This window comes from Brachybacterium vulturis, assembly GCF_043641765.1.
Taxonomy (GTDB): domain Bacteria; phylum Actinomycetota; class Actinomycetes; order Actinomycetales; family Dermabacteraceae; genus Brachybacterium; species Brachybacterium vulturis_A.
The window spans coordinates 56,368-112,272 of record NZ_JBHZRO010000009.1 but is presented as its reverse complement, the minus strand read 5'-3'; the positions used below and the strand labels follow the sequence as shown (position 1 = coordinate 112,272).

General features: G+C 71.6%; 55 protein-coding genes (2 of these 55 cut by a window edge). 27 read left to right on the top strand and 28 right to left on the bottom strand.

Annotated features, from left to right (window positions below):
- Positions 1–1,337: the 3' portion of a glutamine-hydrolyzing GMP synthase gene (gene guaA, locus ACHUEU_RS09100; RefSeq protein WP_394215614.1), read on the top strand. 253 nt of this gene lie to the left of the window's left edge; only the last 1,337 of its 1,590 coding nucleotides appear in the window; its start codon lies beyond the left edge, outside the window; the stop codon is at positions 1,335–1,337.
- Between the two features lie 403 nt (positions 1,338–1,740).
- Here guaA and ACHUEU_RS09095 read toward each other — a convergent pair whose 3' ends face one another.
- Positions 1,741–2,835, bottom strand: coding sequence for a GNAT family N-acetyltransferase (locus ACHUEU_RS09095; protein WP_394215613.1), 1,095 nt, complete (start codon positions 2,833–2,835; stop codon positions 1,741–1,743).
- A 264-nt stretch (positions 2,836–3,099) separates the two neighbouring features.
- Here ACHUEU_RS09095 and ACHUEU_RS09090 point away from each other — a divergent pair, with 264 nt between their 5' ends.
- On the top strand, positions 3,100–3,711 hold the full coding sequence (locus tag ACHUEU_RS09090) for a TetR/AcrR family transcriptional regulator (RefSeq protein WP_394215612.1): 612 nt from the start codon (positions 3,100–3,102) through the stop codon (positions 3,709–3,711).
- Between the two features lie 9 nt (positions 3,712–3,720).
- On the opposite strand, the gene ACHUEU_RS09085 is transcribed toward ACHUEU_RS09090, so the two are convergent.
- Positions 3,721–4,719, bottom strand: a complete 999-nt coding sequence (locus tag ACHUEU_RS09085) for an acyltransferase domain-containing protein (RefSeq protein ID WP_394215611.1) — start codon at positions 4,717–4,719, stop codon at positions 3,721–3,723.
- A 106-nt stretch (positions 4,720–4,825) separates the two neighbouring features.
- On the opposite strand from ACHUEU_RS09085, the gene ACHUEU_RS09080 reads away from it, so the two are divergent.
- On the top strand, positions 4,826–6,430 hold the full coding sequence (locus tag ACHUEU_RS09080; protein ID WP_394215610.1) for a helicase HerA-like domain-containing protein: 1,605 nt from the start codon (positions 4,826–4,828) through the stop codon (positions 6,428–6,430).
- 67 nt (positions 6,431–6,497) lie between these two features.
- Here the strand turns inward: ACHUEU_RS09080 and ACHUEU_RS09075 are convergent, their stop codons facing one another.
- The 3 genes from ACHUEU_RS09075 to ACHUEU_RS09065 form a co-directional block, all read right to left on the bottom strand.
- A complete protein-coding gene (locus ACHUEU_RS09075) occupies positions 6,498–7,244 on the bottom strand; it encodes a phosphoglyceromutase (protein WP_394215609.1) in 747 nt (248 codons plus the stop codon).
- Between the two features lie 68 nt (positions 7,245–7,312).
- A complete protein-coding gene (gene dtd, locus ACHUEU_RS09070) occupies positions 7,313–7,738 on the bottom strand; it encodes a D-aminoacyl-tRNA deacylase (RefSeq protein ID WP_394215608.1) in 426 nt (141 codons plus the stop codon).
- Between the two features lie 43 nt (positions 7,739–7,781).
- Entirely contained in the window at positions 7,782–9,368 is a 1,587-nt protein-coding gene (locus ACHUEU_RS09065) for a phosphotransferase (protein ID WP_394215607.1), read from the bottom strand.
- Positions 9,369–9,422: 54 nt separating this feature from the next.
- On the opposite strand from ACHUEU_RS09065, the gene ACHUEU_RS09060 reads away from it, so the two are divergent.
- The 7 genes from ACHUEU_RS09060 to purM all read left to right on the top strand — a co-directional run bounded on the left by ACHUEU_RS09060 (position 9,423) and on the right by purM (position 15,635).
- The gene (locus tag ACHUEU_RS09060) at positions 9,423–9,848 is read left to right on the top strand and encodes a DUF3151 domain-containing protein (RefSeq protein WP_394215606.1); all 426 of its coding nucleotides are present in this window, start codon (positions 9,423–9,425) and stop codon (positions 9,846–9,848) included.
- A gap of 125 nt (positions 9,849–9,973) precedes the next feature.
- Positions 9,974–11,272, top strand: coding sequence for an adenylosuccinate synthase (locus ACHUEU_RS09055; RefSeq protein WP_394215605.1), 1,299 nt, complete (start codon positions 9,974–9,976; stop codon positions 11,270–11,272).
- A gap of 4 nt (positions 11,273–11,276) precedes the next feature.
- Positions 11,277–11,720, top strand: coding sequence for a sterol carrier family protein (locus ACHUEU_RS09050; protein WP_394215604.1), 444 nt, complete (start codon positions 11,277–11,279; stop codon positions 11,718–11,720).
- Complete coding sequence (locus tag ACHUEU_RS09045; protein ID WP_394215603.1) at positions 11,720–12,517, top strand: copper homeostasis protein CutC; 798 nt, start codon at positions 11,720–11,722, stop codon at positions 12,515–12,517. Before ACHUEU_RS09050 ends, ACHUEU_RS09045 begins: the two co-directional genes overlap by 1 nt.
- On the top strand, positions 12,514–12,891 hold the full coding sequence (locus ACHUEU_RS09040; protein ID WP_394215602.1) for a hypothetical protein: 378 nt from the start codon (positions 12,514–12,516) through the stop codon (positions 12,889–12,891). Before ACHUEU_RS09045 ends, ACHUEU_RS09040 begins: the two co-directional genes overlap by 4 nt.
- Before the next feature lie 96 nt (positions 12,892–12,987).
- On the top strand, positions 12,988–14,475 hold the full coding sequence (gene purF / locus ACHUEU_RS09035) for an amidophosphoribosyltransferase (protein ID WP_394215601.1): 1,488 nt from the start codon (positions 12,988–12,990) through the stop codon (positions 14,473–14,475).
- Positions 14,472–15,635 carry a phosphoribosylformylglycinamidine cyclo-ligase gene (gene purM, locus ACHUEU_RS09030; protein ID WP_394215600.1) on the top strand — a complete coding sequence of 388 codons (1,164 nt, stop codon included), beginning with the start codon at positions 14,472–14,474 and terminating at the stop codon, positions 15,633–15,635. The genes purF and purM overlap by 4 nt, the downstream gene beginning before the upstream one ends.
- Positions 15,636–15,739: 104 nt before the next feature.
- Here purM and ACHUEU_RS09025 read toward each other — a convergent pair whose 3' ends face one another.
- Positions 15,740–15,940, bottom strand: coding sequence for a DUF3073 domain-containing protein (locus tag ACHUEU_RS09025; RefSeq protein ID WP_096803797.1), 201 nt, complete (start codon positions 15,938–15,940; stop codon positions 15,740–15,742).
- A gap of 291 nt (positions 15,941–16,231) precedes the next feature.
- On the opposite strand from ACHUEU_RS09025, the gene ACHUEU_RS09020 reads away from it, so the two are divergent.
- Genes ACHUEU_RS09020 through ACHUEU_RS09010 form a run of 3 tightly spaced genes read left to right on the top strand, consistent with a single transcriptional unit; the run spans position 16,232 to position 17,950 of the window.
- Positions 16,232–16,450 carry a BldC family transcriptional regulator gene (locus ACHUEU_RS09020; protein WP_394215599.1) on the top strand — a complete coding sequence of 73 codons (219 nt, stop codon included), beginning with the start codon at positions 16,232–16,234 and terminating at the stop codon, positions 16,448–16,450.
- On the top strand, positions 16,447–17,484 hold the full coding sequence (locus ACHUEU_RS09015; protein ID WP_394215598.1) for an alpha/beta hydrolase: 1,038 nt from the start codon (positions 16,447–16,449) through the stop codon (positions 17,482–17,484). The genes ACHUEU_RS09020 and ACHUEU_RS09015 overlap by 4 nt, the downstream gene beginning before the upstream one ends.
- Positions 17,474–17,950, top strand: coding sequence for a hypothetical protein (locus ACHUEU_RS09010; RefSeq protein WP_394215597.1), 477 nt, complete (start codon positions 17,474–17,476; stop codon positions 17,948–17,950). Before ACHUEU_RS09015 ends, ACHUEU_RS09010 begins: the two co-directional genes overlap by 11 nt.
- A 28-nt stretch (positions 17,951–17,978) precedes the next feature.
- On the opposite strand, the gene ACHUEU_RS09005 is transcribed toward ACHUEU_RS09010, so the two are convergent.
- Positions 17,979–19,130 (bottom strand): lysylphosphatidylglycerol synthase domain-containing protein, encoded by a 1,152-nt coding sequence (locus ACHUEU_RS09005; RefSeq protein ID WP_394215595.1) that lies wholly within the window; start codon positions 19,128–19,130, stop codon positions 17,979–17,981.
- A gap of 61 nt (positions 19,131–19,191) precedes the next feature.
- On the opposite strand from ACHUEU_RS09005, the gene ACHUEU_RS09000 reads away from it, so the two are divergent.
- Together ACHUEU_RS09000 and ACHUEU_RS08995 are read left to right on the top strand one after the other, a co-directional pair.
- Positions 19,192–19,539 (top strand): hypothetical protein, encoded by a 348-nt coding sequence (locus ACHUEU_RS09000; protein ID WP_394215594.1) that lies wholly within the window; start codon positions 19,192–19,194, stop codon positions 19,537–19,539.
- 107 nt (positions 19,540–19,646) lie between these two features.
- On the top strand, positions 19,647–22,424 hold the full coding sequence (locus tag ACHUEU_RS08995) for a UvrD-helicase domain-containing protein (RefSeq protein WP_394215593.1): 2,778 nt from the start codon (positions 19,647–19,649) through the stop codon (positions 22,422–22,424).
- Positions 22,425–22,484: 60 nt separating this feature from the next.
- Here ACHUEU_RS08995 and ACHUEU_RS08990 read toward each other — a convergent pair whose 3' ends face one another.
- The 3 genes from ACHUEU_RS08990 to ACHUEU_RS08980 all read right to left on the bottom strand — a co-directional run bounded on the left by ACHUEU_RS08990 (position 22,485) and on the right by ACHUEU_RS08980 (position 26,635).
- Positions 22,485–25,466 (bottom strand): multicopper oxidase domain-containing protein, encoded by a 2,982-nt coding sequence (locus ACHUEU_RS08990; protein ID WP_394215592.1) that lies wholly within the window; start codon positions 25,464–25,466, stop codon positions 22,485–22,487.
- Between the two features lie 192 nt (positions 25,467–25,658).
- On the bottom strand, positions 25,659–26,255 hold the full coding sequence (locus tag ACHUEU_RS08985; protein WP_394215590.1) for a hypothetical protein: 597 nt from the start codon (positions 26,253–26,255) through the stop codon (positions 25,659–25,661).
- A 14-nt stretch (positions 26,256–26,269) separates the two neighbouring features.
- A complete protein-coding gene (locus ACHUEU_RS08980; protein WP_394215589.1) occupies positions 26,270–26,635 on the bottom strand; it encodes a hypothetical protein in 366 nt (121 codons plus the stop codon).
- 232 nt (positions 26,636–26,867) lie between these two features.
- Between ACHUEU_RS08980 and sucC the strand changes: the two genes are divergently transcribed.
- The 5 genes from sucC to ACHUEU_RS08955 all read left to right on the top strand — a co-directional run bounded on the left by sucC (position 26,868) and on the right by ACHUEU_RS08955 (position 31,949).
- Positions 26,868–28,037: an ADP-forming succinate--CoA ligase subunit beta gene (gene sucC, locus ACHUEU_RS08975; RefSeq protein WP_394215588.1), complete on the top strand. Its 1,170-nt coding sequence runs from the start codon at positions 26,868–26,870 to the stop codon at positions 28,035–28,037.
- Between the two features lie 12 nt (positions 28,038–28,049).
- Positions 28,050–28,940, top strand: coding sequence for a succinate--CoA ligase subunit alpha (gene sucD / locus ACHUEU_RS08970; RefSeq protein WP_394215587.1), 891 nt, complete (start codon positions 28,050–28,052; stop codon positions 28,938–28,940).
- 192 nt (positions 28,941–29,132) lie between these two features.
- Positions 29,133–29,852, top strand: coding sequence for a metal-dependent transcriptional regulator (locus tag ACHUEU_RS08965; protein WP_394215586.1), 720 nt, complete (start codon positions 29,133–29,135; stop codon positions 29,850–29,852).
- A gap of 226 nt (positions 29,853–30,078) precedes the next feature.
- Positions 30,079–30,960: a C40 family peptidase gene (locus tag ACHUEU_RS08960; RefSeq protein WP_394215585.1), complete on the top strand. Its 882-nt coding sequence runs from the start codon at positions 30,079–30,081 to the stop codon at positions 30,958–30,960.
- Positions 30,961–31,130: 170 nt separating this feature from the next.
- Positions 31,131–31,949, top strand: coding sequence for a hypothetical protein (locus tag ACHUEU_RS08955; RefSeq protein ID WP_394215584.1), 819 nt, complete (start codon positions 31,131–31,133; stop codon positions 31,947–31,949).
- Positions 31,950–32,042: 93 nt separating this feature from the next.
- Here the strand turns inward: ACHUEU_RS08955 and ACHUEU_RS08950 are convergent, their stop codons facing one another.
- The 3 genes from ACHUEU_RS08950 to ACHUEU_RS08940 form a co-directional block, all read right to left on the bottom strand.
- Positions 32,043–32,864 (bottom strand): HAD family hydrolase, encoded by an 822-nt coding sequence (locus ACHUEU_RS08950; RefSeq protein ID WP_394215583.1) that lies wholly within the window; start codon positions 32,862–32,864, stop codon positions 32,043–32,045.
- A 95-nt stretch (positions 32,865–32,959) separates the two neighbouring features.
- Positions 32,960–33,793, bottom strand: coding sequence for a putative RNA methyltransferase (locus ACHUEU_RS08945; protein WP_394215582.1), 834 nt, complete (start codon positions 33,791–33,793; stop codon positions 32,960–32,962).
- 50 nt (positions 33,794–33,843) lie between these two features.
- Positions 33,844–36,219 (bottom strand): ATP-binding cassette domain-containing protein, encoded by a 2,376-nt coding sequence (locus tag ACHUEU_RS08940; protein ID WP_394215581.1) that lies wholly within the window; start codon positions 36,217–36,219, stop codon positions 33,844–33,846.
- A gap of 91 nt (positions 36,220–36,310) precedes the next feature.
- Here ACHUEU_RS08940 and ACHUEU_RS08935 point away from each other — a divergent pair, with 91 nt between their 5' ends.
- Positions 36,311–37,738 carry a mycothione reductase gene (locus tag ACHUEU_RS08935; protein ID WP_394215580.1) on the top strand — a complete coding sequence of 476 codons (1,428 nt, stop codon included), beginning with the start codon at positions 36,311–36,313 and terminating at the stop codon, positions 37,736–37,738.
- A 31-nt stretch (positions 37,739–37,769) separates the two neighbouring features.
- Here ACHUEU_RS08935 and ACHUEU_RS08930 read toward each other — a convergent pair whose 3' ends face one another.
- The gene (locus ACHUEU_RS08930; RefSeq protein WP_394215579.1) at positions 37,770–39,947 is read right to left on the bottom strand and encodes an LCP family protein; all 2,178 of its coding nucleotides are present in this window, start codon (positions 39,945–39,947) and stop codon (positions 37,770–37,772) included.
- Positions 39,948–40,039: 92 nt separating this feature from the next.
- Between ACHUEU_RS08930 and ACHUEU_RS08925 the strand changes: the two genes are divergently transcribed.
- Positions 40,040–41,500 (top strand): GuaB1 family IMP dehydrogenase-related protein, encoded by a 1,461-nt coding sequence (locus ACHUEU_RS08925; protein ID WP_394215578.1) that lies wholly within the window; start codon positions 40,040–40,042, stop codon positions 41,498–41,500.
- A 90-nt stretch (positions 41,501–41,590) separates the two neighbouring features.
- On the top strand, positions 41,591–42,589 hold the full coding sequence (galE, locus tag ACHUEU_RS08920) for a UDP-glucose 4-epimerase GalE (RefSeq protein ID WP_394215577.1): 999 nt from the start codon (positions 41,591–41,593) through the stop codon (positions 42,587–42,589).
- 271 nt (positions 42,590–42,860) lie between these two features.
- Here the strand turns inward: galE and ilvA are convergent, their stop codons facing one another.
- The 3 genes from ilvA to ACHUEU_RS08905 are packed head-to-tail and all read right to left on the bottom strand — an operon-like array spanning position 42,861 to position 45,036.
- Positions 42,861–44,198 (bottom strand): threonine ammonia-lyase IlvA, encoded by a 1,338-nt coding sequence (gene ilvA, locus ACHUEU_RS08915; protein WP_394215576.1) that lies wholly within the window; start codon positions 44,196–44,198, stop codon positions 42,861–42,863.
- Positions 44,195–44,725, bottom strand: coding sequence for a 2-C-methyl-D-erythritol 2,4-cyclodiphosphate synthase (gene ispF, locus ACHUEU_RS08910; RefSeq protein WP_394215575.1), 531 nt, complete (start codon positions 44,723–44,725; stop codon positions 44,195–44,197). The genes ilvA and ispF overlap by 4 nt, the downstream gene beginning before the upstream one ends.
- On the bottom strand, positions 44,722–45,036 hold the full coding sequence (locus tag ACHUEU_RS08905) for a PTS sugar transporter subunit IIB (RefSeq protein ID WP_394215574.1): 315 nt from the start codon (positions 45,034–45,036) through the stop codon (positions 44,722–44,724). Before ACHUEU_RS08905 ends, ispF begins: the two co-directional genes overlap by 4 nt.
- Positions 45,037–45,180: 144 nt before the next feature.
- On the opposite strand from ACHUEU_RS08905, the gene ACHUEU_RS08900 reads away from it, so the two are divergent.
- Positions 45,181–45,936, top strand: a complete 756-nt coding sequence (locus ACHUEU_RS08900; protein ID WP_394215573.1) for an IspD/TarI family cytidylyltransferase — start codon at positions 45,181–45,183, stop codon at positions 45,934–45,936.
- A gap of 10 nt (positions 45,937–45,946) precedes the next feature.
- On the top strand, positions 45,947–46,258 hold the full coding sequence (locus tag ACHUEU_RS08895) for a hypothetical protein (RefSeq protein WP_394215572.1): 312 nt from the start codon (positions 45,947–45,949) through the stop codon (positions 46,256–46,258).
- Between the two features lie 33 nt (positions 46,259–46,291).
- On the opposite strand, the gene ACHUEU_RS08890 is transcribed toward ACHUEU_RS08895, so the two are convergent.
- The gene (locus ACHUEU_RS08890; RefSeq protein ID WP_394215571.1) at positions 46,292–47,020 is read right to left on the bottom strand and encodes an IspD/TarI family cytidylyltransferase; all 729 of its coding nucleotides are present in this window, start codon (positions 47,018–47,020) and stop codon (positions 46,292–46,294) included.
- A gap of 14 nt (positions 47,021–47,034) precedes the next feature.
- Positions 47,035–47,517, bottom strand: coding sequence for a CarD family transcriptional regulator (locus ACHUEU_RS08885; RefSeq protein ID WP_394215570.1), 483 nt, complete (start codon positions 47,515–47,517; stop codon positions 47,035–47,037).
- 229 nt (positions 47,518–47,746) lie between these two features.
- Here ACHUEU_RS08885 and ACHUEU_RS08880 point away from each other — a divergent pair, with 229 nt between their 5' ends.
- The gene (locus ACHUEU_RS08880) at positions 47,747–48,247 is read left to right on the top strand and encodes a hypothetical protein (RefSeq protein WP_394215569.1); all 501 of its coding nucleotides are present in this window, start codon (positions 47,747–47,749) and stop codon (positions 48,245–48,247) included.
- Between the two features lie 92 nt (positions 48,248–48,339).
- Here the strand turns inward: ACHUEU_RS08880 and ACHUEU_RS08875 are convergent, their stop codons facing one another.
- Both ACHUEU_RS08875 and ACHUEU_RS08870 read right to left on the bottom strand, forming a co-directional pair.
- Positions 48,340–49,029: a response regulator gene (locus tag ACHUEU_RS08875; RefSeq protein ID WP_394215568.1), complete on the bottom strand. Its 690-nt coding sequence runs from the start codon at positions 49,027–49,029 to the stop codon at positions 48,340–48,342.
- A gap of 1 nt (position 49,030) precedes the next feature.
- On the bottom strand, positions 49,031–50,278 hold the full coding sequence (locus tag ACHUEU_RS08870; RefSeq protein WP_394215567.1) for a sensor histidine kinase: 1,248 nt from the start codon (positions 50,276–50,278) through the stop codon (positions 49,031–49,033).
- 171 nt (positions 50,279–50,449) lie between these two features.
- Here ACHUEU_RS08870 and phoU point away from each other — a divergent pair, with 171 nt between their 5' ends.
- A complete protein-coding gene (gene phoU / locus ACHUEU_RS08865) occupies positions 50,450–51,130 on the top strand; it encodes a phosphate signaling complex protein PhoU (protein ID WP_394215566.1) in 681 nt (226 codons plus the stop codon).
- A gap of 55 nt (positions 51,131–51,185) precedes the next feature.
- On the opposite strand, the gene ACHUEU_RS08860 is transcribed toward phoU, so the two are convergent.
- The 7 genes from ACHUEU_RS08860 to ACHUEU_RS08830 form a co-directional block, all read right to left on the bottom strand.
- On the bottom strand, positions 51,186–51,536 hold the full coding sequence (locus tag ACHUEU_RS08860) for a DUF4235 domain-containing protein (protein WP_394215565.1): 351 nt from the start codon (positions 51,534–51,536) through the stop codon (positions 51,186–51,188).
- A 60-nt stretch (positions 51,537–51,596) separates the two neighbouring features.
- Entirely contained in the window at positions 51,597–52,646 is a 1,050-nt protein-coding gene (locus tag ACHUEU_RS08855) for an LCP family protein (protein WP_394215564.1), read from the bottom strand.
- A 34-nt stretch (positions 52,647–52,680) separates the two neighbouring features.
- Complete coding sequence (trmB, locus tag ACHUEU_RS08850; RefSeq protein WP_394215563.1) at positions 52,681–53,574, bottom strand: tRNA (guanosine(46)-N7)-methyltransferase TrmB; 894 nt, start codon at positions 53,572–53,574, stop codon at positions 52,681–52,683.
- A gap of 7 nt (positions 53,575–53,581) precedes the next feature.
- Entirely contained in the window at positions 53,582–54,007 is a 426-nt protein-coding gene (locus ACHUEU_RS08845; RefSeq protein ID WP_394215562.1) for a QcrA and Rieske domain-containing protein, read from the bottom strand.
- Positions 54,008–54,067: 60 nt separating this feature from the next.
- A complete protein-coding gene (def, locus tag ACHUEU_RS08840) occupies positions 54,068–54,634 on the bottom strand; it encodes a peptide deformylase (protein WP_394215560.1) in 567 nt (188 codons plus the stop codon).
- The gene (locus ACHUEU_RS08835) at positions 54,631–55,788 is read right to left on the bottom strand and encodes a YihY/virulence factor BrkB family protein (RefSeq protein WP_394215559.1); all 1,158 of its coding nucleotides are present in this window, start codon (positions 55,786–55,788) and stop codon (positions 54,631–54,633) included. Before ACHUEU_RS08835 ends, def begins: the two co-directional genes overlap by 4 nt.
- Positions 55,789–55,887: 99 nt before the next feature.
- Positions 55,888–55,905 carry the 3' portion of a glycoside hydrolase family 65 protein gene (locus tag ACHUEU_RS08830; protein ID WP_394215558.1) on the bottom strand. It continues 2,529 nt past the right edge of the window, so 18 of the gene's 2,547 nt are visible here — the last part of the coding sequence; the start codon falls outside the window, past its right edge — the gene reads right to left on this strand; it ends in the stop codon at positions 55,888–55,890.

Genomic DNA, 55,905 nt, shown 5'->3' with positions numbered 1-55,905 from the left:
GCTACGGCTTCCAGTCGATGGCCGCGGCGCTGGACGGCACCGTCGCGCCGACCGGCGTGCGCGAGTACGGCGCGACCCGTCTGGAGAGCATCGACGGCACCTCGCAGCTGCTCGCCGCGCAGGACATCACGCAGAACGTGTGGATGAGCCACGGTGATTCGGTGACCGCCGCCCCCGCCGGATTCTCGGTGGTCGCCACCTCGTCCGGCAGCCCGGTCGCGGCCTTCGAGAACACCGAGAAGCGGCTCTTCGGTGTGCAGTGGCACCCCGAGGTCGGGCATTCCGACCGCGGCCAGGAGGTGCTGGAGAACTTCCTGGTGCGCGGCGCCGGCATCGAGCCGAGCTGGACCACCGGAGGCGTCATCGAGGAGCAGCTCGAGCGGATCCGTGCCCAGGTGGGCGAGGGCTCCGCGATCTGCGGCCTCTCCGGCGGGGTGGACTCCGCCGTCGCCGCCGCGCTCGTGCAACGCGCCATCGGCGACCGTCTCACCTGTGTGTACGTGAACCACGGCCTCATGCGCCAGGACGAGTCCGCGCAGATCGAACAGGCCTTCGGTGCCTCCACCGGCGGTGCGAAGCTGGTGATGGTCGACGCCGAGCAGCAGTTCCTCGACGCGCTCGCCGGGGTCACCGATCCCGAGACCAAGCGCAAGATCATCGGTCGCGAGTTCATCCGCACCTTCGAGCAGGCCCAGGCGGACATCCTGCGGGAGCAGGGCGTGGTCGAGGGGGATCACGCCGAGGCGACGGCCTTCCTCGTCCAGGGCACCCTGTACCCGGACGTCGTCGAGTCCGGCGGCGGCGAGGGCGCCGCGAACATCAAGAGCCACCACAACGTGGGCGGCCTGCCCGAGGACCTCTCCTTCGAGCTGGTCGAGCCGCTGCGCGCCCTGTTCAAGGACGAGGTGCGCGCGGTCGGCGCCGAGCTCGGCCTGCCCGAGGAGATCGTCTGGCGACAGCCCTTCCCCGGGCCGGGCCTGGGCATCCGCATCATCGGCGAGGTCACCCAGGAGCGTCTGGACATCCTGCGCGCGGCCGATGCGATCGCCCGCGCGGAGCTCACCGCCGCGGGCCTGGACCGCACCATCTGGCAGTGCCCCGTGGTGCTGCTGGCGGACGTGCGCTCCGTGGGCGTGCAGGGCGACGGCCGCACCTACGGCCACCCCGTGGTGCTGCGCCCCGTCACCAGCGACGACGCGATGACCGCGGACTGGGCCAAGGTCCCCTACGACGTGCTCTCACGGATCTCCACCCGGATCACCAACGAGGTCAGCGAGATCAACCGCGTCACCCTCGACATCACCAGCAAGCCCCCGGGCACCATCGAGTGGGAGTGACCTCCCGCTGAGCCCCGCAGCCGGCGCCCCGCACTGATCCGCCGGATCCGGTCGCGGGGCGCGGTGCTGCCCGGGCACGGATGCTGCCGAGCCCTGCCGCCCCGAGTCGTGAGAAGCACGGCCTACGCGGCGTCCTGGGCGGCGGAACTCACGACTCGACCGTGCCTGGTGCTGTGCCTGGTGCAGTGCTGCCCGGTGCCGACGTCCACGTCTGCAGCCGGAAGCACGGCACCGCCGCAGCGAGGGCCGCTCGAGCCACACCGCAGTCGCGACCGTGGTGCCGGATTGGGCCCGGGGATTGTCAGGTTCCGAACCGATCGTCGCAGGCAACTGGCACGGAACCTGACAATCGGCGCGGGATCGCGGGATCGCGGGATCGCGGGGCGCTGCGCGTCCGCCCGGCTCAGGCCGTCGGCGGTTCGAGCAGGCGCGAGGGGTGCGAGGGCGCTGAGGAGTGCCAGGACTGGGTGCGCTCGTAGACCTCCCAGCCCATCGCGGCATAGAGGCCGTCGGCGCCGGTGGGGGAGTCGTCGTCGACCTCGAGATCGACGTGGGTGCGCCCCCGTTCGGCGGCGTCCTGGATCGAGGCGTTCAGCAGTGCCTTCGCGATGCCGTGGCCACGGGCGGAGCGGTGCACCCCGAGGTACTCCAGGTAGGTGCCCTCACCACGGGCGGCCGTCGCGGGGACGACCGCAGCGACCAGGCCGCCGGCGGGGAGCCAGACCCCGTCGCGGTGGATCTCGGCGATCCACCAGTGATCCCAGCCCGCCTCCTCCGGGTTCTCGATGAGCCGCTGGACGAACTCGGCGAAGGACTCGCGGTAGGAGTTGAAGTGGTCGGCGAAGGACTCCTCGAGCATCCGGTGCACGGTGCGCACGTCCTGGGCGACCGGCAGGCCGGACTCGTGGCGGTGGACCTGCCGCACGCGGGTGCCCTCGCGGGGGGCGGGCAGCTCCGCGAGCTCTGCCGGATCGACGGGACGCCGCATGTGCAGCCAGGTGCGGACCCTCTCGTAGCCCGCCGCCTGCAGCAGCCGCCCCCGATCGGTGTCCAGCTCGTTCGCGTCGGCGTCCAGCTGGGTGGTCTCCACCCCGCGCGCCCGGGCGAAGGAGCCGCCCACCTCGACCGCCCAGTCCAGCAGGGCGGCGGCCAGAGCGTCGCGCTCGGGGCAGTCCTGGGCGAGCACGAACTGGACGTTGGTGCGACCGGTGGCCCGATCCTCGAGAGCGATCCAGGCGACCGGCGGCTGGTCGAGGGAGGGGGAGCCATCGGCGGCGGGAGGCACCACCACCACTTCCCGGCGCGCCCAGGACTTCAGCCCCACCATCCGCGAGCGCATACCGGCCTCATCGGCCTCTCCGTCCGGGGTGTGGCGGCGGATGTCCGCGGTGATCAGCCTGACGACCGCCGGGACGTCCGCCTCGATCGGCACCCGGGTGGTCAGTCGGCCCTCCAGGGCCGGGGGCATCGTGGGCGGGACGTGATCGGTCAGCAGCATCTGCCCATCTTTTCATGATTCGATCCCGGACCGCTGGGAGGCGCCGGTGTCCTCGAGCTGCTCCGGAGCGCTCACCGGGATCGGGGCGGCGCGCGGGGGCGGTTCCTGCCGGGGCCGGAGTGCGGGCGATGATGCGTGTCGGGGGCGTTCGGCGGGTGCAGCACGACAGCGGCCCCCGACCGAGCCATGCTCGTCCATTGCCGCAAGCACTGCACTGTCTCACCGAGTGCAGATGGTGACTCGTGTCGGACCTACGATGGTCCCGTGAATGACGAGACGATCCCTCCCGATCAGGCCCTGGGGCTGCGGGCGCTGAAGAAGCGCCAGTCCCGCATCGCCATGCATCGCGCCGCCCTCGAGCTCGTCCACGAGAACGGGCTCAGCGGCGTCACGGTCGAGGCCATCGCCCAGCGCGCCGGGGTCTCCACCCGCACCTTCTTCAATCACTGGACCACCAAGGAGTCCGCGATCATCGGCGTGCTCCTGGAGAGCGGCGAAGGGGTCGCCGAGAAGCTGCGGGAGCGGATCGAGGGGGTCGGCCCGCGCGCGGCGCTGCGCTCCGTGATGCGTGAAGCGCTCGCCGCCGCGCCGGCGGAGCCGGAGCTGCGAGAGCTGAAGAAGCAGGTCATGGCATCAGAACCGAGGCTGCACACGCTCTCCTCGGGCAATCTGCTGTCGGTGCAGACCGAGATGGTCGAGGCGCTGGCCGATGCTCTCGAGGGCGAGCACGCCCAGGAGCAGGCGAACCTCTCGGTGCAGATCGGTTTCGCGGTCGCCCGCAGCGCCTTCGCGGTCTCGATGACCCGCGGCATCGATCTGGGCACCGCCTTCGACGAGGTCCTCGACCGCTATGACGAGGGCGCCTCGGTCTTCTGAACCGCCGCCTCAGCGCACCAGGCGTCCGAGGCCCGCCTCCCAGCCTCGGCGGTCGGCCAGGTGCTCACCGACCACCCGCTCCAGACGGGTGGTGCGCGGCAGCTCCGCGGGGTCGTAGGGCGGGCGCGATCCGAACACGAAGAACGCGGCGGAATCGTCCCCCGGGGTGCGGGAGACGATCTCCCAGCGGCGCACGAAGGCACCGAGGTTCGATTCCTCGCCGAGCTCCCGTGGCAGCAGCTCGTTCATCAGCCAGGAGTCGCAGACGAACTCGTGGCCGAAGGGCGGCGCGTGGTCAGGGCGTCCCGTGCCGAGATCTGCGTAGTGGGTCGTGAAGTACGCGGTGGCGCGGGCCAGGGAGTCGTCCACCGCAGCGGGATCCAGCGGCCCGGAGGCCGGGATGTGGGTGCCGAGCACCCAGCGCTCCTGCGTCGTCCCCTCCTCGACCCGGTGCAGATCGAACTGCAGCCGGCCCAGGTGCACGAGCCGGCCGCACCAGTTCAGCGCCATCCAGGGCAGCTGGTGCAGTCCCAGCCGCCCGCTGCTGTGGCGGTGGACCCGCATCTGCTGGCCGAGGTCCGCGAGCACCTGCCAGGACTGCTCGGTGCTGAGCCCTCGCTCCCGATGCCAGGCGCGCACCGTGGAGGTGCTCACGGCGAGGGCGAGGATCGGGACCAGGCCCTCGCCCGGGGCGAGGCGCTGCTGCAGGGAGTTGTGCCTCGCCTCCAGCGCGCCGAGCTCGGCCGCGGGGACGTCGAGCCCGGCGGCCCCGCGCAGCAGGTTCGCCGTACGGGTGATCTCGGCGAGGATCTCCGGATCCTCGAGGGCCGGACCGATCAGGGCGCTGAGCTCGACCTGGTCAGCTCCCGTGATGCCCAGCAGCTCCAGCAGCGCGGGTGCCGACGGGGCCCGCAGCATGGCCGCCACCGCGGGGCGAGGCAGCTCGTCGAGGGCGCGGACGACGTGCGGCGGATCGCCGAGGACTTCGAGCTGGTCATGATCGGACATTCCGATACGTTAGCGTCCCCGCCCGCCGGACGTGAGCTGGGCGGCTACGATTCCAGGGTCGAGACCACGTATCCGTCGGCCTGCACCGACGCAGGAGGAGCCCCGCATGAGTCCTGAGAACACCGCGCCCGCCTCGGAGGGGCGGGCTCCGCACGGATCCGCCGAGCTGAGCCCGGCGGCCCGCGCCATCCGGGACGCCTACGCCTTCGAGGGCGGCCGCATCCACCTGGGCGCCCTGCTCGAGGGGGAGGAGCCCGACCCCGCGGTCGCCGTGAACCTCGCGGTGCGGATGCTGAACCGCCACGGCCTGATCGCCGGCGCCACCGGCACCGGCAAGACCCGCACCCTGCAGATCATCGCCGAGCAGGCCGCGCATGCGGGCACCTCCGTGTTCGTCGCCGACATGAAGGGCGATCTCTCCGGCATCGCCGTGCCCGGCCCGGCCTCCTCGACGCTCACCGCCCGTGCCGCCGCCCGCGGCCAGGAGTGGATCTCCCGCGCCGCACCCACGGAGTTCTTCACTCTCGGCGGGCAGGGCGAGGGCGTGCCGATCCGCACCACGGTGACCGACTTCGGACCGGTGCTGCTGTCCAAGGTCCTGGAGCTGAACGAGACCCAGGAATCCTCACTGGGCCTCATCTTCTACTATGCCGACGCCCAGGGCCTGGCCCTGTTGGACCTCAAGGACCTGCGCTCCCTGATCCAGTTCCTCACCTCCGACGAGGGCAGGGACGAGCTCGAGGGCATCGGTGGCATCTCCACCTCCACCGCCGGGGTGATCCTGCGCAGCCTCACCGCCTTCGAGGCTTCCGGCGCGGATGTCTTCTTCGGTGAGCCGGCATTCGACCCTGCGCAGCTGCTGCGCACGGCCGAGGACGGCACCGGCATCATCTCCTGCCTCGAGCTGCTCGGCGTCGCCCAGCGCCCGGAGCTGTTCTCCACCTTCATGATGTGGATGCTGGCCGAGCTCTACCAGGAGCTCCCGGAGGTCGGAGACCTCGAGGTGCCGAGGCTGGTGTTCTTCCTCGACGAGGCGCATCTGCTGTTCAAGGACGCCTCGGACGCATTCCTGGAACAGGTGGTCCGGACGGTCCGGCTGATCCGCTCCAAGGGAGTCGGCGTCTTCTTCATCACCCAGACCCCGAAGGACATCCCCGGCGATGTGCTCGCCCAGCTCGGCAACCGGATCCAGCACGCGCTGCGCGCCTTCACGCCCGACGATGCGAAGGCGCTCAAGGCGACGGCGTCCACCTTCCCGAGCTCCGAGCACGACCTGGTCGAGGTGATCCCGGCGCTGGGCACCGGCGAGGCGATCGTCACCGTCATGAGCGAGGACGGCGCCCCCACCCCGGTCGCGATCACCGCCGTGCGCGCGCCGGAGTCCTCGATGGATCCGGCCGGCAGCGATGTCATCGCCGCCGCCGTCGCGGCCTCGCCCCTGCAGGAGGAGTACGGCACCGCAGTGGACCGTGAGTCCGCCTTCGAGATCCTCGCCGCGCGGGCCGCGGAGGACGCGGAGGCGGTCGCAGAGGCCGAGAAGAGCGACCGGAAGGCCGGCGACGCGGCGGACTCGAAGCGCCCCTCGCGGGAGAAGGGCGGCGACGGCGGATTCTTCGACAAGCCGGCCGTGCGCTCCTTCCTCCGCTCCGCCGGCACCGTGCTGGGCCGCGAGATCACCCGCAGCCTGTTCGGCACCCGGCGCCGCCGCTGAGCGTGCCGGGCGCAGACGGCGCCCCCACCTCACGTGGTGGGGACGCCGTCTGCCGGGGAGCGTCAGTTCACTTCTTGCCCTGATTCGCGACCGCCTCGGCGGCGGCCTTCGCGGCGACCGGGTCGAGGTAGCGGCCACCGGGGTCCACGGGCTGGAAGTCCTCGTCCAGCTCGTACACCAGCGGCTGGCCGGTGGGGATGTTCAGCCCGGAGATCTCCTCGTCGGAGATGCCGTCGAGGTACTTCACCAGTGCGCGCAGCGAATTGCCGTGGGCGGCGATCAGCACCGTCTTCCCCGCGACCAGGTCGGGCTTGATGCCCTCCTCCCAGTACGGCAGGAAGCGCTCGACGACGTCCTTGAGGCACTCGGCCTTCGGCAGCTGGTCGCCGAGATCCGCGTACTGCGGATCCTGGTCCTGGGAGAACTCGGTGCCGAACTCGATCTCGGGCGGCGGGGTGTCGTAGGAGCGGCGCCAGGCCATGAACTGCTCCTCGCCGTACTTCTCGCGGATCTCGGCCTTGTCCATCCCCTGCAGCGCGCCGTAGTGGCGCTCGTTCAGTCGCCAGTCCCGCTTGACGGGGATCCAGTGGCGATCGGCCGCGTCGAGGGCCAGGTTCGCGGTCATGATGGCGCGGCGCTGCAGCGAGGTGTGCACCACATCGGGGAGGATCCCGGCCTCCTTGAGGAGGTCGCCGCCCTCCGTGGCCTCCTGGCGTCCCTTCTCGGTGAGATGGACGTCCACCCAGCCGGTGAACAGATTCTTCGCATTCCAGTCGCTCTCGCCGTGGCGGAGCAGCACGAGTGTGTAGGTCATGGGGCCAGGGTACGCGGCCGCATCGGTGGAGTGCAGGTCGTGCTCACGGGACGCCCGGCGAGCGGCGCTCAGGCCTCGAGCAGGATCGTGAAGGGCCCGTCATTGGTCAGCCCCACCCGCATCATGGCACCGAAGCGTCCGGTCGCGACGGTGACCCCGCGCTCACGCAGCGCCTCGACCACCTGTTCCACCAGCGGCTCGGCGACCGGCCCCGGTGCGGCCCCGCTCCAGGACGGCCGGCGCCCCTTGCGCACATCGCCGTAAAGGGTGAACTGGGAGACCACCAGCACCTGCGCCCCGGCATCGAGCACCGAGCGCTCCCCGTCCAGGATCCGCAGCTCGCAGATCTTCCGGGTGATCGTCGCCACCTGCTCGGGGCCGTCCCCGTGGGTCACGCCCACCAGGGCCAGCAGGCCCTCGCCCTCGATCGCACCGACCACCTCGCCCTCGACCTCGACCTGGGCACCGTCGACCCTCTGGAGCACTGCGCGCATGCCCCGATGGTGGCACAGCCGGCGACGCTCGGCCGCGGGGCCCTCAGCCCGGGAGGATCGAGTCGATCCGTCGCTCCTGGGTGGGGGAGTCGTCGCCGGTATCGGATCCGCTGCCGGACGGCTGCGGAGGCGGCGCGTGCGGCCCGGTGGTCGGAACCGGCCGGGGGGAGAGGGGCTGCGGAGGCAGGGGCCCGGTGTTCTCCGGCGGCCCCGACTGCGGGGCGGCGGGCTGCGGCGGAACCTGGCGCACCCCCGTCGGGCCCTGCGTCGGCGAGGCGGGAGCCACCTGCCGGGAGTCGGCCACCGGTGCGGTCGCCGCGTGCTTCGCGGCCAGATCGGCATCGCGCTCGGCCTCGGCACGTCGGGCCGCGGAGACCCACTCCTCGGCGACCCGCACGATCGCCTCGGTGGCGGCCTCCCAGGCCGCCTCCTGCTGGCGGTGCGGACCGGTGGCCAGGGACAGCACCACACCTGCCGAGCGCAGCGCGAGCTCGGTGGGATCGACCCGGTCCGAGAACATCTCGCGCCAGGTGCCGATGGCCTCCTCGACCCGCTCCTGGGTGGCGCGATCGATGCGACCGGCGTTGCCGTAGTCGGCCAAGACGCTGAGATGGGCGAGCAGGCAGGCCAGATCATCGGCCCTGCGGCCCGGGCCCACGGTGTCGATGTCGAGCAGGCCCACCACCTTGCCGTTCTCGACGAACACCTGCGCCTCGTAGAAGTCTCCGTGCACCACGTCGTGCGGGCGCATGTCCATCCGCTGCTCGAGGGCGGCGAGGCCATCGCGGATCGAGCGCACCAGGGCATCCAGCCGCGGTCCGAGCGAGGGGACCGAGGAGCTGACGATGCCGGAGTAGAAGTCCACCGAGTCGGTCCACGGCGGGCGCAGCGAGAGCGAGTACATCGAGGCGGGCAGCCGGTCCAGCAGGGCCACCAGGTCCTCGGCCCGGCAGGCGTCCACGCCCTCATCGATCACGGCGCGGGCCAGCGGGCGGCCGGGGAGCTCGGCGAGGACCACCAGTCCGTGGTGATGGGCGATCACCTCGGGCACCGGGACACCGGCCGCATGCAGCCGATCGTGGCGGTCCACGATCTCCCCGCTGCGATGGGGCTGCATCACCTTGAGGTAGACCGCCCGGTCCCCCTGCGAGGCGCGCAGCACCGCCCGGCGGCCCGGGCGGTAGGACACGACGTCGATCGCGATCGGCACCGAGGGATCGGGGCCGATGGAGGCACCGAGGTCGTGGAGGGTGGGGCCCACGATGTCCGGATAGCAGACCTGTGGGAGCATCGGCAGCCAGGGGTCGTGGGGGTAGCGCCACACGCGCACGTTGATGTCGCCGTCGGTCATCACCAGGGTCTGCTCGGCGACGTAGAGGTTCTTCTCGCGCTCGCCGATGTGGGCGCTGGCGCCGAAGAGCTCCTCGCGCGCGGGTGCCTGCGGCCCGTCGAGCTCGGGCCAGGACACCTGGGTGCGGTACAGCGCCTTGGTGCTGCGACCGGGACGGTGGTCGACGTGGTCGAGCTGCCAGCTGTGCAGCACGCCACCGGAGTTGCCGACGGCCGAGCGGAGCAGTCCTCCCGCGCCGGGCCCGGTGAGGAGCTCGGACCCGTCCTGCGTGTGTGACATGGGTGAATCATTCCGGTCATGTGGTCATCAGGCGACACCGCCTACGATGCTTGCATGGCTGATCGTACCGATAACCTCACCAGCGGGAACCTTCTGGGCATTCCCGAGACCCGACTCCCCGACGACTTCGTCGATGTGCAGGTGAGCGAGGAGCTGGTCGACGGTGACCCGCGGGAGGTCACCGCACGTCATCTCGACTCCCCGCTCGCCTGGTCCACCCTCGCCCAGGACGCGCTGACCGACGGCGACGACCTCGCCGCCTATGCCTACGCCCGCACCGGGTACCACCGCGGCCTGGACGCGCTGCGGAAGTCCGGCTGGCGCGGGCAGGGGCCGATCCCCGCCTCCCACGCCCCCAACCGCGGCTTCCTGCGGGCGCTGGCGCTGCTGGGCGAGACCTCGCGCCGGCTCGGCGACGAGGCCGAGGCCGATCGCGTCACCGGCTTCCTCCGCGAGGCCGACCCGAGCCTGCTGGACTGAGCGCACCGGCCGGGCGTCCCGGTGCGCAGGGGGCGCCCGGCCGTGCTTGGTAGGATCTGCGCGGCCCTGTGCACCGCACGCGGCCACCTGCCCGGAAAGTCACATCCCGTTCCTCAGGAGTCGCCATGCCCGCCGTCGTGATCGTCGGAGCCCAATGGGGTGACGAGGGGAAGGGCAAGGCCACCGATCTCCTCGGTGAACGGGTCGACTACGTGGTCAAGCCCAACGGAGGCAACAACGCCGGCCACACCGTTGTCGTCGACGGCGAGAAGTTCGAGCTCAAGCTCCTCCCCGCCGGCATCCTCTCGCCCCAGGTCACACCGGTCATCGGCAACGGCGTGGTGGTCCACCTCGGCGCACTGTTCGACGAGATCGGGATGCTGGAGTCCCGTGGCGTGGACACCTCCCGCCTGCGCATCAGCGCCAACGCGCACATCGTGGCCCCCTACCACCAGACCCTCGACAAGGTCACCGAGCGCTTCCTGGGCAAGCGGGCGATCGGCACCACCGGTCGCGGCATCGGGCCGGCCTACATGGACAAGATCGGACGCCTCGGCATCCGCGTCCAGGACCTCTTCGACGAGTCGATCCTGCGGCAGAAGATCGAGGGTGCGCTGCGGCAGAAGAACGAGCTGCTGGTCAAGCTCTACAACCGGCGGGCGGTCGAGATCGACGAGATCGTCGAGGAACTGCTCTCCTACGCCGAACGACTGCGGCCGATGGTGGTGGACACCACGCTGCTGCTCAACGAGGCCCTGGACCGTGACGAGGTGGTGCTGATGGAAGGCGGCCAGGCCACCTACCTGGACGTCGACCACGGCACCTATCCCTTCGTGACCAGCTCCAACCCCACCGCCGGCGGTGCCTGCACCGGCACCGGCGTCGGCCCCACCCGGATCGATCGGGTGATCGGGATCGTCAAGGCGTACACCACCCGCGTGGGCGCCGGCCCGTTCCCCACCGAGCTCGAGGACACGTGGGGCGAGTACCTCCAGCGAGTCGGCGGCGAGGTGGGCGTGAACACCGGTCGACCGCGCCGCTGCGGCTGGTACGACGCGCTGATGATCCGCCACGCAGCGCGCATCAACGGCTTCACCGACATCGTGCTGACCAAGCTCGATGTGCTCACCGGGATCGACGAGGTGCCGATCTGCACCGGCTACGACGTCGACGGCGTCATCCACCGCGAGATGCCGATGACCCAGACCGAGTTCCATCACGCCACCCCGGTCTACGAGACCCTCCCGGGCTGGACCGAGGACCTCTCCGCGGCCCGCACCGTCGAGGAGCTGCCCGAGAACGCACGGAACTACGTGCGCCGCCTCGAGGAGCTCGCCGGCTGCCGGATCAGCGCCATCGGCGTGGGTCCGGACCGGGCCGCGACCATCGCCGTCCACGACCTGCTGCCGGCGGCGACCAGCTGACGTGATGAGCCGTCGTACCGATCCCGAGGCGGGGCGGCAGGCACTGACCTCCTGGGCGAATGCCCCGGACGGGGCAGGCCGCCCGGTGCTCGCCCCCGCCGTGCGCCACACCCTGGAGCTGTTCGCCGAGGAGTACCCCGGCGGCGCCGTCGAGCTGCGGGTCCCGCCCTACGCCGCGGTGCAGGCCATCACTGGCACCCGGCACACCCGCGGCACCCCACCGGCGGTGGTCGAGACCGATGCGGCCACCTGGTTGGCGCTGGTGACCGGTGACCTCGACTGGCAGCAGGCAGCGGCCGAAGGGCGGGTGCGAGCGAGCGGGGAGCGCAGCGACCTCCAGCAGCTGCTGCCGCTGCCCGGCCTGCGCCGCATCGTCCGAGCCGCCCGTGATCAGGCTGTCCGGGCGCCGGCGGGCCAGGAGCGGCCGGCCCCTGAGGAGAAGGAGTGATGAGTGTGGCCGTGGAGATCGCCGTCGAGGACCTCGCTGGTCTCGAGGTCGCCGCGCATGCCGGTGCGGACCGGGTCGAGCTGTGCGTGGATCTCGCCCGGGGCGGGCTCACCCCGCCTGCCCAGCTGGTCCAGGAGTGCACGTCCCGCGCCTCCGCGCTGGTCGCTGCGCGGGATGCCAAGCCCCACTTCGACGTGCACGTGCTGGTCCGCTGCCGCGCCGAGCACGGTGACTTCCTGGATCGGCCCGAGGAGTTCGCCTACTCGGCCGAGGAGATCACGCTGATGGCGCGGCAGGCCGAGGAGAGCGTCGCCGCGGGGGCGGCCGGGGTGGTGATCGGTGCGCTCACCGGGACCGGTGAGCTGGACCTGCCCGCGATCGAGGCCGTCCGGGACGGTGCGCTGAAGGCCGGCAGCACCGCGATGCGAGGGGTCACCCTCACCGTCCACCGCGCGATCGATGCCCTGCCCGGTCGCGCGCAGCGGGCGGACGCGGTCCGGACCCTGCTGGGCCTCGGGATCCACCGGGTGCTCAGCTCCGGGGGTGCGTCCCGGGCGCTGGACGGCGCGGACGACCTGGCCGCCATGGTCGCCGCCGCGGAGGGACTGCTGGACATCTGCGCCGGGGGAGGGGTGCGCCCCGCCGACATCGGCGATCTCGTGCGCCGCACGGGGGTGGCCGACGTCCATCTGTCCGCGCGTCGCCGACCCGGCACCGCGGTCGAGGACGACGCCCCCGATACCTGCACCGACCCGGCGATCGTCGCCGCGGCGGTCGACGCCGCTGGAGGACTGTGAGCACTGTGAGAGACCCCGAGCCCCCCGAGCAGCCCGAGAACCGCGACAATGCCGATAACGCTGCGCACGCCGAGCCGTCGGTGCGCGGCGGGGGCTCCGAACAGTCGGGGGTCGATGCGCCGGGTGAGAGCGAGGTCACCAGCCTGTACGTGCGTCGGAGCCGCACTCCGACCCTGGGATTCTGGGTCGCCCTCGCGCTCATCGCGCCGGCCCTGGTCGCGCTGCTCGGCGCCCCCTTCTTCCAGTTCGCCGACATCAGCGGGGTCCTGAACTTCATGCTGGTGGCGGTGGTGTTCCTCGGCCTCCCACTGGCCGCGATCGCCGCGCTGGTGGATTCGCTCAGGCATCGCCGCAGGCCGAAGCGACGCCGCTGACCCCCGGGGACGAGCCCGCCGGGACCCGGCGACGATCGCTCCCGATCCCGGCGGACGCCGCGCCGCCCTGCACGCCGCCTGTGGCACTATGGACCAGTGGCACGTGGCGACGGAAAACTCTCCCATGACCTGCTCCCCGGGGAGAAGGGCCCGCAGGATGCCTGCGGCGTCTTCGGCGTCTTCGCCCCCGGTGAGGACGTCTCCAAACTGACCTACTACGGTCTCTATGCCCTGCAGCACCGCGGGCAGGAGTCCGCCGGCATCGCGACCAGCGACGGCTCCCAGATCATGGTCTACAAGGACATGGGCCTGGTCTCCCAGGTCTTCGACGAGGCTTCCCTCGAAGCGCTCCAGGGGCACATCGCGATCGGGCACACCCGGTACTCGACCACCGGCGGCTCCACCTGGTCCAATGCCCAGCCTGCGCTCGGTCCGCGCCCTGACGGCACCGTGGCCATGGCGCACAACGGCAACCTGGTCAACACCGAGGAGCTGCTCGACCTGATCGAGGAGCGCCACGGCAGGCCGCGCACCGGCGAGATCGCTCGCGGCAACACCACGGATACCGCCCTGGTCACCGCGCTGCTGAACACCGAGGGAAGCCTCTCGGACGCCCTGCGCGAACTGATGCCCCTGCTCCACGGCGCCTATTGCTTCACCCTGATGACGGAGACGACCCTGTACGCGGCGCGGGACGCGCAGGGGATCCGCCCGCTGGTGCTGGGCCGCCTCGAACGCGGCTGGGTGGTCGCCTCGGAGACCGCGGCGCTGGACATCTGCGGCGCGAGCTTCGTGCGCGAGGTCGCCCCCGGCGAGATGATCATCATCGACGAGCAGGGACTGCGCTCGGAACGGGTCATGGAGCCCGTGCCCAAGGGGTGCGTCTTCGAGTACGCCTACCTCGCCCGTCCCGACACCCGCATCGCCGGGCGCAGCGTCAACGAGGCCCGCACCGAGATGGGCCGTCAGCTCGCCCGGGAGCATCCCGTCGACGCGGACCTGGTGATCCCGACCCCGGAGTCCGGGACCCCGGCCGCGATCGGCTACGCCCAGGAATCGGGCATCCCCTACGGTCAGGGCATGGTGAAGAACGCCTACGTGGGCCGCACCTTCATCCAGCCCTCCCAGACCATCCGCCAGCTCGGCATCCGCCTCAAGCTCAACCCGCTGCGCGAGGTGATCGAGGGCAAGCGGCTGGTGGTGGTCGACGACTCGATCGTGCGCGGGAACACCCAGCGCGCCGTGGTGCGGATGCTGCGCGAGGCCGGCGCCGCCGAGGTCCACGTGCGGATCTCCTCCCCGCCGGTGCGCTGGCCCTGCTTCTACGGCATCGACTTCGCCTCCCGGGCCGAGCTGATCGCCAACGGGCTCGGCACCGAGGAGATCGCCCGCTCGCTCGGCGCCGACTCCCTCGGCTACATCACCGAGGAGGGGATGATCGCCGCCACCGAGCAGCCGGAGTCGGCGCTGTGCACCGCCTGCTTCTCCGGGAAGTACCCGGTCTCCCTGCCCGAGCCCGTCGCCCGAGCCCAGGGCATCATCCAGGCTTCCGAACCCCAGCCCGCCGCCGAGAAGGACGCATGAACTCCACGACTCCGCACCCCGAGGACTCCCGTTCCCCCGGGATCACCTACGCCGACTCCGGTGTGGACACCGCCGCCGGCGACCGCGCCGTCGAGCTGATGAAGGAAGCGGTCGCCGCGACCCACGGCCCACAGGTGCTCGACGGGATCGGGGCCTTCGCCGGCCTGGTCGACGTCAGCGCGCTGAAGTCCTACGACCGTCCGCTGCTGGCCTCCTCCACGGACGGCGTGGGCACCAAGATCGCGATCGCGCGCGAACTGGACATCCACGACACCATCGGCCGTGACCTGGTGGGCATGGTGGTCGACGACATCATCGTCGTGGGCGCCGAGCCGCTGGCCATGACCGATTACATCGCCTGCGGCGCCGTGGTGCCGGAGCGGATCGCCGATATCGTGCGCGGCATCGCCGAGGGCTGCCGACTGGCCGGCTGCGCGCTGGTGGGTGGGGAGACCGCCGAGCACCCGGGCCTGATGGCGGCCGAGGACTACGACGTGGCGGGCGCTGCGGTGGGCGTGGTCGAGGCCGGAGAGCTGCTGGGCCCCGAGCGGGTCCGTCACGGGGACGTGGTGATCGGACTGGATGCCTCCGGCCTCCACTCCAACGGCTACTCGCTGGTGCGCGCCGTGATCGCCGCCGCGGGCCTCTCCCTCGAGTCACCGGTGGCGGACTTCGGCCGCACGCTCGGTGAGGAGCTGCTCGAACCGACCCGGATCTACACCGCGGATCTGCTGGCCGTGCTGCGGGATGCTCGTACCCTCGGCGCCGTCCACGCGCTGAGCCATATCACCGGCGGGGGACTGGCCGCGAACCTCGCGCGCGTGATGCCCCGGGGCCTCGCTGCCCGGATCGACCGCTCCCGCTGGGAGCCGGGCGCGGTGTTCTCCCGGGTGGCCGGGTGGGGTTCGGTGCCCCAGCTGGATCTCGAGGGCACCTTGAACATGGGCATCGGCATGGTCGCGCTGGTCGAGGCGGAGACGGCTGATGCGACGCTCGCGGTGCTGGCGGAGCGCGGGCTCGGGGCCCGGGTGATCGGGGAGGTCGTCGGCGAGGACTCCCTGCCCGCGCCGAGCTCGGCGCTGGAGCACGTCGTCACCGGTGCCAAGGGCGTCGACGGCGGCGCGGTGCTGATGGCCGGTCAGCATGCCGGCTGGGCCTGAGCCCGGGCCCCGTCAGCCGCCGAACAGGTGACACAGCACGAGGGCCGACCCGCGGGTCGGCCCTCGTGCTGTGTCACGGTGCTCTCCGGCGTCAGCCGGTGTCCTCAGCGGCGGTGTGCGGACGGTGCGTCCTCGTCGGCCCACTCGTCGCTGTCCTCGGCCCGGTCGTCTCCGTCGGCGCTGGAGATCTCGCCCCGCTGGGACTGCAGTTCGCGCTGCAATGCCGTGAGGTCCGTCGGCGGGCTGTAGTACTTGAGGTCCCGTGCCACCTTGGTGTGCTTGGCTTTCTGTCGGCCGCGACCCATGGATCTGACCCCCTGTGCGTCGGCTGCCGGGCGTGCTTGTCTACCCGGAAGATGGCATTAGTTTCGTGATCTCAGGGTACATGAGCGCCCTGCACTCCGGCGAACTCCCAGGCGTGAGACGTGCCGGACATCCCGTCGGAGCTACCGCTACGTAGGATCTTGGCCGGACACGGAGGGTTTGTTTGCCAGTACGTTGATCGTACCGATTAGTCTAGAGCCGGTGCTCGCACCAGACCGCGCTGAACCGGCGTGGCGGCGCCCCGAATACCGCTGTGAAAGGTCGCACGCCCCATGAACTCAACCACGGAGGACCCTTCCGCGGGCGACGAGGACTCCACCGAGCTGCTGACGCCTGCCGAGGTCGCCAAGATGTTCCATGTCGACCCCAAGACGGTCACGCGCTGGGCGCAGGCCGGCAAGCTGACCTACATGCGCACGCTCGGCGGTCATCGCCGGTACCGCAGGAACGAGGTCTCCGAGCTGCTGCGGGACAGCTCCAAGGAGGTGTGAGCACCGATCCGCTCCTGGGGGAGGGGTACGAGACGCACCGGATCGAGCTCGGGGTCGACGAGGAGGGCCCGCTGGTCGCCACGCTCATCCACCGTGACGCGGGGAGCACGCGGACGGCGGACGCCCCGCGTCCCCCGGTCCTGCTGATGCACGGCTGGTCGGACTACGTCCTGGATCGCGGCCTGATGGAGCACCTGGGCCGCCGGGGCCATGACGTATGGGGGCTGGACCTGCGCAAGCACGGCCGCAGCCTGCTGCCGGGCCAGACCGCCACCGAGATCGACCATCTCAGCCGTTATGACGCGGAGATCGGCACCTCGCTGCGGATCATCGGCCGCGATCGCCCGCCGGTGCTGCTCGCACATTCCACCGGAGGCCTCACCGCCGCGCTGTGGGCCCAGCGGAATCCCGGCACGGTGGCCGGCCTCGCCCTGAACTCCCCCTGGCTCGAGATGCATCTGGGGCCGGTCACCCGCGCCCTCGCCCAGGTGCCCGTGCGGATGCTGGCCGAGCGCCTGCGAGAGAGACCGATCCTCCCCGCCGGCAGCGATCACATCGCCCGCGCCAGCCACCGGGACTTCGGCGGCGCCTATGACTACGATCTCGCCCTGAAACCACCGGGAGGCCATCCGTTCCCGGCCGTCACCCTCAACGCGATCATCGACGGGCAGCGTCGCCTGGCCGCCGCCGGCCCGCTCGCGATCCCCGTGCTGGTGCTCCATGCGGACCGCTCCCGGATCGGACCGCGGTTCAGCGAGCAGATGCGCCGCTCGGACTCGGTGTTGAACGTGCGCACCCTCGCCACGGCGGCCGCCGCCCTGAGCCCGCAGGTGCGCATCGAAGCGGTCCCCGGCGCGCGCCATGACGTGTTCCTCTCCGACGCCGATGCCCGGGCCCGGTCGATAGACCTCCTCGACGAGTGGCTGGAGACGTCCTTCCCGCGGACGCCGACGATGGGAGCGTCCGCCCACGCCGAGGACCCCCGCGCCCCGCTGCAGGCCCCGTCCGGGGAGGAGCCGCCCGATGACCGCTGATCCGCGCTCGATCCGGGGGCGGGCGGAGGCGCTGCGGCGTGCCGCCGAGCGGCTCACGATCCTGCGGCTGCGCCTGGCCAACGCCATCGCGGACCTCTCCAACGCGGAGGATGAGGCAACTCGGCAGGTGGCCGAGGAGATCCACGAGCGCTGGACGCGACAGGAGTACCCCGAGCTGGGTCGCATCGCGAGCGGTCTGCGCGCGAGCGCCCGACGTCTGGACGCGACCGCGACCGCGGCCGAGCGCATTACCGGTCGGCGCCTGGGCGGCTACACCGGCGCCGGGTTCCTGGGCCGGGGTGACGACGCGCGCCGACATGTGGCCGATGTCGCGGCTTTCGTCGGCACCGAGCAGGGGGCGAGCATCGGCGGGTTCCCCCTGCTGCCCGGCGCCGAGGACGGCATCCTCGCCCATCCCTCGCACACCCTCGGCATCGACACCCCCGACTACGACGAGGAGGCTTGACCCGCCCGCGGAGTGCAGGCCCTCGGGCTCAGCCGATCTCCCGCCGGTCCGGGGCGGACCCGAGCGCCACCACCGTCGTGACCGCGCCGGTCAGCAGCGGCACCAGCAGCATCGTCACCAGCAGCAGGAGCATCGCAGCCGCGGCATCGGCCGCTGCGACCCCCAGGGCGATCAGCGCCGCTGCCCCGACGGTCTCCGTGACCCCGGCTCCGCCGGGCGTCAGCGGCACCAGGGACAGCACCCGCCCGAGCGCGAAGATCGCCACCGTCAGCAGCAGCGGCACCTGTGCACCGACCGCCTCGATCGCGAGCACCAGGGCGGCCCATTGCAGCACCCGGGCGCCGAGCGTCGGTGCCACCAGGGCCGGCCAGCGGTGTCGCAGCATCTCGACCAGCACGTCGCGCTGAGTGAGGATCACGCCGGCGACAGGCGCCGGGACCAGCTCACCGAGCTGGCCCAGCAGCGCGGACAGCACGGTGCGGCGCAGCATCACGAGGGTCAGGACCAGGGCGAGCACGGCACCGAGCACTGCCAGCACCGCCGCCCACCATGTGCCGGGCAGCGAGACCGCGACCGGGGCCAGCACCGGGCTCAGCGCATAGGCGGCCAGACCCAGCAGTGGGATCAGCACCGAGGTGAGCACCATCTCCACCAGCGACGCGGCGACGATGCCGGTGAGGATCACCGGCAGCCCCAGCCCGGAGCGGCGCAGGATCCAGCCCATCAGCCCCAGCCCGATCACACTCCCACCGGGGATCGCCAGCGCGGTCGCACCTGCGACGGGATGTGCCAGCAGGACGCCGGTCCAGCGGGCGCCCGGCAGAGCGGCGCGCACCGTCACCGCCTCGAGGAGCAGGGCGCCGACGCCGAGCAGCCCCATCGCGGGCACCGCCCAGGGGGGAAGGGCCACCAGCGTGTCGGTGATCGCCCCCCAGCTCGCCCCCGTCGCCCACGGCAGCACCCAGGCCAGCAGGGCGATCACCACCATGGCGGAGAGGAGGCCGGTGACGAGGCGACCGCGGGTGAGCCGGGGCGGCCGCTCGGCGTCGAGCTCGGCGAGACTCCCCGGGAGCCAGCCGAGGTCCACCGGCGGCTGCGGCGAATCCTCCGCTCCGGCGTCGGCGTCGGCGTCGGGGGTGGGGCCCGGGGAGCCGGGGGAGTCGGAGGGGTCCTCTGGCATGCGGCGATTCTCGCATGAGGCGGGCAGGAACCTCCCAGGCGCAAGGAGCTAACATGGTGTCATGTCCTTTGTGTTGTCCCTCCTCGTCGTGCTGCACCTGATCTGCTGGGCCGTGGCGCTCGGCACCTGGGTGGCAGCCGCTCGCACCCGCCAGCCGAACCCGGGCATGGCCCATGCCGTCGCCGGTGCCATCGTCACCGGTGTCCTGATGGCGGTCCTGGTCTCGATCCCGGGAGTCATCGATGGCGACCCGAACCATATGAAGCTCGGCATCAAGCTGCTGGTCGCACTGGTCGCCGCGGCGCTCGCCTACCGCGCGAGGAAGACGGGTCCCGAGACGCCGTCCGCCGTGTGGTTCGGCATCCCCGTCGCGATCGTCCTGAACGTGATCATCGCCGTGTTCGTCTGAGCCATACCGGGGCGACCTGCCACGACGGGTCCTCCACTCGCACGCTCCGTCCACACCGGGCCCGACAGCATCCCCGCTGTCGGGCCCGGCCCTATCCTGGAACCCTCATGAGCTCTCTCTTCGACGACCTTTCGCTGCCCGACGCCTTCCGCCGCCTCGACGGGGTGTCGGTGGCCCCCGTCGAAGAGGAACCGCCCGTCGAGGGCGAGCCTCCGTACGACGACGCTCCGCCGCCCGAGACCGAGGACGTGCCGCAGCCGCCGGCGGAGTTCGCCCAGGCGCCGCATCCGGCCGATCGACCCGCCTCCGCCACGCGCTCCGGACCGGGGGTGGTGGCCGGGAGCTCCGCTCCGGGTCTCACCGAGCTCACCGACGGTCTGAACCCGGCCCAGCGCGAGGCGGTCGAGCATCGCGGCTCGCCGCTGCTGATCGTCGCCGGTGCCGGTTCCGGCAAGACCCGGGTGCTCACGCGTCGCATCGCCCACCTGCTGCGCTCCGGTGAGGCGCTGCCGGGCGAGATTCTCGCCATCACCTTCACCAACAAGGCGGCCGCGGAGATGCGTGAGCGCGTGGGCGAGCTGGTGGGTCCGGTCGCCCGCAGCATGTGGGTCTCCACCTTCCACAGCGCCTGCGTGCGGATCCTGCGCCGTGATGCCGCCGCGGCCGGGTTGAAGAGCTCCTTCACGATCTACGACAGCGCCGACTCGCTGCGCCTGATCACCACGATCGCCAAGGATCTCGAGCTCGACACGAAGAAGCACGCCCCCCGCGCCCTGGCCTCCCGCATCTCCGCGCTGAAGAACGACCTGACCGATCCGGTCGACTTCGCGGACCAGGCCGAGAGCGCGAAGAACCCCTTCGAGCGGACCCTCGCGCGGATCTTCACGAACTACACCGAGCGGCTGCGCCAGGCCAATGCGGTGGATTTCGACGACCTCATCGGTCTGACCGTCACGCTGCTGCGGGAGCACCCGGCGATCCGGGAGGGCTACCGGCGCCGCTTCCGCCACCTGCTGGTGGACGAGTACCAGGATACCAACACCGCCCAGTACCAGCTGGTGCGGGAGCTGGTGGGGGAGGACCCCCGCGCAGATCTCACCGTGGTGGGCGATTCGGACCAGTCGATCTACGCCTTCCGCGGCGCGACCATCCGCAACATCGTCGAGTTCGAACAGGACTTCCCCACCGCGCGCACCATCGTGCTCGAGCAGAACTACCGCTCCAGTCAGAACATCCTGACCGCCGCGAACTCCGTGATCGAGGAGAACGCCGGCCGGCGCAAGAAGAACCTGTGGACCGACCAGGGCGAGGGCGAGCAGATCACCCTCTACGTCGCCGACGACGAGCGGGAGGAGGCGAGGTACATCGGTCGCCAGATCGATGCCCTGGTCGATGACGGCCGCAGCGCGGGGGACATCGCGATCTTCTACCGCGCCAACGCCCAGTCCCGCGCGCTCGAGGACCAGCTGATCCGCGTGGGCCTGCCGTACAAGGTGGTCGGCGGCACCCGCTTCTACGAGCGCCGGGAGATCAAGGATGCGATCGCCTACCTCCAGGTGCTCGCCAACCCGGCCGACGAGATCAACCTGCGCCGTATCCTCAACGTCCCCAAGCGCGGTATCGGCGACCGTGCCGAGGCCGCGATCGCGATGCTCGCGGAGCGGGAGCGGATCGGATTCGGCGAGGCGCTGCGCCGTGCGGAGGAGGCCCCCGGGATCGCCACCCGCTCGCTGAACGCGGTACGCACCTTCGTGGCGATGCTCGAGGACCTCCAGTCGATGGCTGCCGACGGCGCCGGTCCCGCCGACCTGCTCGAGGCGATCCTGCAGCGCTCGGGCTATGACGCCGAGCTGCAGGGCAGCGACGACCCGCAGGACGAGTCCCGGCTGGAGAACCTCGCCGAACTGGTCAGCGTCGCCGCCGAGTTCGAGGCGCAGCTGGAGGAGGCCGATGCGGTCGCCAGCGAGTACGAGGACGAGGCGGAGGATCCCAAGGCTGCAGCCGCTGCGGCCGGCACGACGCCGAGCGCAGCGGCCGATACGGCATCGGCAGCGGCAACCGACACCACCGCGTCCGGGACGGTCCCCGCGCCCGGCGTCGAGCCCGCCCCGGGCGCCGACATCGCTCCCGATGCCGCACTGACCGCGCCGGACGATCCCGAGGCCGGCCTCGTGGACCGCTTCCTGGAGAAGGTCTCCCTGGTGGCCGATGCGGACCAGATCCCCGGCGAGGAGGACCAGTTCGTCACCCTGATGACCCTCCACACCGCCAAGGGTCTGGAGTTCCCGGTCGTGTTCCTCACCGGGATGGAGGACGGCACCTTCCCCCACAACCGCACCCTGAGCGACCCCGACGAGCTGCAGGAGGAACGGCGCCTGGCGTATGTGGGCATCACGCGCGCCCGCGAGAAGCTCTTCCTGACCCGCGCCCAGATGCGCTCGCTGTGGGGACAGACCCAGTTCATGCCCGCCAGCCGCTTCCTCGACGAGGTGCCCGAGAGCGTGCTGGACGTGGCGCGCGCCGGCTCCACCCTCGGCGGTGCCGGGTTCGGTGGCGGCCACAGCGGCTCCGGCGGCTACCGGGCCGGCGGCCACGGCACCGGTCCCGGCACGGACAGCCGTCGCGGTCCCTCCTTCAGCGGCGGCATCGGTGGTGGGCGCAGCGACATCAAGCGGCCCAGCCTGGGCTCGGGCCGCAGCGCCACCCCGGCGGACAAGCTGCCCCAGCTCGCGGTGGGCGACCGGATCACCCATGACTCCTTCGGGATGGGAACGGTCACCGAGGTCGCAGGCCAGGGCGAGAGGACCCAGATCGAGGTGCAGTTCAAGGCCCCGCACGGCGCCAAGCGCCTGGTGCTGCGCTACGCAGCGATCACCAAGCTCTGAGGGCCGGCACGGCCGGGGCGGCGTTCGGAGGTCCCGCCCGCTGCTCGGCCTGCCGCCGGGTCAGGCGGTGACACGGATCAGCGCCCGGGCCCCGCGCTCCAGGTCCACGAAGGAATGGTTCACCGCGGTGTAGGTGCCGGGTTCGTCGAAGACCAGCTCCACGAAGCCGCCCTGCGCCGCCGCCAGATCCAGGGCCTGCGCCCCGCCACCGGTCTCGTTGTCCGGCCGCAGCAGGAACTCGCCCTCCTTGAACACGGTGTCGAACACGCCGCCCACCACGTGGAAGGAGATCCCGCGCGAGGGCCCGGCCGCGAGCACCCACAGCCGCACCCGCTCGCCGACACGGGCCTCGAGCGGGGCGTGCACGTACTGGTTCGCGTGCCCGTTGAACACCGTCGCATCCGGGCGCTCGGCCGCGATCTTCGCCGGGCTCACCGGGAGGGCGCCGGCATGCATCGTGGCCTCGGATCCGGGAGCCCCGGCCGGCACCAGGTAGTGCTCGGACTGGACCAGGACGTACTCGCGATCCACCGCGGCCAGCCCCGCGGGTGGCACGATCAGCGCGCCCGCCATGCCGGCGGCCAGATGGACCGACATCGGCACGGTCGCGCAGTGGTACAGCCAGATCCCGGCGTGGTCGGTGGTGATCGCGTACTCGAGCGAGTCCCCCGGCGGGATCGTGGCCATCACCTCGTCGGGGGCGACGCGACCGGCATGCAGATCCAGCGAGTGCCCCATCGCGCCGGCGTTGACCAGCTCCACGGTGAGACGCGCACCCAGCTCGGAGCGGAGGATCGGACCCATCACCGTGCCGTTGAAGGTCATCGCGTCCATGACCACGCCGGGCGCGATCTCGGCGGCCTCGTCGGTGACCTCGAACCGCACCCGCTGCTCAGGACCGGAGGCCGCGGGCAGGCGTGCATCGCGCACCTGATGACCGTCCCCGGGCTCGGCCCGCAGATCCAGCGGTACCCGGGCCAGCTCCTCGACACCATCTCCGCCCCTCGCGGGTGCGGTCCCCGCCGCGGTGGCGCCCGCTCCCGTCGCGACGACGGAGAGGACCATCCCCATCGCCCGATGACCGACGATCGAGCACCAGCCCTCGAGGTCGTGCGAGACCACCCCGGCCGCCACCGTGGTGCTCGCCCCGGGCTGCAGCCGGCCTGAGGTGACGCCGGAGGCCAGCACGAGGTCGTGGACGTCATAGGGGTCGTCGTTGCGCAGCTCGATCACCAGCGAGTCGCCCGCCGGCACCTCGAGCACGTCGGGGTGGAACCGCATCTCGGCCATGCTCACGGCGAGCGTCGTGGTCCGACCGGTGGGGGCGACGGGGGCGCCGCCGGTGTCGTGCCCGCCGAGCTCGGCACCGGGCGGCAGCGAGCCCTGGGCCCGGTCCAGTGCGGACCCCAGGGCCGTCACCCCGAGCACCGTGCCGAGACCGAGCAGCGCGCTGGTCAGGGCGCGGCGGTCCATGCTCCCGGGACGCATCTCCGGGCGGTCCCGAGCGGCGGGTCCGGCGGTCGTGCCGGCCGCGGCGGCAGGCGCAGCGGCGGTCGGTGCGCTGCCCGGGGCGGTCGGTGCGCTGTGCGCGACGGCGCCGGCGGGCGGACCGACGGGCAGGCTCGTGCCGGACCCGGTCCCGGGCCCGGACGGCATCGGCAGGTCGGTGCGCCGGTGCCGGATGCTGGCCCGGATCGCGATCACCAGCAGCACCGGGAACGAGAGCAGCACCAGGAAGGCCAGCACCGACAGCGCCACGCGGGAGAGGGAGCCGAAGGAGGCGACGTCCGCCGTGCCGAGGCTGAGGGCGGCGAAGAGCGCCGACGCACCGGTGCCGGTGAACCCCGCCAGCACGAGCAGCGCGAGCGCCAGGTTGTAGGTGACCACGCGCAGCACCGCGAACCGGCTCATCGCCGCGTGCGCTGCGGTGGTGGATCGCGGACCGCCCCGCATCGTCACCGGCAGCAGATAGCTCATCGCCCCGAAGAGCACCTGCAGCAGGAACCCGGCCACGAAGGGGACCGTGAGCTGCTGGAGGTCCGCGGCCACCAGCGCGGTGCCGAGCTGCTCGTCCGCCGAGCGCCACCACAGGGCCAGCAGGCCCACCACCGCCAGCGTGAACCAGGCCACGCCGGAGGTGATCGAGAGGATCGGGAACAGGGGCAGGGGGACCCTGTGCTGCTGGCGGGCGGAGCTGAGGCCCAGCCTGACCAGGGTGATCGCCACCCAGGCGAAGGAGGCCAGATAGGCGATCAGGAAGGCGCAGCCCAGCAGGGTGGAGCCCAGCAGCGCCCCCGCCGTCGCCCCCAGCACGGAGATCAGCATGCCCAGCAGACCGTTCGCCGCGCGCTTGGCGACCTGCAGGTCGATCCGGGTGCGCAGCACGGTGGGCCACAGGGTCAGCAGGGTGCCGGTCACGGTCACCCCCACGAAGCCCAGGATGTTCACCAGCTGATGCGCCAGCAGCAGGCGGCCCTGCCAGGGCTCACCCGGGCTGAACGCCATCACCGCGCCGAGCGTCGCCCCGACCGGGATGAGGCAGGCGGCGGCGATGTACGCCTTGACCGTGAACTCGAAGCGAGGGGCCAGAGCCGCCGTGACCTGCGAACCCAGAGAGATGGCGTACCAGACCAGGGCCGCAGAGACCATCAGCGCGCCGAGCACCACCACCCAGGGCCAGGAGGGAAGCATCCCCAGGATCGTCACCAGCACACCAGCGCTCAGCAGCAGGATCCTCCGCACCTGCCAGGGACGGGACTCCTCACCGAGCCGGGTCTTCAGCAGCGCCTCGGCGAAGTGCTGTCCCCACACCATGATGGAGGTGGTGATCAGCCCCAGGGTGACCATGTGCACCATCAGCCAGCGCGACTGCGGGATCCACTGATGGGTCAGCACCACCACGATCAGCGCCAGCAACCACCATTGCACCGGGCGCGAGGCCTTCCGATGCCAGGCGCCGCGATCCATGGCGGGGGAGCCCTCCGAGCGGCCGGGTCGCCGCGGGCCGGAGGCGGAGGGGGCAGGGGAGAGCGACGGGGTCATGACCACCTCGGACGGAGCCCCGACCAGGGCTCGGCGCGGCGGGTCGGGACACGGACAGGGACCGTTCCAGCCTACGACCGGGGCCCTCGCCCCGGTGGTGCCGAACGTCCCGCAGGCGAGGGCGCCCCCCTCGCGCGCTCCCTCACCCCGGGCGCAGTCGGTCGGTGCTCGCCGCCAGGCGGTGATCGCCGCTCAGCCGTCGCGCGGGTCCGCGGTGGCGTCGAGCACCTCGCGGGAGCGCTTCCACTGCGCGTAGAGCCCGCTGGCGAAGCTGACCACCACGATCAGGCCGACGATGATCAGCACCGTGGTGAAGGGGATCGGGATCCCGGCCGCGAAGAGCACACCCCAGATGACGAGCAGGGACAGGCCGATCAGCAGGGCATCGCGCAGGGCTCGCATGACGCGCGGGATGATGTTCACCGCGGCCACGCGCCGACTGGCCACCGCGTAGTAAGCCGTGGCATCCCGGCGCAGTCGTTCCTTGTCCACCGCCGGACGCGATTGCGTGACCGCCCCCGAGGGGGAGGACGGCGACCGGGCGCCGGTCGCCCGGGGAGCCCCCTCGGCGTCCCGGACCGGGCCGCTCCGCTCCCGCGAGTCCTCGCCGTCACGAGTCGGGCCGGTCGACGCCTGGTCCGGTCGGTGGCCCTCGTCGATCGCCTTCCCGGCGGCACGCACGTAGGCGCTCGCCTGCCCGGAGGCCCGTCGGGCGGCGTCCTTCGCTCCGGGGGCCTGCTTACGGGCGGTGTTCCGGGCGGCCTTCGCGTAGGTCTTCCAGTCGGCCATGGAGTCTCCTCGCCTCAGCGGTTCTCATCGTGCTGGCCGCGGCGCCGCGGCTCTGCACGCTCTCGGACGTCGACGTCACGGAGGCCGACATCACGGGGGTCGACGTCACGGGGGTCGTCGCGGCGATCGCCCTCGCGGAAGCGGATGTCGCCGCCGCCCCGCGCCTGCCGCTGCGGACGCGGATTCCGCGCCCGGTGGTCGTGGTAATACGACAGCCCCACGTTCAGTCCCAGCGTGATCACCACGGAGAGGGCGAAGCCGGCGAAGGTCGAACGCACCCCGAGCAGGCGCAGCAGGATGAACAGCACGCCGATCGCGACCACACTGAACCCGATGTGATCACGCACGCGCTGGAACAGGCTGCGGGGTCGTCGACTCATCCCGCCATCGTAGTCGCCGCACCTGGGCGTCCTCCGCAGCCGCGGCGGCGGGCCCGTCGGCGAAGCCCGGAGACCCGCTGCGGTAGGGGCCTCTCGAGTGAGACTCCCCGCACGCAGCGGCCCATGGTCCGAGCAGGGAGACAGAAGCGATACCCTGACCGTGTTCCCAGGGGTGGCATCGAGGCCAGTGCGGCCTGCCGCCCACTGCCGACATCGAGAGGAAATGCACCCCGTGGACCTGTATGAGTACCAGGCCCGCGATCTCTTCGAGAAGCACGGCGTGCCCGTGCTCGGAGGAGTCGTCGCGGAGGATCCGGCCACAGCCAAGGCCGGAGCAGAGAAGCTCGGCACCCCGGTCGTCGTCGTCAAGGCCCAGGTGAAGACCGGTGGCCGCGGCAAGGCCGGTGGCGTCAAGATCGCGAAGTCCCCCGAGGAGGCGGAGCAGAAGGCCGCCGAGATCCTCGGCATGGACATCAAGGGCCATACCGTCCACCGCGTGATGATCGCGGCCGGAGCCGACATCGCCGAGGAGTACTACTTCTCGCTGCTGCTGGACCGGGCCAACCGCAACTACCTCGCCATGTGCTCCGTCGAGGGCGGTGTGGAGATCGAGCAGCTCGCCGTCGAGCGCCCCGAGGCCCTCGCCCGCGTGGCCGTCGACCCCAATGTCGGGATCGACCAGGCCAAGGCCGAGGAGATCGTCGCGGCGGCGAAGTTCGACACCGAGACCGGTGCCAAGGTCGCCCCCGTGCTGGTGAAGCTCTGGGACGTCTACCAGAACGAGGACGCCTCCCTGGTCGAGGTGAACCCGCTGGTCAAGACCGGCGCCGGGGACATCGTGGCCCTGGATGGCAAGATCACGATCGACGAGAACGCCGCGTTCCGCCACCAGGATCACGCCGCGCTGGTCGACGTCACCTCCGAGGACCCGCTGGAGACCAAGGCCAAGGCCCTGGACCTCAACTACGTCAAGCTCGACGGTGAGGTCGGGATCATCGGCAACGGCGCGGGGCTGGTCATGTCCACCCTCGACGTGGTCGCCTACGCGGGGGAGAAGCACAGCGTCAAGCCCGCGAACTTCCTCGACATCGGCGGCGGCGCCTCCGCCGAGGTGATGGCCAACGGCCTCGACGTCATCCTCGGTGACGAGCAGGTCTCCGCCGTGTTCGTCAACGTCTTCGGCGGCATCACCGCCTGCGACGCGGTCGCCAACGGCATCGTCGGCGCCCTGAAGAAGCTCGGCGATGCGGCGACCAAGCCGCTCGTGGTCCGCCTCGACGGCAACAACGTCGAGGAGGGTCGCGCGATCCTGGCGGACTTCGCCCACCCCCTCGTCACCCAGGCCGACACCATGGACGGCGGCGCCGCGAAGGTCGCCGAGCTCGCCGCCGCAGGAAAGTGAGCAGCACCCGACATGTCTATCTTTCTCGATGAGAACAGCAAGGTCATCGTCCAGGGCATGACGGGCTCGGAGGGCATGAAGCACTCCCAGCGCATGCTCGACTCGGGCACCAACGTCGTCGGCGGCGTGAACCCGCGCAAGGCCGGCCAGTCCGTCGCCTTCGAGGGCGGTGCGGAGGTCCCGGTCTTCGGCTCCGTCGCCGAGGCCATGGAGGCCACCGGCGCGAACGTCTCGGTGGTCTTCGTGCCGCCGAAGTTCGCCAAGAGCGCCGCGGTCGAGGCCATCGACGCCGCGATCGAGCTCCTGGTGATCATCACCGAGGGCATCCCGGTCAAGGACGCCGCCGAGTTCTTCAACTACTCGCAGGCCAAGGGCGCCACTCGCATCATCGGGCCCAACTGCCCGGGCCTGATCAGCCCCGGCAAGTCCAATGCGGGCATCACCCCCGCGAACATCACCGGTGCGGGGAAGCTGGGCCTGGTCTCCAAGTCCGGCACCCTGACCTACCAGATGATGTACGAGCTGGCCGACATCGGCTTCACCACCGCCATCGGCATCGGCGGCGACCCGGTCATCGGCACCACCCACATCGATGCCCTCGAGGCGTTCGAGAACGATCCGGAGACCGCCGGCATCGTGATGATCGGTGAGATCGGCGGCGACGCCGAGGAGCGGGCGGCCGAGTACATCAAGGCCCACGTGACCAAGCCGGTCGTCGGCTACGTCGCGGGCTTCACCGCCCCCGAGGGCAAGACCATGGGCCACGCCGGCGCCATCGTCTCCGGCTCCGCGGGCACCGCGCAGGCCAAGAAGGAGGCCCTCGAGGCCGCCGGCGTCAAGGTGGGCAAGACCCCCACCGAGACCGCCGACCTGATGCGCGAGATCATCAAGGCCCAGGCCTGAGCGCCGAGCCCCAGGACGGCGACGGCTGAGTCCGTCCCGTCCGTGCGGCGCCCCGGATCCACTGCGGATCCGGGGCGCTGCGCATTCGTGGCGGAGAGCCCTCGACGCCCGCGGTGAACACGTGCCTCACCCCGCGAAGTGCCGACTAAGCTGGCTGGAACCCGCTGTGCGCCCGATCAAGGAGGGGACCCTGTGTCCGGAGATCTCATCGACACCACGGAGATGTACCTGAAGACGGTGTTCGAGCTCCATGAGGCCGGTATCGCCCCGATGCGGGCTCGGATCGCCGAGCGGCTGGGCCATTCGGGCCCCACGGTCTCCCAGACGGTCGCGCGGATGGAGCGCGACGGTCTGCTGTACCTCGACGACCAGCGGCGCATCCGGCTCACCGCCGAGGGGTCGGAGGTCGCCACCGATGTGATGCGCAAGCACCGCCTGGCCGAGCGGCATCTGCTGGACGTGATCGGGCTGGACTACGCCCATGTCCACGAGGAGGCCTGCCGCTGGGAGCACGTGATGAGCCTCGAGGTCGAGAAGCGCATCGCGCAGCAGGTGGCACCCCCGTATCTGGACCCCTACGGCAACCCGATCCCCGGCCTCGCAGCTCTCGGGATCGAGGAGATCCACGCCACGTCGGAAGGTAAACTCCCGTCCATCGGGAGTCGAGAGCTGAGCGAGAGCGTCGCCGACGGTCAGAGCCTCCGAGTGCGCCTGGCACGGATCGGGGAGCGGGCCCAGAGCGATGTCCACCTCCTCGGTGAACTCGCACGTCACGGCATTATTCCGGGAGTGGAGCTGGGGGTCGAGCGGGTGGGTGGCAGCATCATGCTGACCGGTCCCGACGGGGGAGAGGTGGCGGTGACCGAGCTCGTCGCTGATCAGCTCCATGTGACGCCGCTCCCGGCCGGGTAAAGGCTCCGTCAAGCTCTTCCCAGAACCTTCCAGTCATCCTGACTTCTCGAGCGTCCACCCCCTAGTGTCGAGGGCGTGCCGCGGCGAGAAGAGCCGGGGCATTCCCTCCGGAGAGCCCCGTCGCGCACCGGATCGGGAGCAGAGACGTCCACCTGCGCGAGGGCATTGTCCCGGGGGCTGGGAGCCATACGTGTCGAAGACTGCGAACTCTGCCCACCGTCGCACCATGCGAGCCGTGACCCCCGCCGTCCGTGCGGGCCGCGCAGGTGCCGGAGCGGCGATGGCCGCGGCGATGCTGTTCGGCGGCGCCTCCGCCGCTACGGCGGAGACCCAGGTCGATGCCCCGCAGGCCGACGCGGCTCCGTCCCTGATCGCCCCCGTCGTCGCCCCCGCGGTCGGGATCCCGGCCGCTGAGGCCGCCGCCGAGGAGGCGGGGCCCGCCCTCGCTCCCGTCGCTGGCACCATCTCCATCGAGGTCGGCCCGACGGAGGAGGAGATCGCCGCCGCAGAGGCCGCCGAGCGCGCCGCTGCCGAGCGCGCCGCCGCCGAGCGCGAGGCCGAGCAGCAGGCCGAGCAGCAGGATGAGCAGGGCACCGAGACCCGTCAGGACGAGCGCTCCTCCCGCTCCACGGAGCGCTCCAGCCGCGACGACGATCGGGACGACTCCTCCTCCCAGCAGTCTTCCTCCTCGTCCTCTTCTTCCTCCTCCTCGTCCTCCTCCTCCTCGTCCGAGGAGTCGCAGCAGGAGAAGGCCGCCCCGGCACCCGCCGCCGGCAAGGGCAGCTCGATCCTCGCCACCGCCCGCTCCGGTGTCGGCACCCCGTACGTCTACGGCGGCACCTCCACCTCGGGCTGGGACTGCTCCGGTTTCGTGCAGTGGGTCTACGGCCAGCACGGCATCAACCTGCCGCGCGGCGCCGCCGCCCAGGCCGCTGCCGGCACCGTGATCCCGCGCTCGCAGGCGCAGCCCGGCGACCTGGTCTACAAGCCCGGCCACATCGGTATCTACGCGGGCGGCAACCAGTTCGTCGACGCGGGCAACTCTCGCGTGGACACGTCCGAGCGCAACATCTACTCCGGCAGCTGGACCTTCATCCGCGTCGGCTGAGTCCGCACGCCGCAACGGCCCCGCCCCACGACACGTGGAGCGGGGCCGCTCCCATTCCGGGACTCGTGCCGCGCCTGCTCCGCCCTGACCGCTCGCCTCGGGCGGAACCTCACAGGGCGGGCGGACCCGCAGCGGATGCCTCCCGGCCACCGTCCCGGTAGCGTGGGCGCGTGAGCACCGCCCGCGACCTCCTCGCCCTCGTCCTGCTGCTGGGCGCCACCGTGCTCGGCGCCCTCTGGCTGCCGGCCACCTGGATCGACGACAACGTGGTCGACGAAGACGGCTTCCTGGCCATCACGGTGCCCCTCGCCGAGGATCCCGAGTTCCAGCGCCTGCTGAGCGACAGCGCGGTCCAGGAGATCCTCGGCGGCGATCGCCTCCCGGACTGGCTCCAGGAGCGGCTGACTCCGCTGGCCGAGGAGCAGGCCGAGAAGCTTACCGACACCGACGTCTACGGGACGCTCTGGGGGGCTTCGATGGCTGAGCTGCATCATGCTCTGTTCACCCCGGGTGCCTCGGAGCTCGACGTCGACCTCGCTCCCGCGATCGACCGGATCCTCACCCCGGTGGAGGAGAGGCTTCCGATCGACATCCCCCGCCCCGAGGACGCCACCGTCACCCTGGCCACCGTTCCCGACGTCCCCCTGCTGACCGCACTGTCCGCAGTGACCCCCTGGGCCCACTGGGCCGGTCCGGCCGCACTCGTGCTCCTGGTGCTCGCGCTGATCCTCGGTGCGCACCGACGCACCCTGCTGGTCCTCGCCGGGCTCGGCGGGATCCTGGCCGGGGCCGCGGTGTGGTGGCTCGGCACCCGAATCGGGACCGTCGTGCCCGATGCCGTGGACCAGGCGGTCTTCCTGGGGCCGATCGTCCGGGAGTTCGAGAGCCGGTTCCAGACCGCGATGGCGCCCCAGGGGATCATCCTGCTGGGTGCCGGGGCGCTGGTGACCGCGGCCGGTGTGGTGCTGATGGGGCTGCACCGGCGCTGAGGCCGGTGCCCTGAGCGGCATCCGGCGCGAACACCGGCGCCGCGCCGGACGCCCGGCGGGAGCGGCTCGGGAGGACCGCCGTGGAGGTGCTCCTCAGAGCAGTCCGAGACGTTCGAAGGCGGTGACGATGCCGTGCTGCTGCGGGCCCGGGATGCTCACTCCTCCCGCCGCCTCGAGCACGGCGGCCGGAGCGCCGTCGACGGCGATCGCGGTGCCGGCGGCGCGCAGCATCCCCAGATCGTTCATCCCGTCGCCGATCCCCACCGTCGAGGCATGGTCCATCCCCAGGTGCTCGGCGACCATCCGCACCCCGTCGGCCTTGTCGACCGAGACCAGGTGCAGCTCGCCGGAGCTGACGTCATCGGTGATCGAGTTGGGCAGCGCCCCCACCTCGGGCCCGATCTCGGACGCCAGGTGCTCCACCCGGAGCGGGGAGCCCCACAGGGAGATCTTCGCGAAGGAGGCGGAGGCCAGGTCCGCGGGCAGGACGATCGCATCGATCAGGTCCTGCAGCCCGCCTCCCACGCCCTCCTCCGGGAGCGGAGGACGCACCCGTGCCCGCAGCTCAGCGGCGGAACGCGGGGTGCACAGCAGCGCCTCGGGGGTCTCGAGGGTGAACGGGATGTCGTGGCGCTGCAGCACCTCGACGGCGCGTCGGCCCAGCTCCTCGGGGAAGCGCTGATCCTGCAGCAGCTGCTCGCCGACCCGGATCCAGCCGCCGGCGGAGGCCACCACCCCGTCGAAGAGCGCGGCGACCGCAGAGGCCACGATCGAGGCCGGACGCCCCGTGCACAGGAGGACCAGATGCCCGTTCTTCCGTGCTCGGCGGACGGCCTCCGCATGCGCTCGCGGGGCCACCCCACGATGCGCGAAGGTGCCGTCGAAATCGATGAATACGCAGCGGCGATCTGCCACGGACGCTCCCTCTTCCCTGGTGTTCTCGGAGCCCTCAGCGTAGGTGACGGGGCTGGGCACCCCCGGAGCCTGCAGCCAGGGGGCGGGGCGAGGGGTCAGCGACGCCGATGGAGGCTCGCCAGCACCGAGACGGTGACGGTGCCGTCCGCCAGCTCCGCGAGCGCCTGCGGTGCCACGTGCCGGGCGCTCGGGGTCATCGCCACCAGGTCCCAGGCAGCTTGGCCCGACACCGCCAGCGGGAAGCGCACCTCCCGCACCTCCTCCGTCGTGAACAGGGGATCCAGCACAGCATGCAGCCGCTCCTCCTTGCGCGGGTCCAGACCCACCATCCCGGGCACCGCGGCGCGCAGCTCGGCGAGATGATCGGCCGCCGGCCGCACCACCAGCAGATGGCCGCCCGGCGTCAGCACCCGTGCGAACTCCGGCGGATTGCGCGGGGCGAACACGTTCAGCACCAGATCCGCGGAGCCCTCGGCGAGGGGGAAGCGGGTGAAGACGTCCCAGGCCGCTGCGGCGGCCCGGTCATGGGCGCGGGCGGCGAAGCGCAGCGCCCGCACCGAGGTGTCCACGCCCAGCCCGCGGGCCTGCGGCAGCTCCTCCAGCAGCCCGGCGAGATAGTAGCCGGTGCCGCCGCCGATATCGAGGACCCGCCCGGTGGTGTCCGGAGCGAGGTCGCCGATCGCGTCCCGCAGCGGCGCGTAGGCGCCGGTGGCCAGGAAGCCGTCCCGGGCCCGGGCCATGGCGTCGTCGTCACCGCTGGTGGCAGGGGCGCCGGTGAGCAGGGACACGTATCCGGCCCGGGCCAGGTCGAAGCTGTGGCCGGACGGGCAGCGCAGGGTGCGCTCGTCGATCCGCATCCGATGGTGGCAGTGCGGGCACTCCAGGACCTCGAGCCAGGAGGCCAGAGCGGCGGGGGCGGGGCGGGGCACGTCAGCCAGGGTACGTCCCGCCCGGGACGGCAGGCGCCCCACCACGGACCTCAGGTGCCGACGTACTCCTTCAGGTGGGTGCCGGTGAGGGTCGAGGCGTCGGCGACGAGCTCGGCGGGGGTGCCCTGGAAGACGATCCGTCCGCCGTCGGCGCCCGCTCCGGGGCCGAGGTCGATGAGGTGATCGGCATGGGCCATCACCGCCTGGTGGTGCTCGATGACGATGACCGTCTTCCCGGAGTCCACGAGTCTGTCCAGCAGGGCGAGCAGCTGGTCGACATCGGCCAGATGCAGGCCGGTGGTGGGCTCGTCGAGCACGAAGATCCCGCCCTTGTCGCGCAGGTGGGTGGCGAGCTTGAGGCGCTGTCGCTCACCGCCGGAGAGGGTGGTCAGCGGCTGGCCGATGGTGAGATAGCCGAGGCCCACGTCGTCCAGGTGTCCCAGCAGAGTCGCCGCCGCCGGCACTGCCGTCCCCGCGGCGGAGAACAGCTCACGGGCCTGAGCGACGGAGAGGGCCAGCACCTCGGAGATGTCCTTCCCGCCGAAGCGGTGCTCGAGCACGTCGGCGCGGAAGCGCCGGCCCTCGCACTCCTCGCAGGCGGTGGCGACGGTCTCCATGAAGCCGAGCTCGGTATAGATCATCCCGGCGCCCCTGCAGAGCGTGCAGGCGCCCTCGGAGTTGTGCGAGAACAGGGCGGGCTTGACGCCGTTCGCCTTCGCGAACGCTTTCCGGATCGGCTCCAGCAGCCCGGTGTAGGTCGCGGGGTTCGAGCGGCGGGAGCCGCGGATGGCGGTCTGGTCCACCACGATCGCCGCGGCGTCCTGCGGCATCGAGCCGTGCACCAGCGAGCTCTTCCCGGAGCCGGCCACCCCGGTGATCACCGTGAGCACGCCGAGCGGGATGTCCACGTCCACGGACTGCAGGTTGTGGTGGTCGGCGCCGCGGATCTCCAGGGCCCCGGTGGGCGTGCGCACGGTGTCCTTGAGCGAGATCCTCCGGTCCAGGTGGGTGCCGGTGAGGGTGTCCGAGGCGCGCAGCCCGGCCAGATCTCCTTCGTACTGCACGCTCCCGCCGTCGGCGCCCGCCCGCGGGCCGAGGTCGACTACGTGGTCGGCGATCGCGATGGCCTCGGGCTTGTGCTCGACCACCAGCACCGTGTTGCCCTTGTCCCGCAGGTTGACGAGCAGGGCGTTCATGGTCGCGATGTCGTGGGGGTGCAGCCCGATGGTCGGCTCGTCGAAGACGTAGGTGACGTCCGTCAGCGCCGAGCCGAGGTGGCGGATCATGCGGGTGCGCTGCGATTCGCCGCCGGAGAGGGTGCCCGAGGGGCGGTCCAGGGACAGGTAGCCCAGGCCGATCTCGGTGAACGCGTCCAGCAGCTCCGAGAGGTTCTGCAGCAGCGGAGCGACCTGGGAGGAGGTGTTCTGCTCTCGCAGGCGGCGGACCCAGGCGGCGAGCTCGGAGATCTGCATCGCGCAGACATCGGCGATGGAGAGCCCGTCGATCCGTGAGCTGCGCGCATGCTCGGCCAGGCGCGTGCCCTCGCACTGCGGGCAGAGGATGAAGGTGACCGCTCGATCCACGAAGGCGCGGATGTGGGGCTGCATGGAGTCGCGGTCCTTGGACAGCATCGACTTCTGGATCTTGGGGATCAGCCCCTCAAAGGTCATGTTCGCGCCCTCGAGCTTCACCTTGGTGGGCTCCTTGTACAGGAAGTCGTGGAGCTGGCGCTTGGTGAAGGAGCGGATCGGCGTGTCCGTGGGGAAGAAGCCGGAGGCGGCGAACAGCTTCTCGTACCAGCCGCCGGCCGAGTAGCCGGGCACCAGGAACGGGCCCTCCTCGATGGACCTGTCCTCGTCGTACAGCTCGCTGAGATCCAGGTCGGTGACCGTCCCCATGCCCTCGCAGCGCGGGCACATGCCGCCCACCCGGGAGAAGCTGGCCTTCTCGGCGATGGTCTTCGCGCCCTTCTGCACGGTCATCGCTCCGGAGGCGGTCACGCTGGGGACGTTGAAGGAAAAGGCGCTCGGGCCGCCGACGTGCGGCTCGGCGAGCTTCGAGAACAGGGTGCGCAGGTGGGCGTTCGCATCGGTGACCGTGCCGACGGTCGAGCGCACGTTCGCCCCCATCCGCTCCTGGTCGACGATGATCGCGGTGGTCAGCCCCTCCAGGGAGTCGACGTCGGGCCGGGCCAGCTGGGGCATGAACCCCTGCACGAAGGAGCTGTAGGTCTCGTTGATCATCCGCTGCGACTCGGCGGCGATGGTGCCGAACACCAGCGAGCTCTTGCCCGAGCCGGAGACCCCGGTGAAGACGGTCAGCCGGCGCTTGGGAAGGTCGAGGGAGATGTCGCGGAGGTTGTTCTCGCGAGCGCCGCGCACCTGGATCAGGTCGTGGGCGTCGGCCGGATGGACAGGAACGGACATCGGGAGTCTCCTCGGACACATCGGGGCGCGGTGCGTCCCACGCCCGAGACATTCTGCCACCGGTCCGGGCGGTCCCGGCTAGCCTGGAGCGGTGACCGCTACGACGCATTTCGACATCGCCCTCGTCGGCTCCGGCTCCGCGAACTCGTTCCCGGGGCCCGAGTTCGCCGGCCGCAGCATCGTCCAGATCGACCGGGGGGTGGGCCCGGACCGCGTGTTCGGCGGCACCTGCATCAACCTCGGCTGCATCCCGACCAAGATGTTCGTGCACACCGCGGAGCTCGCCCACACCCCGGTGGACGCCGCACGCTTCGGTCTGACCGAGCAGCTTCGCCACGTGGACTGGCCGGCGATCCGGGACCGCATCTTCGGCCGCATCGACGCGATCTCCGTGGGCGGTGAGGAGTACCGCCGCGACCACGAGGACAACGCGAACCTCACCCTGCTGCGCGGCAGCGCCCGCTTCGTGGGCCCGAAGACCCTCCGGGTGTGCGGGAACGATGGCGGCGAGCAGACCCTCAGCGCCGACACCATCGTGCTCGGCGCCGGCTCCCGGCCGGTGCTCCCGCCGATCGAGGGCCTGGCCGAGGCGGCACCGCACACCTCGGACACCATCATGCGGATCGACCAGCTGCCGGCCTCGCTCGCGATCCTCGGCTCCGGGGTGATCGCCGTGGAGATGGCGCACATCTTCGCCTCCCTCGGGGTGGAGGTCACCCTGATCGCCCGCTCCCAGCGGGTGCTGCGCGCCGCGGACGCGGACGTCTCCGACCGGCTGACCGAGCTCCTCGGCGAACGCCTCCGGCTGGAGCGGGGGCTCTCGACCACCTCCGTGCACCGCACCGCAGACGGCATCGAGCTGCGCGGCGAGCGGGACGGTGCCGAGGTGCTGATCCGGGCCGAGGAGCTGCTGGTCGCCGTCGGCCGCCGCCCCAACTCCGACCTGCTGGACGTCTCCGCCGCGGGGATCGACACCGCCGAGGACGGCAGGGTGGCGGTGGACGCGCAGCAGCGGGTGCTCGGCGACGGGGAGGTGCTCGAGGGCCTGTGGGCCTTCGGCGACCTCTCCAGCGCGCACCAGCTCAAGCACGTCGCGAACCATGAGCAGCGGGTCGTGCGGCACAACCTCCTGCATCCGCAGCAGCTGCGCCGCAGCGACACCATGCCCGTGCCCAGCGGCGTGTTCACCCATCCGCAGGTCGCGTGGGTGGGGATGGACGAGGAGACGGCGCGGCGCAGCGGCCGTGAGGTGAAGGTCGCGGTCCAGGAGTACGCTGCCATCGCCTATGGCTGGGCGATGGAGGACACCACGGGCTTCGCGAAGCTCGTCGTCGACGCCCGGACCACCGAGATCCTCGGCGCCCACCTGATCGGACCCGAGGCCACGACCCTCATCCAGCTGCTGATCCAGGCCATGAGCACCGGGCAGACCGCCCGGGACATCGCCGCCACCCAGTACTGGATCCACCCGGCCATGCCCGAGCTGATCGAGAACGCGCTGCTGCAGCTGGTGCCCTGAGCTCCGGTCGGCGCGCTCCTGCCCGGTCAGCTCACTGCTCGGCGCCGGGAAGGCAGGACTGCAGCGGATCCTGCTCGATCTCGGGCGCCGGGGTGGACTCCTCGCCGCTGCCGACGGCGTCCGTCGGCGTCGAGCTCTCCTCCGCGGAGGTCGGCTGCTCGTCGCTGGACGTCCCCGTGCCGGCGCTCTCCTCCTCCGGCGGGGCGCCGGTCTCGGCGGGAGCGGTGGAGCCCGGCTCGGTCTCCCCGAGCACGGACTCCGGTGGCTCCTGCGCCATCGAGTCCTCGATCGAGGCCTGGACCCACTCCTCGAGATACGCGTAGTCGGGATCGCCGGTGAAGGTGACGTCCTGGGTGATCGGGTAGGACGTGAATCCGGCGTCCTTGATCCGCAGCGCGAGATCCACGAAGGCATCCAGGTTCTTCACCGGGATGTCCGTCTGGATGTTGTTCTCGGTGGCGTTGACCAGCCCCGGGATCGAGAGTGCGAGCGTGGTCGGATCGGCCTCCTCGGTCACGGCGCGCACGATGCGCTGCTGGCGGCACATCCGGTTGAAGTCGTTGGACCCCTCCCGGGACCGGGCGTACCAGAGCGCGTGGAAGCCGTCGAGCTTCTGCATCCCGGGCTCGATGTAGCCGTCGATCGCGCTGGCGCCGCCACCGATCGGGATCCTGCGCTCGACGACCATGTCCACGCCGCCGAGGGCGTTCACCAGGTCCTCGAAGCCCTGCAGGTTCACCATCGCGTAGTAGTCCATCTGCAGCCCGAGCGTCTCCTCGACGGCCCAGCGCGTCACGGTCAGCCCGGGTTCGGGGTCGCTGGGGAACAGATCCGGGCGGTCCTCCGCCCAGGTCCACACCGCGTTGATCAGGGACTGGTCCGGTCCGAAGTAGTCGAAGCCGTCCGGGAACACCTCAGCGGCCGGGGTGTCCTCGGGGAACTGCACCTTCTCCAGGTTCCGCGGGATGGAGAACAGGGCGGTGTTGCCGCTGGCCGTATCGATCGAGGCGACCATGATGGTGTCGGGCCGGGTGCCGGTGCGGGTCTCCCCGGCGTCCTGGCCCAGCAGCATGATGTTGACCCGCCCGGCGTTCGCCCACGGATCCTTGCCGGAGGTGAAGGGGTGCGCCCCGCCCTCGCCGCCGCCGAACACGGTCCGGGAGCCGACCAGTCCCTGCAGCGCCCACAGCGACTGGACCCCTCGGGTCGCGGGCACGGCCACGGCGACCACCATCAGCACTGCGAGGGCCAGCGCCAGGTAGCGCTTCGCGCCTGCGAGGCGTTCGCTCGTGGAGTGGGCCAGGTTCGCCAGCACGATCTGCAGGGCCCAGACGAGTCCCACCACGCCGAGGGCGATCATCGCCCCGATCAGGATGCCGCGCTGGGTCAGCAGCATCATGCCGGTGCGCAGCGGGTCCCCGAACAGCAGCAGGGCCCCGATGATCAGGAACGCGAGCAGCACCACCGTCAGCAGCACCCAGCCGAGCCGGCGCATCCGGGTGGTCACCAGGCCGGAGCCCGGGAGCAGGGAGGTCAGCACGGTCCAGAACGCGACCTTCGGCAGGGATCCGGAGCTCTCCCGGTCCTCGTCGGCGCGCCGGGCGTCGTCCGCGGTCCGCGGGGTGGCGCGGCGGGGGGAGACGGCAGCGGGAGCGGGCGGGGCGCCGGGGGCAGGGGTCCGGGGCGAGGTCGCCGCCCACACGTCCTGCTCGGCGGCTGGCTCGGCGGGCAGGGCCGCGCGGCGGCGACCGCGGGGCGCGGAGGGAGCGCTGCCTGCGTCACCGGGGCGCGCGGCGGCAGGGTCCGCGTCATGGTCGTCGGAGGCCGCGGCGGGGGACTGTGCGCCGGTGGCGGGGGAGTGCGGGAGCTGCTCGAGCGGGAAGGCGGCGCGTCGGCCGCGCTCGCGGCGCTCGGAGTGCCCGGCGGGCGGCTCGCCCCCGGCCTGCGGGGGACCGGCGGCGCCGGACTCGGGAGCGGCGGCCCCGGAGCCGGTGGGCTCGGCGGGACTGGACCCGGAGGGTGCGGACGGCGCCGAGGCGGCGCTGCCGCCGAGCCAGGTGCGCTTCTCCCCGGAGGCGCCGAAGGCGGCGTCCCGATTCCGGCGTGCTTCGTCCGGCGACAGCGGCGGCGAGGCACGTCGGCGGGCCGGCTGCTGGTGTCTGCCGGACCGACGGCGCCTGCGGGGGGAGTCCGAGGAGTGGTCCGTCATGCACCCATCCTAGAATCACGGGCTCTCCTCGTCATGCCAGGGCTTGTGCGGGGCTCGTGGAGGTGACCCGGGCGGATCCGTATCCTGGACGCATGCGTCTGATCCATACCCCGTCGACCGACCTCACGTACGACGACTGCTTCTTCCTGCCGAATCGTTCGGCCGTCACCTCTCGTTTCGACGTCGACCTCGGCAGCGACGACGGAACGGGCACCACGATCCCGCTGATCGCGGCCAACATGACCGCCGTGACCGGGCGCCGCATGGCAGAGGTGATGGCTCGCCGCGGCGGGCTCGCCGTGCTGCCCCAGGACCTCTCCCCGGAGCGGATCGACTCGATCGTCCGATCGGTGAAGTCCCGTGATCTGCTGGTCGACCATCCGCTGACCCTCACCGCCTCGGGCACCCTCGGTCAGGCTGCGGACCTGCTGCCCAAGCGTCCGCACGGCATCGTGGTGGTGATCGACGAGCAGCACCGCCCCCTCGGGACCGTCTCCATCGAGGAGATCGCCGGACGGGACACCTTCTCCGAGGTGGGGGAGGTGCTCAGCGAGGACGTCCCCGTGCTGCGGCCCGCGGATCTCTCGGTCGATCCCGCCCAGCTGCATGCCCGTATCGCCGCCACCCACCACGATGCGGCCGTGGTCGTGGACGACAGCGGCGCGCTGCGCGGCGTCCTCACCGCCACCGGCGTGCTGCGCTCGACGATCTACCGCCCGGCGACGGACGCCGCGGGCCGGCTCCGCATCGCGGTCGCCGTCGGGGTCAACGCCGATGTCGCCGCCCGGGTGCGGGAACTGGTGGAGGTCGGGGCCGACGTGATCGTGCTCGACACCGCCCACGGCCACCAGGACAAGATGCTCGAGGCGCTGCGCACCGCGCGCGAGGCCCTCGGCCCCCGGGAGGCAACGGCGGTGCGGCTCGCGGCAGGCAACATCGTCACCGCCGAGGGCACCCGAGAGCTCCTCGAGGCCGGTGCCGACATCGTCAAGGTGGGCGTCGGACCGGGGGCCATGTGCACCACCCGGATGATGACCGGAGTGGGGCGCCCCCAGTTCTCCGCCGTGCTGGAGTGCGCGGCCGAGGCCCGTCGCCTCGGCGGGAGCGTCTGGGCGGACGGCGGAGTGCGTCACCCCCGCGATGTCGCGCTCGCTCTCGCCGCCGGCGCCTCCAACGTGATGATCGGCTCCTGGTTCGCCGGCACCTACGAATCGCCCGGTCAGATGCGCACCGATGAGAACGGTCGACGCTTCAAGGAGTCCTTCGGCATGGCCTCCAAGCGCGCGGTCTCCCATCGCACCGCGCATGAGGATGCCTTCGCCCGCGCCCGCAAGGGCCTGTTCGAGGAGGGCATCTCCACCTCGCGCATGTACCTCGCCGAGGGTCGGGGCGGGGTGGAGGACCTGCTGGACCAGATCACCGCCGGGGTGCGGTCCTCGTACACGTACGCGGGAGCGGCCGACACCGCCGAGTTCCGGGAGCGGTCCGTGATCGGTCTGCAGGGAGCGGCCGGCTACGCCGAGGGGCGCCCCGTCTCCGGTTCCTGGAGCTGAGCCCCGCCCGATCAGGACGCGCCCGGGGCCGCGGCCGTTTCGGTGCCGCCGCCGGGACGACGGACCCCTCGCACCGGGTACGCTCATCACATGACGACTCTCGTGATCGGTGGCGCTGGATACATCGGATCGCACGTGGTGCGACTCCTCCTGGAACAGGGGCAGGAGGTGATCGTGGTCGATGACCTCTCCACCGGCCTGCGCCGGCGCACCGAGGGGGCGGAGCTGATCGAGCTCGACGTCACCCTCCCGGACGCGCGCGAGAAGCTCGCCTTCCAGATGCGGGCCTCCGGTGCCGATTCGGTGATCCACTTCGCAGCCCACAAGCAGGTCGGCGAATCCGTCGAGAATCCCGAGATGTACTGGCACGACAACATCGGCGGGCTGGCCAACGTGCTGGCCGCCTGCGCGAGCGCCGAGGTGCGGGACGTGGTGTTCTCCTCCTCGGCGGCGGTCTACGGCATGCCCGACGTCGACCTCGTCACCGAGGACCTCGCCCCGCAGCCGATCAACCCCTACGGCGCGACCAAGTACGTGGGGGAGTGGATGCTCGCCGACGCCGAGCGCGCCCATGACATGCGCACCGTCGCCCTGCGCTACTTCAACGTCGCCGGGGCCGGCTGGCCCGAGCTGGCGGACACCGCGGTGATGAACCTGGTGCCGATCGTGCTGGACCGGCTCGAGCGGGGACAGGCCCCGGTGGTCTTCGGGGACGGCTACGACACTCCCGATGGCACCTGCATCCGCGACTACGTGCACGTGCTCGACCTCGCCCACGCCCACATCGCCGCCCTGGACTACCTCCGGGGCGAGGAGCGCCCGCACCGGACCTTCAACGTCGGCACCGGCGAGGGCTCCAGCGTGCTCGAGGTGATCGACGCGATCGCGCGGGTCCAGGGCATCGAGATCACCCCCGAGATCGGAGAGGCCCGCGCCGGGGACCCGGCCCGGCTGATCTGCTCCGGGGACCGCATCGCCCGGACCCTCGGCTGGAAGTCCGAGCACGGCCTGGACGACATCGTCCGCTCCGCCGTCGAGGCGCGCAGGGCCGGGATCACCCCCGACGTCGAGGCCTATCCCCAGAGCTGACCCCGCCGCGCGGGGCGGGCCCGCATCCCTGCCAGGCCCCGCGTCCCTGCCAGGCCCCGCGTCTCGGCCGGGGCCGTGTCGCGTCCTCCGTGTCGAGCGACGGGTGCATCGACTGGCGCTCAGCCAGCACGGAGGGCTGTACAGGGAGCTGCATGCTGGCTCAGCGCCAGTGGATGTCATGGGGCACCCGTGCTGCGAGTCATGCGGGTGACCCGGGCCATGCCGGGCCGCAGATCACGCGGGGCGGGCCCGCGCGGCGCAACCGCGCGGCTCAGGTGAGATAGCGGTAGATCGGGTCCTCCGGATCCACGCGCTCGATCTCCATGTTCGAGGCGGCCATCCGCGCCATCAACGGCTCGAGATCCTCACGATCACCGATCTCGAGCCCGACCAGCGCCGGGCCCGCCTCACGGTTGTTGCGCTTGATGTAGTCGAACAGCACGATGTCGTCGTCCGGTCCCAGCACCCGGTCCAGGAAGCGGCGCAGCGCGCCGGGCTCCTGCGGGAACGTCACCAGGAAATAGTGCTTGAGGCCCTCGTGCACGAGGGAGCGCTCCACGATCTCGTTGTACCGCGAGACGTCGTTGTTGCCGCCGGAGACGACCACCACCACGTCCCCGGTCTCCTCCTCGGGATCGGCGGCCTCGTGCCCGCCGCGGCCGAGGTGCTCGATCGCGCCGGTCGCCACCGCGGTCGAGGTCAGTGCACCGGCGGGCTCGGCGATGATCCCCTCGACCTGATAGAGATCGAGCATCTCGGTGCAGATCGCCCCCTCGTCGACCGAGATCAGCTCGGGACCGATGGCCTGCACCATGCGCAGCGGTCCGGTGCCGACCCGGCGCACGGCGGCGCCGTCGACGAAGCGGTCCATCTCGTGGAGGGTGACCGGCCTGCCTGCGCGCACCGCCGCGGCCATCGAGACCGCCCCGGCCGGCTCGACCCCGATGATCCGGGTCGAGGGACTGCGCTCGCGCAGCCAGGCACCGCAGCCGCCGAGCAGACCGCCGCCGCCGACGGGCACCACCAGCGTGCCCATCTCGCGGCCGTGCTCGGTGCGCAGCTGCTCCGCCGCCTCGAGGGCGACCGTGCCCTGACCCGCCATGATCAGCGGATGGTCGAAGGGCGGGACCTGCGTGGCACCGGTGCGCTCGGCATCGTCGGCAGCCGCCTCGGCGGCGTCGTCGAAGGTGTCCCCGATCAGGATCAGCTCGACCCGCTCGCCGCCGATGGCGGTGATCCGCTCGCGCTTCTGCCGCGGCGTGGTGCCGGGGACGTAGATGCGCCCGCGGATGCCGAGGGCACGGCACGCCTGGGCGACGCCCTGGGCGTGATTGCCGGCGCTGGCCGCGACCACTCCCGCCTCCCGCGTCGACCGGTCGAGGGAGTCGAGGAAGAGATGGGCGCCGCGGAGCTTGTACGAGCGCACGGATTGCAGGTCCTCGCGCTTGAGCCACACCGGCACCCCGGCCAGCTCGCTCAGTCGCTCGCTGTGCTGGAGCGGGGTGCGCCGGAGGACCGGGGCGAGACGCTCCGCGGCGGCCTCGATGTCCGGGGCGCGCACCGGCAGCTCCCCGGCCTGCATCGTCTCCGTCGTCGTGGTCTCCCTCATGCTGTTCCCTCCTCGGGCGTCCCGGACAGAGCGAGGACCAGGGCCGTCGCCATCGCGGCCACCCCTTCGCCGCGCCCGGTGAGGCCCAGGGCGTCGGTGGTGCTGCCCGAGACCGTGACTGCTGCTCCGGCGGCCGCGCTCATCGCGGCGCAGGCCTCCTCGCGGCGTCGGGACAGGCGGGGACGATTGCCGATCACCTGCACCGAGATGTTGCCGATCCGGAAGCCGGCCTCTCGCACCAGACGAGCCGCCTCGCCCAGCAGGCGCGCTCCGGAGGCACCGGACCACTCCGGCCGGTCCACCCCGAAGTGGGAGCCGAGGTCGCCGATCCCGGCGGCGGCGAAGAGCGCGTCGCAGGCGGCATGGCAGGCGACATCGGCGTCGGAGTGGCCGGCCAGTCCCGGCTCTCCCTCCCAGTGCAGTCCCGCGACCCACAGCTCCCGGTCGGCCTCGGCCGGGGCGAAGGCGTGCACGTCCACCCCGATCCCCACCCGGGGCAGCGGTGCGGGGACGGGCGCGGTCCTCACCGCCGGTCTCCGGATCCCGTGCCGGCGGCGTCGATCCGTGCCAGCAGACGGTCGATGTCGTCGTAGGTGACCTGCGGGTTCGTGCCCAGCAGAAGCGGCATCCCGGAGACCTGCGGGATGCCGAGGGCGTCGGGGAGATCCACGGTGCTGATCACCAGGTCCGCCCGGAAGTCGGCCGAGAGCAGATCCATCACGGTGGCCTGGACGACGTGCGCCTCGCGGCCGCGGGCCGCGAGGTGATCGCGCACCTGCTCCGCGATCAGTGCGGACGTGGCGATCCCCGCGCCGCACACGATGGCGATGGTGAGCATTCGTTCTCCTGGACTGTGGTGGGGTGGAGGGCGGTGCCCCGATCTGCTGAGGTGCTCCGCGGCGGCAGCACCGGCGAAGACCGATTCTGTCATGTCCCGGCTGGGCGATCCACGCGAGGTGCGCGGGCGTCTACGATTGCCCGCGTGACCCAGCCCCGCCGCGCCCGCGCCCCCCGCCCGCCCGGGCGGGCCGCCGGTGTGGTGCTCGCGGGAGGATCGGGCACCCGGGTGGGGGCCGGGATCAACAAGGCGTTCCTGCCGCTGGCCGGGCGCAGCATCGCGGCCTGGGGCCTGAATACGCTCGCCGCGGTCGAGGGTATCGAGATCCTCGTCTTCGTGGTCCGTCCCGACGATCTCGAGCACGCACGGTTCGTCGACGCCCGCGAGACCGACTCCCCGTTGGAGACCATCCCCGGGGGAGAGACCCGCCAGGAGTCCGAGCTGCTCGCCCTGCGGCACCTCGCCGACCGCATCGACAGCGGCGCCATCGACACCGTGCTGATCCACGACGCGGCCCGCCCGCTGGTCTCGCACGGCCTCGCCTCGGCGGTGCTGCACGCGGCGCGGGAGGCCGGGGGTGCGGTTCCCGGCATCCCTGCCTCCGACATCGCTCCCGTGGGCACGGACGACACCCTCGCGGCGGCATCCGCCCCGGGTCGGGGCACCCTCGTGCGCGTGCAGACCCCGCAGGGCTTCCATGCTGCGACGATCCTGGACGCCTACGAGGCGGCCGCGCGGGACGGCTTCGTGGGCACGGACACCGCCTCCTGTGCCGAGGAGTACACGGACATCCCGGTCGCCTGGGTGCGCGGCGAACAGACCAACTTCAAGATCACCTACGCGCAGGACCTGCTCCTGGCCCAGGACGTGGTCACCGCGCTAGGTTCGAGGTCACGGTGAGGAGGAGCCGATGAGCATCGAGGAGAGCAACCTGCGCTGCACCGTCTGCGAGCGGGAGGCGGAGCACGTGGTGGTCTATGCGGGCCGCTTCGTGTCGCAGATCCGGTGCACCGGATGCGGTGCGGTGACCAGGCTCGATGTGTCCGAGGCCTATCTGCCCGATCTGCGCCGGCGCATCTCCAGCAAGCCCCGGCGCCTGCTGTGGAGGCTGCGTCGTGCCCCCGGGGAGCTGGCGAGCAGCCTGCCGCGGAGCACGCTGTCCAAGCCGGTCCGGATGGCCGAGGAGTTCCGGACGGTGTGGAGGAGCCGGCGGGGCGGTTGAGTGCCAGGCAGCGGCGGGATGCCGCCCGGGGGATCAGCTGCGGCGCGCGAGCCCATGGCGGTGAGAGGTGTCCCGGGCCAGGCCCAGGGAGATCTGCGCCTGCCAGAGGCTGAGGCGGTCCAGCACGGCGAACCCGGCGTGCGAGCCGTGCACCGTGCGCACCCGCGCCCCGTGCTCCAGCGCCGCCCGGATCTCGTCGAAGCCGGCGGGGTCCGGGGGAGACCCGCCGCCGGCGAGGATCACCGACTCGAGCAGGCCTCGACGCACCAGTCGCGGGCTCTGCAGCCCGGCCAGGGTCGAGCGGTCGATGTTGCGCAGACCGTCGGGGCGGACCTCCTTGACGGAGTCCGTCATCGTGATCACCGGGACCACGGCGTCATCATCCGGCCGCAGCGCGGACAGGACGTCGTGGACGACCGAGCTCGGGGTGAGGGCGCGCTCGGCGTCATGGAGCAGCAGCAGCTCCTCCTCGCTCCGGTCGAGGGCGGCGCGCAGCGCCGCCTCCCGGTCACCGGCGACCCTGATCACCGGCAGGCTGCGTCCCAGGGTCGTGCGCAGCGCAGCATGGGCGGCCTCCCCGGTGATCACCAGCGGGGCCGGCAGGCCGCTGCCGTGCAGGGTGCGCAGCAGTCGATCGATGAGCCGAAAGCCCCCGAGCCGTTCGAGGCACGGGGTCGCCGCGCCCCGGGGCAGGCCCGGGGCAGGGGGTGCGAGCGCGAGGATGACCGGACGCACGCCGGTCGGACGCGGGGTGGAGGACACGGGGGAGGGGGTGCTCAGGAGGCGAGGATCTCGTCGAGGAGGGTCTCGGCGCTGGCCTCGTCGGTCTTCTCCGCCAGTGCGAGCTCGGAGACGAGGATCTGCCGCGCCTTGGCCAGCATCCGCTTCTCCCCGGCGGACAGCCCGCGATCCTGATCGCGGCGCCACAGGTCGCGCACGACCTCGGCGACCTTCTTCACATCGCCGGAGGCGAGCTTCTCGACGTTCGCCTTGTAGCGGCGGGACCAGTTGGTGGGTTCCTCGGTGTAGGGCTGGCGCAGCACCTCGAAGACCTCCTCGAGGCCCTCCTTGTCCACGACATCGCGCACGCCGACGAGGTCGACGTTCTCCGCGGGGACCTCGATGGTCAGATCTCCCTGGGCCACCTTCAGCTTGAGGTAGGTGCGGTCCTCACCCTTGATGGTGCGGGTCTTGACCTCTTCGATGAGCGCGGCACCGTGGTGCGGGTAGACGACGGTCTCGCCGACGGCAAAGTTCATGTGGTGGGTCCCCTTTCCGCGCGCCAGTCTAGCATCGCGGGGCCGTGATAAAATGCCGCCGACCTGGTGGATAGCCTTCTCCCAGCGCCTTCTCCCCGAGACCCGCCGGGGCTGCGGATGGGTCCCTCGCGCCTCGTGCCTCGGCATCCCGGGAGCTCCCGGTGGGGTACCCTGTCAGAGCTGTCCCCGTACGTCCCCGCCGCTCAGCGGTATCGAACAGGAGTCCTCCGTGCGCCGTTCCCGCCGTTCCGTGCTCTCCGCCGCTGCCCTGGGCCTGGCGCTCGCGGCCACCGGCTGCACGTACTTGTCCCCGGTGCAGACCAAGGTCTTCTACAACGCGGCCGACGGCACCAATGCCACGATCCTGCAGGACGATGCGTTCTTCGCCGGCGTCCGCAATGCGGTGCTCGTCTTCGGCGACGAGGGCGAGGACCCGATCTTCTATACCTCGGTGGTGAACTACTCGGACGAGGGGACCACCGTCGAGCTCGAAGGGCTCGTCGAGGGCGAGAGCGTGTTCACCGCCAGCGTCCAGGTCCCCGCTCACAGCACCGTCGAGATCGGTCCGGAGGAGGGTCAGCAGTCCGTGCCGGTCAGCGCCGTCGACGTCGTCCCCGGGTCGGTCATCACCCTGGACGTCATCGCCTCCGGCCAGAGCACCACCATCTCCCTGCCGACGCTCACGACCTCGCTCGACTACTACGAGCGCGAGGAGCCGGCCGCGGGCTGAGCCCCGTCCCCCGATCCACTCGCAGATCGCCCCGCAGCCTCGGCAGCGGGGCGATCCGCGTCGACGGGACCGCCCTGCCGGCCGCCGCCCCGTCAGCTGCCGGACTCGAGCTTGTAGCCCAGACCGCGCACCGTGATCAGACGCACCGGATTCCGGGGGTCGTCCTCGATCTTCGCGCGCAGCCGCTTGACGTGCACGTCCAGGGTCTTGGTGTCGCCGACGTAATCGGCTCCCCAGATCCGATCGATGAGCTGGCCGCGGGTGAGCACCCGATCCACGTTGCGCAGCAGCATCTCGAGCAGCTCGAACTCCTTCAGCGGCAGCGCCACCCCCTCGCCGCTCACCTCGACCACGTGCCGCTCCACGTCCATCGTGATGGCGGTGGTGCGCAGGACGGAGTCGCCCTCCCGCTCCGCGGAGTCCTGCCCGCGACGCAGCACTGCCCTGATCCGGGCCAGCAGCTCCCGTGACGAGTAGGGCTTGGTGACGTAGTCGTCCGCGCCGAGCTCCAGTCCCAGGACCTTGTCGAACTCGTCGTCCTTGGCGGTCAGCATGATGACCGGAACGCTCGAGCTGCGTCGGATCTCGCGGCACACCTCGGTGCCGCTCATCCCGGGGAGCATCAGGTCCAGCAGCACCAGGTCGGCCCCGTGGGCGGTGAATATCTGCAGTCCATCGGTGCCGTTGTCCGCCACGGCGACCTCGTACCCCTCCTTCCGCAGGGAGTAGGAGAGCGGATCGGAGAAGGACTCCTCGTCCTCCACGATCAGGATGCGCGTCATCTCAGTGTGCCTTCCCCGACCGGTGACCGGTCGATGTGGTGCGTGCGGGGGCGGGGTGCTGTGCGGCATCGGCGGCCGCGGCCCGTCGTGCCCCCGCGGGGATGGTCTCGGTGCGTCCCATCTCGGGCAGTCGCAGCGTGAAGGTCGAGCCCTGACCGGGCAGCGACCAGGCGGTGACCTCTCCGCCGTGGTCGCTCGCGATGTGCTTGACGATCGCGAGACCGAGTCCGGATCCGCCCGTGGCCCGGGAGCGTGCGCGGTCCACCCGGAAGAACCGTTCGAAGACGCGCTCCAGATGCTCCTTGGCGATGCCCATGCCCTGGTCCTTGACAGAGATCTCGACCATGCCGTCGTCACGGCGGACGGAGACCCCCACCCGGGTGCGGGGATCGGAATAGGTGATCGCGTTGGAGATCAGGTTCGACAGCGCGGTGGTGAGCATCGGGGCGGAGCCGAAGACCTGCAGGCCGTCCGCTCCGCCGACGGCGACGTCGATCTTCGCGCCGAGGGCGTAGTTGCGATTCAGGGCGATCGCGCTCTCGACCACCTCGTCGATCTCGATCGGCTCCGCATCCGGCAGCGCGGAGCTGCCCTGGACCCGGGAGAGCTCGATGATCTCCTGGACCAGATGGGAGAGCCGGTGGCTCTCGCTCTGCATGCGCGCGGCGAAGCGGCGCACGGCCTCCGGGTCCTCGGCGGCGTCCTCCATCGTCTCCGCCAGCAGCGTGATCGCGCCGACGGGCGTCTTCAGCTCATGGGACACATTGGCCACGAAGTCCCGGCGGGTCTCCTCGACGCGCACCGCGCGCGTCAGGTCGTCGGCCAGCAGCAGCGCTCCGTGCTCGCCGAGAGCCCCGATCCGTACGTCGATCACGGACTCGGAGCCGCCCTGGCTCGCACGCTGCAGCGTCAGGCGCTCGTCGCGGAAGCCGCCGTTGCGGCCCACGTCGGCCGCCAGCTCCATCAGCTCGCTGCTGGCCAGCCGTGGATAGTCGCCCTCGGCCGCGCGGACGATCCCGTAGGAGTAGGCCAGCGGCGAGGCCCGCAGCACATCGCCCGCGGCGTCGAGCACCACGTAGGCGGAGGACAGGATCGCCAGCACCTCGGTCGCCGCCTCGGGGATCATCGGATCGAGTGGGGCGGGGCCCGGATCGCGTCGCCGGTCCGAACGGGCGAGCGTCAGCGTGGCGGCGACGCCGATCACCAGACCGATCGCGCCGGCGAGCACGAGGAGCGCAGTCAGGGGCACATGCACAGCGTAGGCCCCCGCGAGGCCCCGACCGGCGCGGGGCCCGGCCGCGAGGCCGATCCGGCCGTGAGTTCACCTGCCGGATGCTCCGGGTCCCCGGCCTGTCGCCTCCTGTTCATCCCCTGCTGGGAGGATCGCGGCGAGAGGCCCATCGGAATGAGGAGGACCCCCATGCGCGAGGCGTATCAGAGCGACCTGCGGCACATCGTCGACGACCTGGTGGATATGGCCGAGCTGGTCGGGACGGCACTGGAGGGTGCGACCTGCGCACTGCTCGCGGGCGAGCTGGCCCTGGCGGAGCGGGTGGTCACCGCCGATCCGCACCTGGATGCCCGGCAGGTGGAGCTGGACGCGAAGGCGGTCGAGCTGCTCGCCCGGCAGTCCCCCGTGGCCACCGACCTGCGCCTGCTGGTCGCGACGCTGCGCATGAGCTCCACGCTCGAGCGGATGGGCGATCTGGCCGCCCACGTCGCACTGGTCGCGCGCCGGGCGCATCCCGAGATCGCGGTGCCGGCCCAGCACCGGGACCAGATCGCTCGGATGTCCGAGCTGGGCCTGACCGCCCTGCAGACGGCCACCCAGGTGATCCAGGCCCGGGATCTGGCACTCGCGGCCCAGGTCGAGGAGCAGGACGACGAGCTCGACGAGCTGATGCTCACGATCTCGCGCGAGATCTCCCGCAGCGAGGAGGGCGCCTACACCAATGCGCAGGTGATCGACCTCACGCTGCTGATCCGCTTCTACGAGCGGATCGGCGACCACGCGGTCTCGCTGGTGCGTCGCGTCGGCTTCCTGGTCACCGGGGACTCGCTGGACACGCTCAGCGGGGGCGTGGACGTCCAGGAGTTCTGAACCTCCCGGCCCCGCCATACGCCGCGGGGCGACCTGCGGCCTGGTCGAGGCGGGATCAGCCGCGGTTGGGGCGCGGCCGGCGCGTGGTGAGCCGTTCCGCACCGGTCTGTGCGCCGCGCTTGGCCGCCACTCGCAGCCCCTGCAGGATCACGCCGGAGACGGTGGTCCACAGCATCATCTTCCACACGGACTGATCGTCCGAGGGATCCGTGATCGCGGCGATCTCAGCCTTCGCCAGGCCGTCCTTCTTCGCCTGCTTCCGGCGCTTGGCGACATCCTTCTTCGCGGCCTTCTGCGATTTCAGGGTCGGAGCGTCCTCGCCGAAGACGGCGCCCCAGCCAGCCGCGGCGGCCTTGTTGCCGATGACCCCGGCGATGATGCCCGCCACGGGGACGGCGATGCTCACGAGCGGATTGGCCACTGTTTCCTCCAGGCGTCGGGTGATGCGGTACGAGGACCGGGGCGATCAGTAGGTCCCTGCATGCTGAGCGTAATAGGTTCCCATGTCATCCGTGCGCAGCGCCTCCCGCAGCACGTCCATGGGTTCCTCGGCGGTGGCGACGACGCTGGCGCCGCCGCTGGTCGTGTACGGGTCCCCGTGCGGCACCGAGAGGAAGTACAGGTCGTTGCTGCGGATCGACCGCATGGACAGGCCCAGCTCCACCATCGCCGTCGCGCTCAGCCCGTCGTCGGTGGTCAGGAACGGGGAGATGGATTCGATGGTGCCGGCGAGCTTGCCCGGGTCGCTGAGGGTCTCGCCGCTGATCAGCTTCTCGGTGATGCCCTTGAGGACCGCCTGCTGGTTGCGGTTGCGCTGGAAGTCGCCCTCGGCGAACTGCTTGCGCTCACGCACGAAGGTCAGCGCCTCCTCGCCATCGAGCGTCTGGACGCCCTCGGTGAACCGGTGGCCGCCCGCCGTGAAGTCCTCGGGCACCTGGACGTCGACCCCGCCGAGCGTGTCCACGAGCCCCTCGATGCCGTCGAAGTCGATGAGGGCCACGTGGTCGATGGGGACCCCGGTGAAGTTCTCCACCGTGGTCACTGCCAGCCCCACACCGCCGTAGGCCAGGGCGGAGTTGATGCGGTCCTTGCCGTGGCCGGGCACGTCGACGTAGAGATCGCGCGGGAACGACATGACGTAGACGCTCTCCCCGTCCTCGGTGATGTGCACCAGCATCATCACGTCCGAGCGCTGACCGCTGACGCCCTGGGAGACCGCGTCCTCCGCGGAGCGCTTGTCCGAGCCCAGCAACAGGAAGTTGCGACCGGTGCCGTCGATCTCCTCGGGCCGTTCTCCATCGGAGGCGCCGCGCGTGATCTGCACGACCGTGCGCTTCTCGTAGGAGTTCTGCAGGCCGCCCAGATAGTTCCCGATCACCAGGCCGACGCCGATCACCACGGCGGCGACGACCAGCAGCGAGATGAGGGCGGCGCGACGGCCGCGTCGCCGCCCGGGTTCGGGCTGGTCGTCGTCCTCCCAGTCGCCGGGGAGTTCGACGTCGGCGGGGTCGTTCATGCAGGTCCCTCTCTGACGGTGCCGCCGGGGGCGGTCACTGGTCCGTCGACCCCCCGATGTCCGAGGCGCCGTCCGGTCCCGGGTGCCGAGGCACCCGGGTGTACGCGAGATCCCATATTAGGCGTCCCGCAGCACGACCCTTGCTCTCGAAGCCGGTCTTCACACGACCCTCGAATCGGGGGGCCCATCCGGTGGTCGCGATGTTCGGCGGGATCGCGTCCGAGGAGCGGCCCTCCGGGCGCGGACCGTCCGGGTGCAGCAGAGCGAGCTCGGGGCGCCCGTCCAGCTGCGCGCGCATGTGATGGGCGTACTGCGCCCAGTCGGTGGCCAGGCGGAATGTCGCACCGTCGGCCAGCAGCGGCAGCACCGCGTCCAGGAACGGCGGGTTGATCAACCGGCGCTTGTGGTGGCGCTGCTTGGGCCAGGGGTCGGCGAAGTACACCCACAGCTGGTCGATGGAGCCCTCGGGCAGCAGGGCCGGCAGCGCTCGCTGCGCGTCCAGCGGCAGCATGCGGAGATTCTGCGGGCTCCCGGACCGCTCCACCCGGCTGAGGGTCTGCGCGAGTCCGGGCAGGTACACCTCGACGCCGAGATGATCGCGCTCGGGGTGGGCGAGGGCGGCCGCGACGATGTTCTCGCCGGTGCCGCTGCCCACCTCGACCACGACCTCGGCGCGCCGGCCGAAGACCTCCGCGAGGTCCAGTCGGGTGCCCGCGGCGGGCAGGGTGTCGCGGTGCCCCCGCGGCGGGTCGATCACGTAGGCGGGGGAGAGGCGGTCCCAGGCGTTCTGCCTGCCCTGGGTGAGCCGCTCCCCCCGCCGGACGAAGGAGACGACCTCCCGATGCGTGCTCCGCCCCCTGTCGGTCTCCGCCTCGTCCTCGAGGGCGGAGGCCGGGGAGGCGTCGTGCGAGCGCGGGTCCGGGGTCATCGGCGGGTCACCGCACCCGACGGACGACGTCGCCCTCGACGACGACCTCGACCTCGGGCAGATGACGGGTGGCGGGGCCCCGCAGCACCTCTCCGGTCTCGGCGTCGAAGCGCGAACCGTGGCACGGGCAGTCGAGCTCGGTCTCCTCCTGGCTCAGTGCGCAGCCGTTGTGGGTGCAGTAGCCGGAGTAGGCGGTGAGATCATCACCGGCACCGCGGACGATCAGCACGAAAGGCTGCTGGCCGCCGAAGTTCACCATGGTGCTCGCGTTCTCGGGGACCTCCGTGAGCGGGATCGTGCCGTCCTCTGCGCGCAGCGGCCCGGCGGTGCCGAAACCCTCGTCCTCAGGGGCGCAGGCCGCGAGCCCGCCGAGTCCCGCGGCGGTGGCAGGGAACAGGAGAGCATGACGACGGGAGAGGCACGGGCGTTCCATCCTCCCAGGATAGCGAGCCGGCGATGATCGGTGCATCCAGCGGCCTGCCCGTGTGACCGCTCAGACGTCCGCGGCGTCCACCTCCCGGGGGTCCCAGGTGAGAGTTCCGCGGGCGCGCCAGCCCCGGCCCTTCACCGCGTCCAGGGCCTCACGCCTGCGCGCCGGGGTGAGGCGGTCGAGGTAGAGCGAGCCGTCGAGGTGGTCGATCTCGTGCTGCAGTGCGCGGGCCAGGACCCCGCCCTCGTCCTCGATGACGACCTCCGCCCCTTCGAGATCGGTGCCGGTGACCCGGGCACCGCGATGCCTGGCGGTGGGGAAGCCCTCTCCGGGCACGGACAGGCAGCCCTCGAGGGTCTCCTCGTCCAGGGTGATGCCGCCGAAGCGCTGCAGCACCGGATTGAGCACCACCCCGCGCTGCAGCGTGCCGCCCGCGTCCTGACACGAGTAGATGAACAGGCGCCAGCGGGCGCCGACCTGAGGGGCGGCGAGACCGGCCCCGGAGGCGGCGTCATTGGTCTCGAACATGTCCGCCACCAGGGTGCGGAGATCATCGGTGACCTCGCGGACCCGTCGTGTGCGCTGGGAGAGGGCGCGGTGGCCGACGATGGTGATCGGGCGGACGGTCATGCGGAAGGCGCTCCTGTGCCGGGCGGACCGGGCTGGTCCTCGGGGGTGCTGGTGAGCTGATGCCGCGGGAGCGGGTTCACCGCGAGCGGGTTGCGGGCGTCGACGATCCAGGGCCCGCGCGGACGGCGCAGCGGCTGCCCGCTGCGGGCGGAGTCGGCGACCAGTCGGCTCAGCCGCTCGGACTCGGCGGCGTCGGCGGCCAGGAAGTCCAGGGTGTGGGAGGCGTGGGGCTCGAGCGCGATGTGGTCCCAGGCATCGAGGCCGCTGGCGATCTGCCGGGCGCGCAGGAACTCTGCATCCAGTGCCGCCCCGGTGATCACCACGATGTTCGCCAGCCACAGCAGGATCAGGATCGCGATCAGGCCGTTCAGCGCGGTGAGGATCTCCGCGAAGCGGGTCGCGTAGACCAGCAGCTGCCCGGCCACCAGTGCGGCGCCGAACAGCACCAGCACGCTGAGGGTGGACCCCAGGGTCATCAGCCGATAGCGGGGCAGGCGCACGTTGGGGAACAGGTAGTAGGCGAGGGACACCCCGATGATCAGGATGACCAGGAGGATCGGCCATTTCACGAGGTTCCAGGCCGCGAAGGCGATCTGGGGGATCCCGATGAACTCACCGATGCGCTGCGAGGCCTCGCCCCCCATGATGATCATGCCGATCGCCAGCAGGGCCACCGAGACGATCAGCATCGTCTCGCCGAACACGATGGTGCGGAACCAGAGGAAGGGACGACCCTCCCGGGTGTCGAAGACCCGGTGGAGCGCACGATGGAAGGCGGCGACCCCGTTGGAGGCGGACAGCAGGGAGCCGGCGGTGCCCAGCAGCAGTCCGAGCACGCCGCCGCTGGTGGTGGAGACCGTCTCGATCGCCCGCAGGAAAGGGCGGGGATCCAGGGTCGGGAAGATCTCGGTGATCATCTCGGACAGTGCTCTGAGGGTGTCCACCTCGACGCCGATCAGCGACATCACCGAGACCGCGGCGACAGCGCCCGGGAACAGCGACAGCAGCAGGTAGAAGGTCATCGTCCCGGCCACGTCCCACACCTGGATGTCCAGCAGCCGCATCCGCACGCGGTTCAGGACGTGCAGGATGCTCAGCCGGGGTCGGGAGATCTCGACCTCCGACGTCGACCGACGTGGACGGGATGCTGTCACCGTGCTGCTGCTCCGGGGTCAGGGGCGGGGCGCCCGGGACGGGCGCTGGTGGAGACCATTCCACCAGGCGGCCGAGGACCCGGGGCGCTGCCGCGCCCGTCAGCTCTGGTCGATGAT

Coding starts and splice junctions, on each gene's coding strand:
- ACHUEU_RS09095 (WP_394215613.1), bottom strand. CDS start 2,835: ATGCTGCTGACCGATCACGTCCCGCCCACGATGCCCCCGGCCCTGGAG.
- ACHUEU_RS09085 (WP_394215611.1), bottom strand. CDS start 4,719: ATGTCCGATCATGACCAGCTCGAAGTCCTCGGCGATCCGCCGCACGTC.
- ACHUEU_RS09080 (WP_394215610.1), top strand. CDS start 4,826: ATGAGTCCTGAGAACACCGCGCCCGCCTCGGAGGGGCGGGCTCCGCAC.
- ACHUEU_RS09075 (WP_394215609.1), bottom strand. CDS start 7,244: ATGACCTACACACTCGTGCTGCTCCGCCACGGCGAGAGCGACTGGAAT.
- dtd (WP_394215608.1), bottom strand. CDS start 7,738: ATGCGCGCAGTGCTCCAGAGGGTCGACGGTGCCCAGGTCGAGGTCGAG.
- ACHUEU_RS09065 (WP_394215607.1), bottom strand. CDS start 9,368: ATGTCACACACGCAGGACGGGTCCGAGCTCCTCACCGGGCCCGGCGCG.
- ACHUEU_RS09060 (WP_394215606.1), top strand. CDS start 9,423: ATGGCTGATCGTACCGATAACCTCACCAGCGGGAACCTTCTGGGCATT.
- ACHUEU_RS09055 (WP_394215605.1), top strand. CDS start 9,974: ATGCCCGCCGTCGTGATCGTCGGAGCCCAATGGGGTGACGAGGGGAAG.
- ACHUEU_RS09050 (WP_394215604.1), top strand. CDS start 11,277: ATGAGCCGTCGTACCGATCCCGAGGCGGGGCGGCAGGCACTGACCTCC.
- ACHUEU_RS09045 (WP_394215603.1), top strand. CDS start 11,720: ATGAGTGTGGCCGTGGAGATCGCCGTCGAGGACCTCGCTGGTCTCGAG.
- purM (WP_394215600.1), top strand. CDS start 14,472: ATGAACTCCACGACTCCGCACCCCGAGGACTCCCGTTCCCCCGGGATC.
- ACHUEU_RS09025 (WP_096803797.1), bottom strand. CDS start 15,940: ATGGGTCGCGGCCGACAGAAAGCCAAGCACACCAAGGTGGCACGGGAC.
- ACHUEU_RS09020 (WP_394215599.1), top strand. CDS start 16,232: ATGAACTCAACCACGGAGGACCCTTCCGCGGGCGACGAGGACTCCACC.
- ACHUEU_RS09010 (WP_394215597.1), top strand. CDS start 17,474: ATGACCGCTGATCCGCGCTCGATCCGGGGGCGGGCGGAGGCGCTGCGG.
- ACHUEU_RS09005 (WP_394215595.1), bottom strand. CDS start 19,130: ATGCCAGAGGACCCCTCCGACTCCCCCGGCTCCCCGGGCCCCACCCCC.
- ACHUEU_RS09000 (WP_394215594.1), top strand. CDS start 19,192: ATGTCCTTTGTGTTGTCCCTCCTCGTCGTGCTGCACCTGATCTGCTGG.
- ACHUEU_RS08995 (WP_394215593.1), top strand. CDS start 19,647: ATGAGCTCTCTCTTCGACGACCTTTCGCTGCCCGACGCCTTCCGCCGC.
- ACHUEU_RS08990 (WP_394215592.1), bottom strand. CDS start 25,466: ATGACCCCGTCGCTCTCCCCTGCCCCCTCCGCCTCCGGCCCGCGGCGA.
- ACHUEU_RS08985 (WP_394215590.1), bottom strand. CDS start 26,255: ATGGCCGACTGGAAGACCTACGCGAAGGCCGCCCGGAACACCGCCCGT.
- ACHUEU_RS08980 (WP_394215589.1), bottom strand. CDS start 26,635: ATGAGTCGACGACCCCGCAGCCTGTTCCAGCGCGTGCGTGATCACATC.
- sucD (WP_394215587.1), top strand. CDS start 28,050: ATGTCTATCTTTCTCGATGAGAACAGCAAGGTCATCGTCCAGGGCATG.
- ACHUEU_RS08960 (WP_394215585.1), top strand. CDS start 30,079: ATGCGAGCCGTGACCCCCGCCGTCCGTGCGGGCCGCGCAGGTGCCGGA.
- ACHUEU_RS08940 (WP_394215581.1), bottom strand. CDS start 36,219: ATGTCCGTTCCTGTCCATCCGGCCGACGCCCACGACCTGATCCAGGTG.
- ACHUEU_RS08930 (WP_394215579.1), bottom strand. CDS start 39,947: ATGACGGACCACTCCTCGGACTCCCCCCGCAGGCGCCGTCGGTCCGGC.
- ACHUEU_RS08925 (WP_394215578.1), top strand. CDS start 40,040: ATGCGTCTGATCCATACCCCGTCGACCGACCTCACGTACGACGACTGC.
- galE (WP_394215577.1), top strand. CDS start 41,591: ATGACGACTCTCGTGATCGGTGGCGCTGGATACATCGGATCGCACGTG.
- ilvA (WP_394215576.1), bottom strand. CDS start 44,198: ATGAGGGAGACCACGACGACGGAGACGATGCAGGCCGGGGAGCTGCCG.
- ACHUEU_RS08905 (WP_394215574.1), bottom strand. CDS start 45,036: ATGCTCACCATCGCCATCGTGTGCGGCGCGGGGATCGCCACGTCCGCA.
- ACHUEU_RS08895 (WP_394215572.1), top strand. CDS start 45,947: ATGAGCATCGAGGAGAGCAACCTGCGCTGCACCGTCTGCGAGCGGGAG.
- ACHUEU_RS08885 (WP_394215570.1), bottom strand. CDS start 47,517: ATGAACTTTGCCGTCGGCGAGACCGTCGTCTACCCGCACCACGGTGCC.
- ACHUEU_RS08875 (WP_394215568.1), bottom strand. CDS start 49,029: ATGACGCGCATCCTGATCGTGGAGGACGAGGAGTCCTTCTCCGATCCG.
- phoU (WP_394215566.1), top strand. CDS start 50,450: ATGCGCGAGGCGTATCAGAGCGACCTGCGGCACATCGTCGACGACCTG.
- ACHUEU_RS08855 (WP_394215564.1), bottom strand. CDS start 52,646: ATGAACGACCCCGCCGACGTCGAACTCCCCGGCGACTGGGAGGACGAC.
- trmB (WP_394215563.1), bottom strand. CDS start 53,574: ATGACCCCGGACCCGCGCTCGCACGACGCCTCCCCGGCCTCCGCCCTC.
- ACHUEU_RS08845 (WP_394215562.1), bottom strand. CDS start 54,007: ATGGAACGCCCGTGCCTCTCCCGTCGTCATGCTCTCCTGTTCCCTGCC.
- def (WP_394215560.1), bottom strand. CDS start 54,634: ATGACCGTCCGCCCGATCACCATCGTCGGCCACCGCGCCCTCTCCCAG.